Consider the following 40,738-nt stretch of genomic DNA (forward strand, 5'->3'; position numbering starts at 1 on the left):
AAGAAGCTGCTCCCATAATGCAACAAGCCCTTTTTCAGTATCTGTAATTGGCGCTGCATATTCGCTATAGCTACTCATATCAGGATCAGGCAAAGCTTTTCGGTCCAATTTTCCATTTGCTGACAGAGGGAAGCTTTGGAGTTGCATAATGACAGCTGGAACCATGTAATGAGGTAAATGTTGCCGTAAATAATTTTTTAGTTCCGCGATATCTATTACCGCATCAGCTTCTTCATTATTCATAACAAGATATGCGACAAGTTGATAATCGTCCTCATTCAACATCGCTGACACCACAACCGCATCTTTAACCGACTCATGCCGTGTTAGCACAGACTCAATCTCACCTGTTTCAATTCGATAGCCACGAATTTTCACTTGGAAATCTTTACGGCCAAGGTATTCTAAACTTCCGTCAGGTTCTCGCTTTACAAGATCCCCGGTTAGATACATCTTTGAATCTAATGCGTCTTGTGGCCAAGGGTTATCAATAAAAACTTCTTTTGTTTTTTCATCTAACCCAATATAACCTCTACCAACAACTGGCCCAGAAACTGCAAGTTCACCAACTACCCCCACAGGTGCAAGTGATAAGTCAGGGGTTACAACATGTAATCTAGCATTTGCAATAGGCTTACCAATAAATACTCGCTCAACAGGTCCACTAATTGGCTGGAATGCAACATCATCCGAACACTCTGCTGGACCGTAAGCATTCATTAACGGAATTGCTGGGTATTGATTAAACCAATTATTCACTAATTCAAGAGTTAATGCTTCCCCCGTTGGCAGAACCCATTTCAAGCTCGGCAGTTCAACTTGATAAAACAATGCCGCTTTCATCACTGAGGGAACCGGCTCCCAGTGAGTTATTTTGTTCATCCGTAAATGATCCAATAATGCTTGAGGATCCTGCGTGATTTCATTTGGTACAATGCTTAGCTTAGCGCCAACTATAGGTGCTGTTAAAAACTGCCAGACAGAAATGTCGAAACACTGAGAAGCAGTTTGCGCAATTACGCTTGATTCTGTAATAGACAGAGGTGCCACTTTAGAGAGCATATTATTTACCATACCACGATGCTCAATCATTACGCCTTTTGGTGTGCCTGTAGAACCCGAGGTAAATAAAACATATGCTAAATCATGCAAATCAGGGAAGTTTAACGTGATTTCATCTTCATAATGTGGGGTCGTCAGTTGTGAGTATGAATAGACTTGTTCACTACCCCACTCGCCCTTTAACCAACGAGCTTCTGCTTGAAGTGCTTCGCCAACCAGTATTAACTTAGGTTTACTATCACCTAAAATTTGCATCCATCGATTTGACGGTTGCTCAGGATCAAGTGGCAAATAAGCCGCACCCGATTTTAATACTGCTACCATCATCACTAAAAAATCTAGCCCGCGATAATCTAGTATTCCTATAATATCTCCAGAGAGCACTCCATAATGACGCAAGTTTTTCGCAAGAACTTCTGATGCGTTATTAAGCTCAGCAAAGGTTAAAGACTGATCTTTGTACATTGCAACAACAGCATTGGGGGTTTTCTCAACCTGCCTTGCAAATAGTTCCGGCCAGCTTACAGACATAAGCTCTGGACTTGAGGTATTATTCCATTCAACCAATAACTGTGTCATTTCCTGCTCGCCGAGATATTCAGATAAGTTAACTAGGCTTTCTGGAAACTCGACCAAACTAGATACGATATTACCTATATAAGTGTGGATACGACTAGCTGAGTCCTCGTCAAAACAACCACTATCGAGACTAATACACGCCTCAAGATTGTTTGTTAACGGGTCTCTACTATAGTTGACATCAAAGAGATAATTTGTCATTTCGAAGTCATCAACCTTAATAACTTCAATATCACTATCCAATTTTTTATAGACATGAAAATCAATATAGTTGAACAGAGAAGCCGAGAACTCCATACCAACAGAGTCCTGAATTGCTGAAAGTGGATACCTACGGTGTTCCATCAACTCCAATAACTCACTATCTAGTTCACGTATCAAGTCGCACCAGCTCACTTTTACGTTTTTAATACGTAGCGGTAACGAATTTAAAAACAGTCCTAGCGCTCGTTCACTTCCTTCAACTTCAGGACGTCCATTTGTTACCACAGATGTTGTCACATCCGTGTTACCACTAACTAGAGCAAGCAAAGTTATATGAACCGCTAACAAAACACTTTTTTCTTGAACGTTTAACTGCTGTGCTAAAGCTTTAATTTTTTCGTTATGGCTCGTAGAGAAGTTGTACTTCACAAGACGCTGCCCTTCCTGTTCCGCAGTTGCCCACCACGGTAACTGAGCATCTTGAAACTTCTCTTTCCAACGCTGTTCTGGGCTCGCATCTTCTATAGCTTTTTGTTCAGCGGCTACAAAGTGACTATAAGACAAAATAGACTCTTGCTCCGGAAGCGCTCCACCATTTAGCAATGTTGAATAATGGCTAAATAGCATTGTATTAATACTCGCCACACTCCAACCATCCCATAACGAATGATGGCAAATAATTTGGTAGTAGAACTCATCTTCTCTTAAATGATGTAAAGCAATACGCCATAGTGTCGAGTCGAAATCAAATCCTGCAACACTACCCTGCTCGTTCCAAGCTGCTATATCTGCACTTTGTTCTTCCTTATTTAACCCTCGTAAATCCCTGTACTCAAAAGGTATGTCCACATCATTTAATACCAGCAACAAGGGACGTTCTGTTGTATTGCAGAAAATAGTGCGGAAGGATTCGTGTTCAGCAACCATTGCTGCAATGGCTTGCTTGAAATACTCCTGATTCCACCTTACTTTTAATTGCAAACCAAATACATCTCTATACATACCAACTTCTGTACCCAGCAAGTTATGTACTACCATACCTTGTTGTAATTTAGATTGAGGATAAGCATCAATAATTCGGTTTCGTTGAGGATGCGATTCAAGCCAATTTTTCTCTGTATCATTAAGTAACGAGAACGGAGAAATGCTCATGGATTCAACTGCACGAGTCCGATTATCTTCAATAGCATTAGCCAAACTGCGGATATTGGGATGTGCAAATAAATCTCTGATTGAGTAGTTGAGCCCTGCTTTTTTACCTGCAGAAACAATTGATATAGCACGAATTGAATCCCCACCAATATGGAAGAAGTTATCCAATACTCCAATACTCTCAATTTGTAACTCTGACTGCCAAACATTGCATAAAATTTCTTCAATCTCATTTGATGGCGCAGCATAATTCTTATCGTCTTGTTCGATAAGAGATGGCTTCGGCAAGGCTTTCCTATTAACTTTGCCATTCGCCGTAACTGGTAACTTATCAAGCTTAACGAATGAAGTAGGCAGCATGTGCTCTGGTAATTGAGCACTTAATGTCTCACGAACAAACTTGATAGCAGCAGGATCATCGTAAGCAGCCTCCTTAGACATTACGAAATACGCTGCTAAACGCAGAGGTTCATCTCTAGCAATTACAACAGCTTCGGTAACCTCTGGCACGCTAAGTAAACATGATTCAACTTCACCTAGCTCAATTCTGAAGCCCCTTATTTTCACTTGTTGATCACATCGTCCAAGATACTCCAACTCACCATCAGTGCGATATCGCGCAAGGTCTCCCGTACGATATAAACGCTCACTGGCATCAAATGGATTGATAATGAAACGTTCTTTGGTTAACACATCTCGATTCAAATAACCACGTGTAACCCCTTTACCTCCCACATACATTTCACCGGGTACACCGACTGGAGCCAGATCAAGAGAAGGAGTTAATAGATAGATGGATAGATCATTCAAAGGGTTACCAATCAAGCTTGCATTACTACGCAATGCAATATCACTCTGGTAAATACGACGATATGTAACATGGACCGTTGTCTCAGTAATACCATACATATTAACTAACTCAGGTTTTGCATCGCCATGACGCTCAATCCAGGGAGTTAAAGCATTCAAATTGAGTGCTTCACCTCCAAATATTACACAACGTAGTGACAACGCTTTTGACTGCTCTAAATCGACATTAATTAAGTGGCCAAATGCCGTTGGCGTTTGGTTCAGAATAGTCACTTTTTCTGTATGTAATAAGTCGTAAAAATCAGGTGTCGAACGTGCGACCCAATGAGGAACTATCACTAGACGTCCACCGAAAGACAATGCCCCCCAAATTTCCCATACCGAGAAATCGAAAGCATATGAATGGAATAGAGTCCATACATCCGTATGACTAAAACCAAAGTCGACATCGTTCGCATCAAATAGCCGACTCACTTGCTGATGTTCAACCATCACACCTTTAGGCTTGCCTGTCGAGCCAGAGGTGTAGATAACATAAGCTAGACTATTTAACGTGCATCTATTAGTAGGATCTATATCTGGATAAGAAGATACCAGTTGATGATCGTCAATATTTAAAATAAGTTGCTTGTCCAAAGGCAGTTTCGATTCCAGTTGAGACTGGCATAAAACAATGTCAACTCCTGAGTCTTCTAACATGTGGGCCAATCGACTTTCAGGGTAGGCTGGGTCTAACGGTAAATAAGCTCCCCCGGCCTTTAAAATCGCAAGCAAGCCCACCACCATTTCTACTGAACGTTCAACACAAAGCCCAACTAATACATCAGCTTTCACACCTTGAGAGATTAAGTAATGAGCGAGCATGTTTGCCCGAGCATTAAGCTGTTCGTAGCTCACCTCTTCATTTTCAATAGTTAATGCTATTGAGTTAGGCTGCTTTCTTACCTGATTTTCAAAGCGCTGATGTATACAGAGTTCACTGTCAAAACTTTGTACCTCACGGTTAAACTTATCAAGTAACGCTTGACGTTCACTCTCATTAATTAGTGGTATTTCACTTACTTTTATATGTGGATCAGTAATAATGCTTTCTAGCAATCGGTTGAACTGCACCGACATAGCTTCAATACTTCGTCTTTCAAAAAGGTCTGTAGCCCAAGTCCAATTGAACTGTAAGCAATCATCGCTGTGCTGCACCTCAAGGCTCAAATCGAATTGCGAACGGATATTTTCGACCTGAACTTCAACCAAGTTGGCATTAGGTAGACTAATTTCACTTTGCTCATTATTTTGTAATGCTAACATTACCTGAAATAACGGGTTATAGCTCAAACTGCGTTCAGGTTGAATCGCTTCAACAATCGTATCGAAAGGGATCTGAGCATGACTAAATGCATTGAGTGCACACTCTTTAGTACGAGAAAGCAACTCAGCAAAAGAAGGATCTCCAGACAAGTCTGAACGCACGAGTACAGTATTAACAAAGAATCCGACTAATGGAGCGATTTGCGGCTGATCTCGATTGGCGATAGGCGTGCCAACAACGATGTCTTCTTCATGACTATAGCGGCTAAGTAAACTTGTCAATGCCGCGTTTAGTAACATAAATAGCGTAACATTACTGTCTTTTGCAAATTGCTGAACCGAAACGCTTGTCGAGGATGCTAAAGTAGATGACAACATTTCCCCGTTGTGGCTTTGCACCACAGGACGAGGCTTGTCCAAAGGTAATGCATGGACTGGGGGAAGTCCCTGTAGCTCCTGTTTCCAAAACTCAAGTTCTTTCTGTAAGCGCTCGTTTGTCAACCAACCTCGTTGCCAATATGCGTAGTCTGAATATTGAATTTCTAACGGTACAAAAGGGTTGCTTTGCTCTTCGACAAAGGCAGTATATAGCGCAGATAGCTCATCAACTAAAACTTTTTTAGACCACCCATCTGAAGCAATATGATGCACTATAATGATTAGGTAGTAACGTGTATCTGTCAATTTGAGTAACTTGGCACGAAGCATCAAATCACGACTTAAATCGAACGGGCGAAGAATTTGTGCTCTAAGCTGCTCTGCATATTCATTTTCTTGTTCTTCGATATTAAGTTGAGATAAGTCTTGCTGCTCTAATTTAAAGTCAACATGGGATAAAGGTATCTGCTCAACCAAATTGTCATTTTCTTGATACACTGTATGTAATACATGATGACGCATAATTACCTGCTTCAGTGCACTGGACAATGCCCCTGTATCTAATACCCCATCAATATGAAATGCAACAGCCATATTATATTCTGTTGCGCTCTCTTCAACCTGATCAATAAACCATAGCCTTTGCTGAGCAAAAGAAAGCGGCAAACTTACTCCACTCGGCGCTTTTCCAATTGTAGGTAACTCACTTCGGCTCGCTTTTTCGATTGATATTGCGATGTCCTCTAAGGAATACGCCTCAAATACAGTTTTTATAGACAGTTCTACTTGCCAAGTCTCACGAATGGCTGATACCAGCCTCGAAGCTAATAACGAGTGCCCGCCTATTTCAAAAAAGTTAGCATTGATACTAACGCGTTCACGGTTAAGTAACTCTTTCCATATTTGGACTAACTTCTCTTCCGTTTCAGTCTTAGGCTCTACGAAGTCGCCCCCTTCAAATGTCGGTTCGGGTAATGCCGAACGATCAACCTTCCCATTAGCTGTTAAAGGCAGTTGAGGAATAGCAACGATTGTTTGAGGCACCATATAATTTGGCAGTTTGCCTTTTAAAAACTCTCGAATACTTTGCAAATCCAGAGAATCATGAGTAACAACATAGGCGACTAAACATAACTGTCCGACACCATCAGGCTTTGCGTCAACAACAACTTTGTTCACAGCCTCATGATCCAGAAGTACACTTTCAATTTCACCAGGCTCAATACGATAGCCTCTAATTTTTAGCTGGTGATCTTTACGTCCAATATATTCAAGGCTGCCATCAGATAACCGCCTCGCAAGGTCGCCGGTTAGGTATAGTCGAGTGTCTGAGTCATCTAAAGCAAACGGATTGTCTATAAAAGTAGCTCTCGTTTGTTCTGGAAGATTCAAATAACCACGTCCAACGATAGGCCCAGAAACAGCGATCTCACCTATTGCACCAATAGGAAGTAGAGAGAGGTTATCACCTACAATGTGTAACCTAACATTTGCAACAGGCTTACCTATCAATACTCGCTCAACCGGACTGTAAATTGGCTGAAAAGCAACGTCGTCCGCGCATTCCGCAGGACCATAAGCATTCATCAGAGGTATATCATTATAAAGTTGAAACCAGCGTTCCACTAATTGTGAAGTTAGTGCTTCACCTGTCGGTAAGACCCAGCGTAAGGAAGTAAGCGGCAATTTATATGTAAGTGCCGCCTCTATCATTGAAGGAACAGGTTCCCAAACTGTGACTTGATACTTATTTAAGTATTCAAGTAATGCTTTAGGATCACGACAAATGTCATTAGGAACGATATCAACACGCGCCCCCAATAGGAGTGCTGTTAAGTTTTGCCAAATGGATATATCAAAGCATTGTGAGGCGGTCTGTGCAATAACGTCAGTATGGGTCAGGGAAAGCGGCTCAAATTTAGCCCGCATATTGTTAATTAAGCCAGCGTGCTCAATCATCACTCCTTTAGGTTTGCCCGTAGAACCTGAGGTAAAGATCACATATGCTAAATCTTGCATACTAGGGAAAACTTCTATAGGTGAGTCATTTTTACATTCTTTAATTAACTCCGAGAGTGTACTGACTTTTTCCTTATTCCATTTACGTTTCATAACCCTATGCTCAAGCATCATAGAGTCACCAACCAACAGGAGCTCAGGCTCACTTTCATTTAGTACGTCCAACCAACGTTGTGAAGGGTGGTTCGGATCAAAAGGTATCCAGGCAGCTCCTGATTTGATAATACCTATTAGCATAGTTAAGAAATCTGGCCCTCTATGTTCTAACAAGCCAACAAGATTGCCTGATCCTATTTTTTTCATATTTAGGGCATTCGCAACATTATTTGATGCTTTATCAAGCTCTCGATAACTTAAACTACGCCCATCTTGCTGCACAGCAATTGCATCCGGCGTTTTTGCTACTTGTAAAGTAAATAGTTCTTGCCAACTGTGTTCAAGAAGCGCTTCCTTACTCGTGTTATTAAAATCCATAAGTAGCTTACTTCGCTCTTCTTGAGTAATTACTTCAACATCTTGAATTGTTTGAGATTTTTCGAACTTAGCTAATTGCTCCAATACATAAATATATCGCTTTCCTACCTGATAAGCTTCATCTTCACTAAGATATTCATCCCGGCAATACACATCCAGTGTTAATGAAGAATCCGCACCATAATCTGTCAAACGAATATGCAAAGGATCTCGCTCCGCATTCGTTGCCATACTTTCTACATCAACACCTAGTGGAATGTAGTTGTAAACAACCTCGGTTAAAAAATCTCGACCATGTGCGACCAAGTTTAACATCCGTCCTAAATGGTGCATTGGAAATGCTTGGTGTCTCAAATTTTTTCGTTGTTCTTTTTTGATAGCTTGAATAAGTTCTGGGAGTGTATGGGCTGTATTTACCTCATAGCAGCCAGGAAGATCAGTGGTAAACATACCTATCGTATTGCGCTGGGCTCGACTTCTACGACGATGAACAGGTGTTGAAACAACAACATCATTACGCTGTGCTGATTTAGAGAAATAAATGAGCAATGCTGCAAGGCCCAAATGATTAATCTCGCCACCAAGTTCTTTTGCTTTCACACTCAAAGAACTACGAAGAGAATCATCTAGTTCAATGCTTATACGATGGCTCAGAGTTGTTCCTATTCTCTTTTGATTCGAGAAATCAGGTGAGAGCATCGGTTCATGTAACGTCTGAAATTTTTCCTGCCAGTATTCGGCATCTTGATTATATTTCTCAGACTTCAAGTAAGCTTGTTCTTCGATCACTACATCTCGGAATGAACCTATAATATCGAATGACTGGATTTCTTGCCCTAGTGCTAACTTCTTGACATTATCTACCCAAAACCCAATACCAAGTCCATCTGTTAATATATGGTGCATTCTTATACACCATACATGTTGTTCCTCGCTAATTCGATACAGACAAGACTCTATAAGTCGATCTTTCCCCAGCTTAAAAACTCTATCGAATTGTTCTTTTGTACGAGCTTCAACTACCTCTTCCGCATTCTCCATATGGGAACAATCATAAAACTCTAATGGAAAGCTATCATAATAGCCAAATTCTTGTACTAACTCTTTTCCCTGAAAATACAACCGAACACCTAGCATATCGAATTTGCTTAAGAGCTCATTTAGCCCTTGCTGTAGAAACCCAACGTCAGCATTATTTAAGCGGACTACACCACCAATGTTATAACAGGGGCTATCTGGCTTTATTATTTGATCAAAATAAATACTTTCTTGCGCCGTAGAGAGTGAGAAAAAATTATCAATATTCATAACTACATTAATGCCTTTTAATTTAAAATTCTAAGCCTAGAAAAACTAAGATTTCCTTGATAAAAAATAGATAAAACTAAATACCAACTAAACAATACCCTCATTTAAAACTTCTTTTGATTCTTTTTTAACAGAAACCAAATTTGCTTTACCGGATTCAAATTTATATAGTTTATCCGCCGATGAAAAATATCTATCATCATGACTAATTACGATTACAGATTTACCTTTATTTTTTAATTCTGGTAAAAGTTCTTGATAGAAAAATTGTCTGAAATAAGGATCTTGATCAGCTGCCCATTCATCAAATAGACATACAGGTGAGTCTTCTAAATAAGATAAAACTAACGCCAAGCGCTTTTTCTGACCATGAGATAACTCTACAGTCGACAGACAGCCATCTTTAACCGTCACTTTATCCTCTAGGCTAAGACGTTTTAGGTAATGCTGCACCTGTTCGTCACTTGCAAGCTCTCCATCACGGTTTAATGCCTGCTTGAAAACATAAAAGTCTGAAAATATAGTGCTGAAATTCCTACGATAGGATTCCCCAGCATTAATATAATCTACAGCCTCGCCATCAATTAAAATATCGCCACGATCTGGGTTATATAAACCGGTTAGGAGTTTAGCAAAAGTAGATTTACCACTTCCATTTCCACCTGTAATAAAAGTAACTTCGCCCCTTTTAAAACTGACATTTATTGGCCCTACCTCAAATTGAAAACCAGAACTTTCATTTTCTTTGTACTTAAAGTAAACATCTCTAAGAGCCAACTCAGACCAATTATCATTAGTTTCTATTTCATTCCGAGAATCAAATTCAGTTAATTCCTCTGAAAGGTTAAGACTAGCTATTTTTCTGTTTGCAACAATCCCATTACTAATATCTTCAAAACTATCAACCAAAAAACTCAACGGCCCCATCAAGTAAATCATAACAAAAACAAACCTAATCATTACTTCAACTGTAACTTGCGGAAGAAAATATTGACTAGAAAAAACAACAACCCCCATAGAAATAAAAAGCGTCGCATTTGCCCAGTTTGTTATATAAACAAAAAACATTTTCGCTTTAATATCTGAACGCTTTATCTTACCAGTTATAGGAACCAATATATTATTATAGAAAAATCGCTTCCTATTTGAATTTATATTTAGTTCTTTCCCCCCTTCAACTAAAGCTTTGAAATTAGAAAAAAGCTCATCATCGCATTCTCTCAACGCCTCAAAGCTCTTTATTCCTTTATTTAAAATAACTTTTGCAACTAAAACAGCTACAGTGAGCATTGAAAAAACAATAAGAAACAACTCTAATGACGAATACCCCATATAGAGTAGCCCTAAAGCCACAGCGGTGAAGTTATATGCAAACAAAGGAAGTATAGAAAGAGAGTCTGAAATGGTTCGAACATCACCAGTAATCGTCGCATAGACTCTATGACCACCAATTTTCTCTAAGTTAGAGTAGCTTGTAGAAAGTATCCGCTTTGCCATAACATCACGTAACCTTTCAACGATAGAAGCGCCTAATTTAGTTAAAATGAATTGAGAAAAAACACCAAAAATAATTAATGCAATCACACCCAAAACCATCAAAGAAAGGCCTTCTTTAAAACTTTCTCTTGCATTATTTATATCAGAAAGATATTCATTGACATGCGCAATCAATGCAATACCCGCCAATGCACTTAACATACTAAGAAATGAAGAAAAAAGGATCAAAAATTTATTTTCTGAAATAAGTCTAAAAAGCATAAAAACTCACAAAGAAGAGTAAAATCATAAAATAGTAATGAAACATAATAAAAACACCCATATAAAAATAAAGAAACTATGAAGTCTGTAAGATCTCACCATATTGCCCTCCAAAGCAAATTAACTCATGTATAGACTTATATTGCTCATCTTTAATAGGCAAATCACTTATTATAAAACTACTTTCTAAATTTTCTTTCCAAACATAAAAAGGTGACACCCCTTCATTAAACAACAAATCATCAACCCCATTTTCAACTCCATGAATAAATAAAAGACTTACGCTCTTGCATTCATCATACTTTGATATACACTCTGGCTTTAACAAATAGTACTTTTCATCAAATATATAAAAATCATTGATAATATAAGTACTATCGACTTCAACACTCGGATGAAAACGAAGTAGGCCTAGATTATTTATTCTGGAAACTAATGGAGTATATTTCTCTGTTCTCTCAACAATTTTTGTTCCTAAACAGTTAGGGCTCATACTATTTTTAAGCTGAATTTCACAACCCATACCATAAACAGCTTCTAACGTACGTTGATGAAGAACAGAACTACCTGAATGAGCAAGCTGATTTGCTGTTTCCCAGCTAATTACTGGGTGTGGAAAAGCGCTATTAATAACATTTGGATCTGCACTGTAAACCCCAGATACATCGCTCCAAAATACAAGTTTGGAGGCGGATGTAAGGCGAGCGCAAACACTAGCCGAATAATCACTGCCATTTCGCCCTAATGTTGTGGTTCTTCCATTTTCATCAGCAGCAATATAGCCAGTAACAACCTTAATCATGTCATTTCTCAGTTCAAGACTGCGTAATTTACTAACACTCAATTCAAAATCGACTTCATTATTAGCTACACTAAGAAAGTCTCTAGCATCTACAAATAGAGCAGGTATTTCGAAATCACTCAAAACCGCTGCCAATAGTCGAGCAGACCAAACCTCGCCAAAACATACCCAATAAGCTAATTCAAACTGGCTACTAGAGCTCATCTCAATCATATTTTTGAGATTATTTACATCTTTATATAGAGATGTTTTTAGCTCTTCTTGTAGTGTTATATTCTTTACTGCATCTATTAATTTATTTTGATAGCTAAATAACTCTTCTAAGATCGTATTAGCTACTAAAGGTTCAGACTTGGACTTGTTGGCGATTTCAATTAGGTGATTTGTACTCTTTCCAGCTGCTGAAACAACGACAAAGCTACCTTTATAACCTTTTGTATTTTCAATTAATATATTAGCAACACGAATAAATGAACTAGCTTCTTTTAAACTAGAACCACCAAATTTATGAACACAGGTTTCCACCCCAGAAAGGCGAGATAATTCCATCATATTTCCTTACAAATGAATTAAAAGGTAAGCTCCTTCACTAAAAAGCAAAGAAGCTCAGAGCTCATGATATATAGTTTAGGTAAGACTTATACTTGTTAAACAACACGTCATTATTAGGTTTAAAAAGCAAAGCCTTTAAAGACTGATAGTTATAGTAGTGATTTTCCTTTGGCATTCCTTTAAAAGCCGAGAAAAATGATTTCAAAACACTATCAAAGGTATGAAAATCAACATTAAAAGATATGCTATCCTCTAGGCTTCGAACATGGTGAATTGTTCCCGGAGGCATATAAAATATATCTCCACTATTAACTTCAACTTTATCTACTTTTACATTTTTGAAGTTAGGATATTTATCATAATCAGGGTTTTCTGGGTCAACAGAAAACCACCTCCACTTTTTCCTATAGCATAAATGCTCATGCTCAGGCCGAATAATCGTAAATATCTTTTTACCTTTTATTTGAAAAAATAAATTATGAGTTAACAAAGTATCAAAATGCAAAGGCGTTACACTATTTTTCGCAGAAACAAAAAATTGGGCAAAACGCGACCAGTCTTGAGCATACCAGTCAGGCATAACATCTTTAGGGAAGTCACCAATATCTTCTAGCAGCTCTTTCGCTAGTAGAAATATAGGTACATCATGACAGTATGGAGCAACTTTATCTGTGTCATTTCCTTCCTTTCTTTTAAATTCCTTAATTATTTTAACATACTCCCCCATCGACATATTTTTCACATCGATTTTTGAATCACTAAAAACCTTAGTTACTACAGGAATGTTAGGGCAAGTTTTTTCAAAATAGTTTAGGTCCCATTTTTCAATAGCAGGCCAATTCTTTGCACCATTTTCAAACAGCGCGGTATTAGAACTCAGACACTGCTCTTTAAAATCATTAGAATTAAAACCGGAAAACCTCAGAATAGACATATAATATTCCTTATACTTCAGCCTAATTATTATTCAAATTCCAGCTCTATTTGGCTAAAATACTTATTATATTTTTTTATAATTTCTGATGCATCTTGAAATACATCACCACCTTTCATATAAAAGTATTTAAGAACCTGAAACTCACTATCATTTCTAGGGTCATCCATTAGATAATCAATGTATTCAAGCGCACCTTTTTCGTGAATGAAATTCCATGTAATTGACACTGAATCTTCGACTACAATAACGTCATGGAGCCATCCGTGTGGAACATAAAGCAGTTCACCTGGACCGAGCACCCCATGAAAATCCGGTTCATGGCTCAACTCCTCAAGGTTGTCTCCACGTACATCAACGTATCCCCCGAACGAATTATCCGCTTTATTAACAATACTTAATTCTTGAGCCCGGCTAGGGTGATACATTGCAACTTCTTTCACACCGTAAAATTGGTTCACAACAGCGTCGCTGCAAAAAGGATCTGTGTGTAGACGTGTTCTGGCACCACGGGCTGCGACTAGAATTCCTCTATATGGAAACTGATCAATAGTCGGATCAGGGAATTCATCGCCTTTCGTAGCAGGTATTAGTAGGTTTTTACCACTTAAAAAGTTCGGTTTTGTCCAAAATGGACTAACTCTAGAAAAAGCCTCATCCCCCCATGCATAATCAACATCTTTTAGTTGGTTATACCAGCGGACATATGGAACATCTGCTTCATAATGCCCCTTCTTACCAAAATATTTATCTATATAGTCATTAAGCGTTGATAGATTTTGTAAATCAAACAGTGAATCATATTCTTGAGTAGGTAAATCACCAATTAACTCTCTAAGGAAGGAAGGCGTCCACTTACTAGCGTCAAAGTCAATATTTTTTATGACCGCAGGGCGATTTTTCTTAATATACTGAGAAACGAATTCTTCTTCGCTAATTCCATCAAGTACATCAATTTCCATTTTACGCTCCTTCCGAGATCATGCTGTTTTCTATTGCACAAGACCTAAAATCCTCGCAGACAGATACAATAATATTACAAATTCTTTCCATTGAATCTCTTAATAGCTCAGAAGGTATATTTAGTGCGGGCATAAATTTAAGAACTTGATCTCGTTCTCCACATGTTTCGATTATTATTTTATTTTCAAAACACTGCTGTGTAACAGCTACGGCAATGGTTTCATCGTAAAACTCTAGCCCCTGAAAAAAACCACGGCCTCTAGACTCTTTAATATACTCACCGCAGCTAATCACAACTTTATCTAGTGCATTGCAGATTATTGCTTCTTTATCATGTAACTCCTGCTCAAATGTTTTATCCTGCCAAAAAAGCTCAAGCATTTTTGTTGAAGCGACAAAAGCAAGGTTGTTACCACGGAAAGTACCGTTATCTTCACCCGGTGCCCAAATATCCATATCTGGTTTTATCAACAGTAAGGCCATCGGGAAGCCTATTCCTCCTATTGATTTAGACAAACAGACCAGATCAGGCTCTATATTTGCATGCTCAAAGCTAAAGAACTTTCCAGTTCTTCCAACTCCAGCTTGGATATCATCGATAATCAGCTTAATACCAAAATCATCTGCAAGACGTCTAATACCTTGTAGCCACTCAACGCTCGCAACATTTACACCACCTTCCCCTTGAATGGTTTCAAGGATAATAGCAGCAGGTAAATCGACACCAGAGCTACTATCTGTAAATAACTTCCGATAAAATGCTATTGAATCATAGTCTTGCCCTAAGTACCCATGATAAGGGAGCCTTGTTACACCGCCCTGAGAAACGGCTTGGCGCTTACTTCTATTACCAGTGAGGCTTAAAGAAGTCCCAGACATGCCATGAAAGCCATTTGTAAAACAAATAACATTGTTTCTTCCCGTCACTTTTCTGGCTAGCTTAACCGCTGATTCAACAACGCTTGTACCAGTCGGGCTAGTAAACTGAAGCTTGTAAGTTAAATTTCTCGGTTCTAATATGTGTTTGCGAAATGAAGCTATGAAATGTTTTTTTGCTTCAGTGTGCAAATCAAGGCTCATTAGAACACCATTTTTTTGCATGTACTCGATAACTGTATTTTTAATTTCGGCTTGGTTGTGTCCATAGTTTAAAGCCCCAGCCCCACTTAACATATCCAAATACTCAACACCATCTGAATCATAGAGATAACACCCTTGAGCCACATCAAAAGTAGCTGGGAAGCTTCTGCAATATGTTCTTGCTTGTGACTCATATAATTCAAATACATCTTCATTTATCATCATTTAATAATCCTTATTTAGTATTAACAAATAGTCTTAAAGCACATGCAGCCAACCTGTAAAAAACCAACAAAAGCAAACAAAAAGCAACATGAACTTACAAAGCCCATAAAAGGTACATAATCAAGACACAACTGTAAACAAAAAAACAACAAAAACAACAAAAACAACAAAAAAAAAGCAGCGGTAACAAGTTATCAAGACGTGCTCAAAAAGCAACATGACAAAGGTCATGGAATCCACAGGAGAGACAAAATAGTACATAAGATTTATGTAAGTAATGTTAAGGCAAGTAGCAAATTGTTTTATTAATATAAGTTAAGAGGTCAGGTAAAGTGAGTTGAAAGCTAGATGACAGTCTGCTTAGACTTTCACCTAGACAATATGAAGTAAGCAAAACAAAAACATTTTGCAACATAAAGCCAAAAAAGTAAATTAACATCAACTAACATTTATTAACAATAACAACTAGAGGTTGAGCAAGTTTACATATCGACCAGTTGCAATATTCAATCAGAGCTTCTCTTCAGCAAAACTTGCCAAGCGGCTTCGTACTACACCGTTTAAGTTAATGGTAGCGCTACCTTCAAAGTCTTTAAAACGCTCGACAATATAGGTTAACCCTGATGTCACAGGGGTGAGATAATTACTATCAATCTGGGCGAGGTTTCCCGTACAAATTAATTTGGTTCCCTCACCGCAGCGAGTGATGATGGTTTTTAACTGTGATGCCGTTAAGTTTTGGCTCTCATCCAAAATCACGACCGCATTTTGAATACTGCGGCCACGCATAAAGTTCACCGATTTAAACTGAATATTTGCCTTTTCCATAATGTAATTACGGCTAGTCACTGGGCTTTCATCGTGTTTGTGAAGCACTTCTAAGGTATCTGTGATTGCCGCAAGCCAAGGGGCCATTTTCTCTTCTTCCGTGCCGGGTAAAAAGCCAATGCTTTCAGCTATTTCAGGCGTATTTCGCGTCACAATTACCTTATCGTAAATCCCTTTTTCGATGATCATTTCAAGTGCACAGGCAAGCGCCAATAAGGTTTTTCCGCACCCTGCTGGCCCGGTTAATATCACCAGCTCAATGTCAGTATCAAGTAAGGCATCCAGCGCCATACCTTGGTTGATATTTTTTGGTTTCACTCCCCATGCTTGACGGTGCATCAAACGTTCAACGCCTAAGTCTTTTAATCGAATGTGCTCAGAGTCGTAACCCACAACCCGAGCTGCAAAGTGATTAGTATCGTCTATCAGATATTCATTACAGAACACATCTGGTACGAGTGATTTTGGCACATCATGAACCGTATATCGCCCTTCCTGCTGCGTTTGACACTCACCAACATTTTGCCAAAAATCACCTTCAACCTTTTTAAAACCACTGGTTAAAAGCGCAATGTCGTCAATCAGCTGGTCGGTACGATAATCTTCAACATACTTGAGTCCAGCACCCTTCGCTTTCAGTCGCATGTTGATATCTTTGGTAACCAGCACCACTTTTTTGTCGCTGTACTGAGTTTGCAAATGTACCGCACAATTAATAATTCGGTGATCATTTTCATTGCCGGGTAACCCGGAGATGGAATCAGGAAACAGGTGATCGTTTACAATAATCAATTTACCTGAACTGGGCGTTCGGTGACTTTCAATCCTCAATGTTGGTAGCGCTACCCCCTCTAGCATTTGCTCTGGTGTTGCATCGCGAAGCACATCATCTAACCCACGAATGGCAACTCTAGCGTCTCGGCTCACATCACTCTTTCGATCTTTAATGTGATCAAGTTCTTCAAGAACGGTCATGGGAATAACAACATCGTGTTCTTGGAAGGAAAGGTAAGCGAGTGGTTCATGGAGAAGTACGTTGGTGTCGAGCACGTACACTTTATGGTCTTTGTCTTGTTTTACCATAGCGCATTCCTGTTGTTTACAGATTATTATGCTATACCCAATACACAACACTGCGGTTAATTATGTTTTGGGTATAGTTCAAGTTTAGTCTATTTGTCACAAAAGTCGCTTTTATGACAGTAGAAAATCCAACTTGCATATTGATAAAAAACAACTAGTTGGCGATTGCCATGCCAACTAAATAGAAAAAGCGCCAGCGCTTGATAAATAAAGGCTTGAGTCGCTGTTGTGTATTGAACAAACCGACATGAATAGGTAACATAGCCGCCTTTTTTCTGCATAGACGAGATAACCATGAATTTTTCCTTAGGTCAGCGCTGGATCAGTGATACGGAATCAGATTTGGGATTGGGTACAATAGTGGCACTTGAGGGGCGTCAAGTGACTATTTTATTTCCCGCTAGCGGAGAAAACCGTGTTTACTCAGTACAGGAAGCACCTGTAACTCGAGTTGTATTCAACCCAGGCGATGTGATCCGCCATGTTGAAGAGTGGGAACTACGTGTTGACAGCGTGGAAGAGCAAAATGGACTATTTTGCTATCATGGTACTCGAGTTGATAATGAAGAAGAGACTTCATTCAAAGAGACCTTTCTTGATCACTTCCTCAAGTTCAATAAACCTCAAGATCGTCTATTTGCAGGCCAAATCGACCGTTTTGATCGCTACACACTGCGCTATCAAACTTGGCAACACCAGTTTGATAAAGAACAATCTCACCTTAAAGGGTTGATAGGTCAGCGCGCTAGCCTTATTCCGCACCAGCTTTATATTGCCGATGAAGTTGGTAAGCGCTTTGCACCTCGCGTACTTCTGTCTGATGAAGTTGGCCTAGGTAAAACCATTGAAGCGGGCATGATTTTACACCAACAAATTCTCTCTGGCCGTGCCAATCGTGTGTTAATTGTAGTTCCAGAGAACTTACAACACCAATGGTTAGTAGAGATGCTACGCCGCTTTAACCTACACTTTTCGATTTTTGACGAAGAGCGTTGTAGCGAAGCTTATGCAGATGCACCGAATGTATTCGAAACAGAACAACTGGTACTGGTTAGCCTAGAGTTTATTACCAAAAAGCGCCGCTGGTTTGAACAAGCCACACTCGCTGATTGGGATCTACTGATTGTCGATGAAGCACACCACCTGACGGTCACAAAGGAAAAGCCAAGCACTGAATATCAACGTATTGCTGAGCTTTCTCAAGATATTCCTGGACTTATCTTGTTGACTGCAACACCAGACCAACTGGGTCACCGCAGTCACTTTGCGCGTTTACAGCTACTCGATCCAGATCGCTTCTACGACTACGACGTGTTCGTTGAAGAAGAAAGTCATTATAAAGAAGTCGCAGAAGCCGCGAACAACCTACTGCAAGACAAAACGTTAGACGCAAAAGAAGAGCAAACACTTTGTACACTGCTAAAAGAAACCGATATTTCTGAGTTACTTGCAAAGGCACAAAGTGGCGATAGTGACGCCAAAGCTGAAATTTTGTCTATGTTACTAGACCGTCATGGTACTGGCCGTATTCTATTTAGAAATAGCCGCAGTGGCATCGACGGCTACCCAAGCCGTTTGTTACATCAATACCCAGTACCTTTACCGAAGCAATACAAAACAGCAATGTCGGTAATGGGTAACATTGGTGGTATTCAAAGTCCGGAATTTAACGCGATGCGTGCTTTGTTCCCAGAAAAAATCTTTCAAGAGTTTGAAGGTGAAGGTAGCAGCTGGGCGCAGTTTGACCCGCGCGTTGAGTGGTTAATTGCTAAATTAAAAGAGTTAAAACACGAAAAAGTACTGCTTATTTGTGCCAAAGCGGAAACTGCAATTAGCCTTGAACAAGTGTTACGTGAGCGCGAAGCGATTAAAGCGGCGGTGTTCCACGAAGGCATGTCTATCATTGAGCGCGACCGCGCGGCAGCATTTTTTGCTGATGAATATGATAGCGCACAAGTATTACTCTGCTCCGAAATTGGCTCTGAAGGTCGTAACTTCCAGTTCTCGCATCACTTGGTGCTATTTGACTTACCGCTTAACCCGGACTTGCTTGAGCAACGTATTGGTCGTCTTGACCGCATTGGTCAAAAGCACGACATCAATATTCACGTGCCTTACTTTGAAAGTACCGCACAAGAAGTATTACTACGTTGGTATCACGAGGGCTTAGATGCATTCGAAACCACCAGCACCACGGGGCAAATGCTGTATAAGTCTTTTTCTGATGATTTATTAGCGCTGATCGCTGAACACAACTGTGACGAAGACGAATTAGATCCCCTATTAGAGCAAGCCGCAAAAGAAAATGCTCAGCTGCGCACAAAGATGGAGCAAGGTCGAGACCGCTTACTTGAGCTTCACTCAAGTGGTCAAGGTAAAACAGATAATATCGTTGCTGAACTTGAAGCACTGGATAACGACGTAATTTTGCCTGCGTTTATGATTAATGTGTTTGATACTTTTGGTGTTAACCAAGAAGACAAAGGCGAGAATACGATTATTCTCAAACCTACCGAGCACATGCTTAACCCGTCTTTCCCTTGTTTGAAAGATGATGGCATCACAGTGACTTTTGACCGTAACACCTCACTGTCACAAGAAGACGCGCATTTCATCAGCTGGGATCACCCCATGGTCAGCGGCGTAATGGATATGATCTGTAACGATGACTTTGGTTGTGCGTCGGTGGCACTGCTTAAAAACAACAAGTTACCTGTCGGTACTTTCTTTGTTGAAATGATCTTCGTTGCAGAAGCTTCTGCGCCTAAGTCTCTTCAAGTAGGTCGCTTTTTACCGCCAACACCAATTCGTGTTCTAATGGATAAAGGTGGCAATGACTTAGCCCAAAACGTGGCGTTTGATGCATTCAATCAACAGCTTTCCGCCGTTGGCAGACAAACCGGCAGTAAGCTAGTTAATGCGCTACAAAGTGCTATTCACCCGCTTATTACTCAAGCTGGCGATATTGCACAAGCTCAACTTGAAAGCATTCAAGCCAACGCGATGGATAAAATGCAAAAGCAATTAGGTGATGAGCAAGGTCGTTTGCAAGCACTTAAAGCTATCAATCCGAACATCCGTGACGAAGAAGTTCAAGTGTTTGATAAACAAAGAGCTGAGTTGAGCACACACATTGAAAAAGCACAGCTTAAGTTGGATGCGATTCGTTTAATTGTGGTTGCAAACCAGTAAACCTCCCACACTGAAAGAGAGCCTTGGCTCTCTTTCTCGCTACCGCTCACTTAGCAACTCATATATAATACGCGGCTTCGTTCTGTTCATGCTGAGGCAGCTGGTGTTACTAAATTACGCTCCCCCCCTTTCTCCCTATCTTGATATTTTGTACCAAGATGAAGATATGCTGGTGATCAACAAACCAAGCGGGTTACTCACCGTACCAGGTAAAGATCCAAAGCATTGGGACAGCGCTATCGCCAGAGTGAATTTTGTCTACCCTACGGCAAGAATTGTGCACCGCCTTGATATGGCAACATCCGGCGTGTTGTGCCTTGCGATGAATAAAGCAGCGCATCGCCATCTGAGTATTCAATTTCAAGACCGTTTGACCCACAAGCACTACATCGCCCGAGTTCATGGCAAATTACAACAGCAAACGGGTTCTGTTGATTTACCGCTGGTGTGTGATTGGCCTAATCGCCCTAAGCAAATGGTTTGTCATGAGACCGGAAAGCCTTCATTAACGCATTTTGAAGTCATGGAATATGAAGCACAGGCAACCCGCGTTAAACTAACCCCCATCACTGGACGCTCTCATCAACTCAGAGTACATATGCTTTCGCTTGGGCATGTAATTCTTGGCGATCGACTATATGCCAAAGGCGAGGCGTTAGCGGTTGCTTCACGTCTACAATTACATGCTGAGATATTGCAAATTTCACATCCAACAACCACAGAGATGATGACCTTTACCGCACCGGTTCCTTTCTAAGTAACCTGTTTACTCTGTTAGTTTGAAACGGTTTCGAAACTGTGGCCTTCGAAAAGTAAGCGAATTTAGCGTTGCCAGCTAACGCTCAGATTAACGTTTGCTTAGTGACTAAACAAAGCGGGTAAAAAGCACGCGGTTAACACATAAATTGCATTACTATGGTTTCGTGATCAGCAGATGTTTTATATACTGTAATTGTTCCCTAGCTCGTAGGACAGCTGATTAAGTCCCTGAGCCGATAAATTTCTTTCAGGATAGCAGTTTGTTTACTATTGAGCATGCTCGGCATGTACCGAGAAGCCTACGGTAGGCTGTTGCTCTCCGCCTTGAACCTCAGGGTTCAAGGGCTGACATCGGCATCCGCGAAGCCGGGGAACAACCTTTTCCACTCTACACTTATCATTGCCTCAGAGCTAACTCACTTTTACATATACTCAATAAGCCACATGTTCAACTTCATACTAAAAACAACTACACGGTTAACGTCGTAAAGCAAAAGAAATTGCGAGATAAACTCTAGAAAAGAGTCGCGGGATAAACTCTAGAAAAGAGTCGCGAGATAACGCTAGAAAAGAGTCGCGAGATAAACTCGCTGCTACGAAAGATTATTGTAAGCTAAGTGCATATCTCAGTGTTTTTAATTACTACGAGTTAGTACTAACTCACCACAAGGCATCTGGATATGAAAAGATAAATTATCAAAAACTTTCATTTTTATTGATAACCTTTTGTTCTATTCCATAGTCAAAGAATATTTTAGCCCACTCAACAAAACCTCTATAGTAGCGCGTTATTTTCATATATTTCGAAAGGTATTCTGATGTCTTTTGCTGTTATCGCCGCGTTGGCGGTTTTTATTGCCATACTTTTCGGTCTTTATCGCTTTCAACAGCGCTCCGAAACCCTGTCACGAACGGTATTATTAGGCTTAGTTGCGGGCAGCCTATTTGGACTCGCGCTGCAATTTGTTTTCTCAGGTGACTTAACCACCAAACAGACTGTACTAGATTGGGTTGCCATTGTTGGTAGCGGCTATGTCAATCTTCTAAAAATGGTGATTATGCCATTGGTCTTAGTGTCTATGATTGCCGCGGTCGTAAAATTAGATAATCAAGGCTCTCTTGGAAAGATTTCGTTTGTCACCCTCACAATTTTAGTTTTTACCACGGCCATTGCGGCACTCATTGGTATTTTTATCACTCAAGCATTTGGTTTAAGCGCACAAGGCTTAGTTGAAGGTGCACGCGAAACTGCCAGAATAGCGGTACTTGAAGAACGCGCAACAACCGTTGCCGATTTAACCATTCCACAAATGCTGCTTAGCTTTGTACCAACCAATCCATTTGCTGACTTAACTGGCGAGCGCTCGACCTCGATTATCGCTGTGGTGATTTTTGGTGTATTAACTGGTATTGCTGCTCGTAGAGCTATCATGGAAGAGTCAGATTTAAGTAGCCCAATAAAAAATGCAGTTGAAGGCGCACAGGCCGTTGTGTTGAGGTTAGTACGTATGATCATCGCCCTCACACCTTATGGTGTAGCTGGTTTGATGGCCAAAGTGATCGCCACTTCAAGCATGGCTGACATTATTAGCTTACTCGGTTTTATTATTGCCTCTTACGTTGCCATTTTGCTGATGTTTTTGGTGCATGGTTTGTTAGTTACTTTGGTTGGTGAAAACCCAAAGCATTTCTTCCAAAAAATTTGGCCTGTTTTAACTTTTGCTTTCACCTCAAGAAGCTCCGCGGCAACCATCCCATTGAATGTTGAAGCGCAGATCCACAAGCTTAATGTTCCCCCTGCGATTGCAAACCTTTCTGCATCGTTTGGTGCGACAATCGGACAAAATGGCTGCGCTGGCATTTATCCTGCCATGCTTGCTGTAATGGTTGCGCCAACGGTAGGAATTGACCCATTCGCACTCGACTTTATTGTCTCTTTAGTGGCTATGGTTGCAATTAGCTCATTTGGTATTGCAGGTGTTGGAGGTGGCGCAACTTTCGCAGCATTGGTAGTGTTACCTGCGATGGGACTACCAGTGACAATTGCAGCGCTACTAATTTCTATTGAGCCATTAATTGATATGGCAAGAACGGCACTCAATGTATCGGGTTCAATGACCGCAGGTACCGTAACAAGTCGCTTGTTAAAGCAAAAGCATACTAACGAAGCAATTTAGTGCGACGATAGCTTAAGAGGGCCAGTTAGTTATTCTGGCCCTTCACTTTTAATCAATCATGAGCTTTGCAGTACCAGGCCAAAAAGACAGTAAGGACTTCATTGAATCCACCAGCTCGTGATATTGGTACGGTTTGGTTATATAAGAATTTCCCCCAAGCAAATGATACTCTCAATATCCGCTTTTGCGGGAGTTTGCCCATAGCACTAATCGCTTTCAACACGCCACGCGACAGTAGCTTCCATCATCTCTTATAAAGCCCCAGATTCTTACCACAGGCCATCAACAAAAAAGATTTCTTTTGCCATGCGCTCAGTGACGGAAGAGCTTAAGATCAGTAGATTGGCGAAACACTACGTAAAATACAGGCGCTTAAATCTATCACCCTGTCTTACGGATAAAGCGGTGAATTTTCGCTATCAACATCGGCAAGCGGATCTGATTTCTTAGATAAAGTGCCCTTGCTGGCTTTGGAATGTCAGGCTCAGGAAAATCTTGGTTAAAAAAGAATTAATATCCCTAGCTAGTATGCAAGCTGTTCAAAGTCGATACGCACTCGGTTCACAAAGCAATTAAATGCGATTAGACTTATACAATTAGGAAGTAAAAAGTAAGTGTATAATGACAACCACAGTAAAGTGTCCAACCTGCCAACAGGCTGTTGAATGGTCTGATAAAAGTCCATTTCGCCCGTTTTGCTCAAAACGCTGTCAATTAATTGATTTAGGTGATTGGTCTGACGAATCAAATACAATTTCCACACCGATGAAAAGCGGTGAGCTCACGCCTCAAGATGCGGAAAGTTTGATTGAAGATATAGAAGCAATGCTGGCAAAAAACGACGACAGCTTTTTCAAAGAATAAATCTATGGGCCGATTCCCTCGGCCTTTATTCGCTGAGAATAGCTTGTTTGGAAAAGAAAAAACCAAGCTCAGCAAAATCACTAATCACCTTTTTCTGTTTGCCCATCTTCCGCCTTTCGCTCTGTGTTTCTCCCCTCATTTTGATAGGTTTTAGCTATATGCCCCGCCCCTTCCAAAATATCACTTAATTGGATCCGGCAAATTTCCGACAATTTAATTAAGGTACCTAAGCGAAATGAGCTTGTTCCATTAAGATAATCGTCTAGTGTGGTGAGACCTATTCCGAGCTTTTGGCTAATGGTTTTTTTAGTATAACCCTTACGCTTTTTGAGTTCTTTTAACAGTTCTCGGATCCTAAGTGTCACCTCGTATTCTTCAGGTGTCTGCATGTCTCCCTCAGTGATACCTAGCAACAAACAGCCAACAACAAAGAATACCCTTAGTTACTCTGAAGAAAACAAAAGTTATTGGAAAGTTTGCGCGCGTAAATTAAGAATTTTTCAATTCAACACTATTTCAAAGAGTTGTCCGCAGACTTGCTAGATGTACTCTTAATCGAAAAATATCACAACACAAACATGTTATCAACATGTAACTTAAACCGATGTAAACGGTCGCATTGTTCTATACATTGATTGTAAAGGGTCAGTGCTTTACATCAAACTGGAGTACAAGCTCTCATTTTATAAGAAGGTGATTGATAAAGCCCTTACCGGGAAGGTCAGGGCTAAGTTGGAGAGAAACCTTGAGATTTAATCTGCCTTTTTATTACCTTTGTGGCTACGGCGTGATTTAAGAGCCTGGAGCTTATCGCGCTGTTCTTCATTCAATACATGGAACACTTTGTGACGAGTTTCCATCGAAAGTAGCGCCCACGCTTGCTTTTTATCTTGGCCTTTTTCCAGTAGAAGTTGCGCTTGAACCTTATCAAAGGCAGGGGCCGCCATAAGTGCTTTCATTTCTTCACGATAAGCTGAATGTGCTGCTTTTCTGTTTTCTTTTAACGCTTTTTTTGCAGTTTTGTAATCCGCATAAATTGTCTTTAGTTGGTCTTGCTGCGCTTCTGTTAACTCTAATAACTTCTGGCCTTTATCAGATAGTAGCAACCTTGCTGAGTGCTCAAGCTGCCCGCCCATAGGTCCCGCGTTTGCAATGAAGCTGAAGGTCGATACGCCAAGTGCTGTAACTAATGCTAAAGTAGATAGTAATTTCATGGTATTGGCTCCTTGTTCGCCATTGTTTTGTCACTTCCAAATTTAGCAAGCACAAAGAAAAGGAACGTCAGACAGAGGTAAAGTTTTGTCAGTACTTTGCAAAAAAAAGCAAAGGCAATTTACATAAGGCGTTGAAGTAAGGTGTAATATGCTAGAGCCGAACTATTCAGGCCAACGCCAATCAACAATGCTGGACTAAGTATGACAATGAAACATTCCATTTTACTTATTGATGACGACCAAGAACTTTGCAGCCTGTTAAAAGAATACTTTACTGCAGAAGGCTTTGAAGTGGCGATGGCCCACACAGGAACTGAGGGTCTACAGCTGGCATTAAAACAAAATTTCGATCTGATATTATTAGACGTAATGCTTCCCGAAATGGATGGCTTTGAAGTACTAAAAGCGTTACGTGTCCAGAAGATGACGCCCGTTATTATGTTAACGGCAAAAGGCGATGACTTTGACCGCATCTTTGGTTTGGAGCTAGGTGCTGACGATTATATTCCAAAACCGTTTAACCACCGCGAACTACTAGCGCGCGTTAAAGCCATTACCCGTCGCGTCGATCATTATAAGCAACACAGCCCAGATGATACCTTTACTATCCATCAGCTGTGTTTAGATGTAGCTTCGCGAAGCGCTACTGTTAATGGTGAAGTGCTGTCGCTGACGGGCACCGAATACGAGGTGCTGCTCTTGCTGGTCAGAACCGCAGGAGAAGTGGTCGACAAGCAGACTATTTCACGACAAGTATTAGGCCGACCTCTTGTGCCTTATGATCGCTCTATCGATATGCATGTCTCTAACGTTCGCAAGAAAATTGCCGCATTAAGTGAGCACACTTATATCAAAACGATCCGCGGCGCTGGCTATATTTTTCTAAAGGCGTAATGAATGAAGCGGTACTTACTTGTTAAGGTTTTTACCTGGTTTTGGCTCACTATCATTGCCACTATGTTGTTGTTGCTTGGGATCAGCATGCTACAACCTGATGTTGTAGAAACTCACCGCATCTCAAAACCCATGCTGCAAAACCTAAAACAATTAGAACAAGCGTTAATACGCGCGAGCGAGCGTCCTAATTTTGAGTTAAATGAGATCACCAAACTACGTAAAAGAAAGGCGCGAAATATCTATTTAAGCCACCGCGATGCCGAAAAAAGCGTTGCCGCCGATCCCAATATAAAAACGCTAAATTTAGATTTACTCAGTTTTACCGAAGATGCTAAACCAGCCGCTATTTTTACCCCGGAGTACAAGGCTTTTGGCCCCCTAGAGCTCACACTTCAAGGTGAAAGTTATCGTCTTTATTTAATTTTTGAAAACCATACCCCAACTGCACTCGTCAAATTAAGAGCCCTACCGCTTTGGGTAAAAATCGCGGTCGTGCTTGGCGCAAGCTTATTACTGTGTTTTTGGTTTACTCGAGATCTATTGTCGCCAATTAAAGAACTACAAAAAGCTGCTGCAAAACTTTCTCGTGGAGAATTGTCGAGCAGAGCCGATATAAACACTAAGCGCCAAGACGAACTCGGCCAACTGGGTCATGATTTTAACTTGATGGCTGATAAATTAGAGTCTCTGGTTAACAATCAAAAGCGCTTGCTTGCTGATATATCCCATGAACTACGCTCACCGCTCACCCGCTTACAAATGGCCACAGGCCTCGCTGCAGGCCATGCCACTGCGCAAAGCCAAAGTTATATCGAGCGCATTGAACGTGAAGCTCAGTTAGTTGAAAATATGCTCAGCGATATATTGCATTTATCTAAGCTCGAAGCGGATCAAGTACCAATCGATAAGCAGATAATTAAGCTCAATGAACTGCTCGACCCGATATTGGAAGATGCACTGTTTGAGGCACAACAATTAGGGAAGGACCTTGTCGTCACAGCACTACCCGAGGCAACACTTTATGGCGACCCAATGCTACTTAACCGCGCATTCGAAAACATTATTCGTAACGCGATTAAGTATGCGACTAGCCGAATTAGTGTCAATATTGAGAGTGATGGTAAACTGTTGCTATGCACTATCAGTGATGATGGTAAAGGCGTAAGTGAAGATATGCTCGACAAGCTTTGTATCCCATTTTTCAGAGTGTCGAGTGCACGCACACCGACCAAAAATCAAATGGGCGGCTTTGGATTGGGTCTTGCCATTGCGCAGCACGCGTTAAAAGTACATGACGCCCATATCGAATTTAGTAATAATATTGGCTTGCAAGTCAGCATTCGAATTCCATTACACAGGTAGCCATGTTTTATAGCCAAAGTCAGCAACTTGAATCACACCTTCCGGAAATTGATAAGCACTGGCAAGGCTGCCAAAAAGGCTTTTTTGATACCCCTCATGGTAGGCTATTTTATGCCTACCACATTCCAGAAAAGGCAACGTTCAGCCTGGTATTAGTTAATGGTCGTATTGAATCGGCGCATAAATACAGAGAGCTGCTGTGGGAGTTGGCGCAAAACAACATAGCGGTATTTACCTATGACCATCCAGGACAAGGCTACTCGCCGCGATTACTGAAAGACAAGCAAGTCGGCTATGTTAGACGCTTTGAAGATTATGCCGCAACACTGCACTGCTTTATGGATCAAATCGTTGCCAAGCAAAATACCTTGCCACTTTTTATATTGGCGCATTCAATGGGTGGCGCCATTACCTGCGATTATTTAACATTATTTGCGCCTCATAACATAGAGGGAGTCTATTTATCAGCCCCGATGCTTGGGATCAATACGACTCCCTACCCGGCTTGGTTTGCCGAGGGACTGGCAGGCGCAGCTTGTTTATTTGGACTAGGTAAGCATTATGCGTTGGGACAGGTGCACTACCACAACAAGCCTTTTCAAGATAATGACCTTACTGATTGCCCAATCAGATATGCGCTATTTAGAGGTTTGTACGATCAATTTCCCGAGCTACAACTCGGTGGTGTCAGCTTTGCTTGGTTATACACGGCACTACATAAATGCCGCTCGCTTCAAGATATTAAACTAGAATTGCCAATCCGTATCGCGACAGCCAGTGAAGACAGCATTGTTGATAATCAGGCACAAGTACACTTTGCCGCACACAGAGACAATGTGACAGTTACAGAGTTTACCGGGAAACATGAACTACTTTGCGAGCAAGATAATACCCGCAAAGCCGTGTTAGATGATTTTTATGCGTTTACAGACGAGCTACTTAGCGCTAAAGAAACAGGGTCTTGATGGATAAGTACGTCCATCTCACAATCAAACTCTTCTTTAATGCAAGCAACCACCTCATCCGCAACTTGATGCGCTCGCATCAGCGGCATATCGTCATCAAGCTCTAGATGCAGTTGAATAAATTTGATTTTGCCACCTTGCCTGGTACGCAAATCATGTACTCCATAAACGTCCTCATGACTCGACGCAATAAGTATGATCTGTGCTTTTTCTTCATCTGGCAGCTCTTTATCCATTAAGTGTGCAGCACTTTCCTTGGCAATATCCCAACTGTTATAAAGTAAATACACCGCCACCAAAATACCAAAAATCGGATCGGCGTAACCTACGCCGTAAAAGTTAAGCAATACAGCTAGTAGCACCGCAAGGTTTAATAAAATATCGCCCTTATAATGCAACGAGTCGGCCTTAATGGCGATGGACTGCGTGCGTTTAACGACTTGATACTGCACCACAACCACCAACAAAGTACACACTATCGCAAATAAACTCACCCATACGCCAAACAATGAATGTGGAATTTGGGTTGGATTGATAATGCGTTCCACACCATGAAAAGCCAATAAACTTGCAGAGCCCGCGATAAAGGCCGCTTGCCCAAGCCCTGCTAATGCTTCTGCTTTTCCATGACCAAATCGATGATCATCATCCGCAGGACGCAGTGCGTAGCTAAGTACAAAGAAATTCATTAAAGAGGCGCTAATATCAAGCAGTGAATCAGTTAAAGAGCCGAGCATAGCGGCACTACCTGAAGACAGCCAAGCCCAACACTTAGCTGCGATCATCAATCCCACCATTATGATGGTAAAGACACTCGAAAACCTAACCCAAAATTCATAGCTGCGATCCACTGGCACCTCATTTTTTCATATTATTTAATCTGACGTTTGGCTAACTGAAATGATTAGTCGTCAAACCACTCGCAAAATGCCACGGCATCGCGATGCTACTATATTACAGGGTAATGCTTTGAAATGAAAAACAGATTACGGTTGTATAGTTTTTCACAACAGTCGTACTTTAAAAACTGGGTAATACCTTTCACTCTATCAAGCGCAGCACATATAAATGTCGACAAGTATCAGCTATACTGCCGGGCAAAATTTAATTGAGGTCTATCATGTTAGATATCGTTTTATACCAACCCGAGATCCCGCCTAATACAGGCAATATTATTCGTTTGTGTGCCAATACAGGGTATTCATTACACCTGATAGAGCCGCTAGGATTTGAATGGGATGATAAACGGGTAAGACGTGCTGGCCTTGATTATCATGAATTTAGCGAAGTAGAGCGCCACCCAAACTTTGAAGCATACTTAACAAAACGAAACCCAAAGCGAGTATTTGCTTGCACGACAAAAGGTACCAAGTACCATCATGAAGTTGCCTATGAAGCTGGTGACTGTCTATTGTTTGGTCCTGAAACTCGTGGTTTGCCAGAAGACATTATTTTTTCACTGCCTGAGCCTCAGCGAGTCCGTATTCCAATGCGCCCCGATAGCCGCAGTATGAACCTATCTAATGCTGTTTCCGTTTTTGTCTATGAGTCTTGGCGACAACTTGGGTTTGCTGGCGCAAAGTAAAAATAGCTCCTAGCCTCTGCTGCATAGGAGCGAACTTAAGGCACAAAAAAGGCGCCTTACGACGCCTTGCTAGCTTTAATTTACATTAACTATAGGGATTCTTTTAAATTTCTGCGTGGTGCAATATCGTACCAACAATATCACTGAATTTATTTGCTGGTTTCATTGAATTTACTGCACGTCCACAGGCTTTCATCATATCGATTAGGTCAAAATAACCGACTGGATGCTGAGTCACTTCATCAATAACAAGTAAAAACTCGAAGCCACCTTCTTCCATTGTTTTTAGCACATTGCCAACCACAGTTTGGCTAGTTTGTTTTAAGGTGATTTGACGAAGATCGGATAGTGGGATCATGACATCATTGACGTTTAAATCACGTCTCGTACAACCACGTCTTTCTGCAATACTCAACACGTAGCGACTACCAATTCTTGCATTAGAGATCATACCAACAAGCTTTTCTTTGCTATCAACGACAAAGCTTGCTCTGCGGTGCGTTTTATCTAGCACTAACGTAGCTTCATCTATGCTACTGTTTTCATCAATATGCTGCATAGGTGCCAAATGTAGATTGTGCATTAGGCAATGTGCTGGCGCTTGCTCTAGGTTGTCAGTGTTACAAGCTGGGAAGTTATTTTCAGCAAGTTCATAATTTGCAACAGGTTGAGTTTTCAATACTGTGTAAGTGTTCATAGATCACCTCTATCTTTAAAATTAATTAAGCACGGAAAAGGACTAAATTAATCTGCGACAGGTGGTGCTCTAATAGACTCGCATACTGAGTTTGAATAAGAATAGGTGGGTTGCGATTGCACTATGATAAAGCTACTAGCAACCACGAAACGATGGGTTGTTGATACAACACAATCATCTAAGTCAGGGCTGAAATTCGAATTGTCTAGGTCGACAACGATAGGCGCGATTGAAAGCGTGGTATCACATTTAGCAGCATCGGCCGTTGACACTGTCAACAGACTCAACATACAAAATGTAATCATCCAACGAATTAACCGCATAGTATTCTCACTTCTACTGCCTTACTTTGAGTGTATGGGCAGTTTCTTGCGTTTACAAGTATTATTTCTAATCTATTTACTAAGCTTCTAAATATACTAAGGTTAATTTTTATACGCACACTCAAGCACTGTGTGAGCTGAGATGAATTGTTACTAATCTCCTGTTTGTAGCGCGCCGTTTAGCGTTATACTAACGCTGATATTTTTGGTATGTACCTTAAATCAAAAGAATTAAATCATACCAATTTGCTTAATTAAGCGGTCTATTTTGAGGCGAGAAAATTTTGTCGATAACAAAGCAAAAATTTTGCTATTCAGTTGTTCTAAATGAGAAATTTTTAACGCAGTTAGCGTCCGATTTGCTCCTTCAAATTGAGCAGGTATTAAGACTAATTGGTATTACAACACGAGGTGTACAGTGCAACTATCACGCGGTATCGAGTACTTTATTGCCGGCTTTTCTTTGATCACCCAAAAAGGATTAAAACGTTTTGTATTTATTCCTCTAACAATCAATGTACTGCTATTTGGTGCATCACTCTTTTTTCTTTATGACTGGCTGACTCAAGGATTTACTTATCTCAACGGATTATTACCAGATTGGCTCAGTTGGCTGGAATGGCTAATGTGGCCCATTGCTATCTTAGTGATACTTTTCAGTTATAGTATGATTTTCACGGTGATAACCAACTTTATTGCTGCACCTTTCAATGGCTTACTTTCCGAAAAAGTAGAGCTTTACCTGACCAACCAACACATCAATGATGATAAGCTAATTGATACCATAAAAGATGTGCCGCGAATGTTGGCTCGAGAATGGACCAAACTCTGCTACTACCTTCCACGCGCACTCGGCTTTTTCATCTTACTTTGGATGCTGCCGATTGTTGGGCAAATTTTATGGATTATGTTTACATGTTGGATGTACAGCGTGCAATACAATGATTACCCGTTTGATAACCATAAAATTCATTTCAAGCAAATGAAAGATGATTTGAAGAGTAAACAAGGGTTGTCTTATGGCTTTGGCTTTGCGGTATTTGTATTGACCTCAATTCCATTTGTAAACCTCATTGTGATGCCAGTTGCAGTGTGTGGAGCCACTAAATTGTGGGTAGAGAACTATCGTCAGCAGTATCGTTAAATAAATTGAGGCATGACATCGGACTGTAAAAATTCCATGATTTACTTACGCCTTTTACGCTTTGTTAGAATGAGACAGGTATGCGCCAAATAATATGGATGACGTGGTTGGTAGTAATGCTAACGGGGTGCCAGGCAACAAAACAGTTTGATGTCGGTACACGGCCTCAATTTTTGATCTCTCAACTTCCAGATGGTGAGCTGAAAGAAAAGCTTACAAGCTGTTTAGATAAACCAATCAAGCGCACACGTTTTTCCATAGGACATCGCGGTGCGCCACTTTTCTACCCTGAACACACCAAAGAATCATACATTGCCGCCGCAAAAATGGGAGCTGGCACGCTCGAATGCGATGTAACCTTCACCAAAGACAAGGCTCTTGTTTGCCGCCATGCACAATGCGACCTCCATGCAACAACCGATATCTTGTTACAACCTAAGCTTGCTAGCAAGTGTAGACAACCCTTCACACCAGCCAATCCAGACTCCGGTAAACTTGCGTCTGTTCAATGCTGTACTTCAGATATTACCTTAGCAGAATTCAAGCAACTAAAAGGAAAAATGGATGGTGTGAATACTCAAGCAACCACAGTAGCAGGGTTTGTCAAAGGTACGCCCAATTGGCGTACAGATCTTTATGCCAGTTCAGGGACATTAATGACCCACAGCGAAAGCATTGTTTTATTTAAGCAACTTGGTGTAAATATGACTCCTGAGTTAAAAGCACCAGAAGTGCCAATGCCCTTTAATGGGTTAAGCCAAAGCCAGCTCGCACAAAAAATGCTGGATGAATATACTGAGCACGATGTCTCCCCATCTCAAGTTTTTCCACAATCCTTTTCTTACCAAGATATTCAGTACTGGATAAAGTATGCACCAGAGTTTGCAAACCATGCCGTATTTCTTGATGCTAGAGAAGCTGGCGAACATTTTGATAGTAACAAACCAAGTACTTGGCAACCGTCAATAGAAGACTTAGTCAAAAATAAGGTAAAAATTATCGCCCCACCAATTTGGATGTTAATTAGCGAAGATAAAAACGGCGATATCATTCCATCGCAGTACGCCCTCGCCGCTAAACGTGCAGGATTAAAAATAGTTGCTTGGTCTTTAGAGCGCTCAGGCCCTTTAGCGAACGGCGGCAGTTGGTATTATCAATCTGTAAAAAACGCAGTTAAGCATGATGGCGATATACTTAGGGTGTTGGACATATTGGCAAAACAAATTGGCGTAGTTGCTGTTTTTAGTGACTGGCCTGCCACCACCAGCTTTTACGCCAGCTGCATGGGAATTGAGTAAATCCGTTGTATTAGACTAAGGCTCATTAGAAAGTCATTAGCACCTATTTAAAAAACTGAAAAATTTAGGTTTGTAAGTCCACAACAAAACCACCAAAATTGATGTGAGTGTTGCTGTGGCGAACCAATAAACTAGCCCTAAAGAGACACCCCACATCGCTGTAGCAAAAGCCACCGTAATGAATAAAAGTAAGTATCCGAGTATCCTAAATCGTCCTTGTTGACCCACATCGAATGATCCGGCTCTATTAGAGAGCTTCACCCTATGTCGTGACAAGGATAAATTCAACAACGCAAAGGCTAAGAAAAGTAACACAAACAATACAACAATTAACTTCATTGGGCCGCCTTAACACTGATGTCTTCTTGTCGGCAACGTACAACCCAAAAAGCTGCTACAAAGCAAATAGAGATAAATAACACCGTTAAATCAAATCCAGCCATCAACCAATCATTATTTATCCAACTAAGCCATATATTATGCTCCGTTGTTAGTGCGTTAAGTATAGGTAGTAACCCATATACCAAAGCAGCACAGCATAACATTCGCTGCCAAAGCCATTTTTTTGAGGCGAACCCACAATAGAGTATGCAGAGGCCTAACGTTATAAAAAGTATATGCATTTCCCAAGCTGATCGGCTTGGAAAGTCTATTGGCAATAACCGATTACCGACAAAGTAAGACGCTATCGCTATAGGGACCCCAAGGATCATCGCAATATTTATGCGTTCTATAATACTCGTTAGAGTCTTATTAGTGCTACTCACTGCCTTACGCTTTTTCAGCCATATCATAAGGCCAGTAGCAACCATAGCTGCGCCAAACAAACCTGATAAAAAGTAAATCCACCTTAGGTAAATATCAGCAAATAACCCCTCATGTAAATGCTCCAAGAAATCATAAACACTTGCAGCTCCCCCAGCTTTTCCGAGTGAGGTTTCGAGTATAACTTTATCTTCAATAGCACGATACTCAAGCAACGAGGCGAATTCGACACCACTTTTCGATTCAAACCAGATCTCAATGTGTTCTTTTTCTGTATTTCTCTCAATGACTCCAACATAACTAACTTTATGTGATTTGAAGCGACGTTTGGCATCAGCCAAAGCAGATTGAACGCTTAACTCTGTGGGGAGCATCTCGATTATTTGCTGTGACTTTTGCTCTATTTGTGATTGCGCATAAAATTGGCGATGGTTTTGCTGACCTTCTCCATAGCGCAGGTCAATAACTGGAGACATAGTGATCCCCATCAGCAGCAATAACCCGCTATAGGTGATCATCAAGTGGAACGGTAGTGGTAGCACACTAAAAACATTGTGAATATCTAACCAAGAACGCAACCCTTTTTGGGCCCGGAACGTAAAGAACTCAACAAAAATTTTCTTGTGAATAATTAAACCAGTAACTAACCCTATAAGCATTAGCATTGCGGTAATGCTGGTCAATATATAGCCTACAAGTTGTGGTACATAATGTAGATTGTAATGCAAACGGTAGAGCGCCTCACCTCCGCTAGTTTGTCTATTACGGATAAGCGCTCCCGTCACTGGGTCGAGGCTGCTTTCGTGCCATTGTTTCGCTGTTTTTCTTTCGGCATTCTCAGGCTCTAACCAAGAGATTTCAATAAATGGATCTCTTGATGTGGGAAAGCTTATGTACCACTGAGATGCATTATCACCATGTACTCTGAGTTGTCTGGTCGCGATATTCGTTATTGCGCTATCCTCAAGCCCTTTCGAAACGATGATTTCAGGTTTCATCCAACGATCAATTTCGTTTTCAAAATATCCGACACTGCCAGTCACAAAAATGAAGTACAACATCCACGCAAAAACAACGCCGGTCCACGTATGTAGCCAACTCATAGACTGTCGAAATCTCGCTTTCATTCTCAAATAGCCTTTTCTAGATACATGACTAAAACGCTTAGCAAAACAACTAAAAGCGCAATAAAAAATATTGCTCTAGTAGTGCTTTTAACAGCAAACACAACGATCACAATCAAAGTGTAAATAATAAAACTGGACATCATTCCCGCGACAATACCATCGACTTTATTGTCTGATGGTAAGTACGAAATAAGCATGGCACTCAAGTTAGCGATAACATAACCACCAATCACGCTAAGTAAAACTCGGCAAGTAACATGCGCAGCTGGCGTTGGCTTAAATAAAGGTTTCATTAGCATAATAACCAAATGAAAAGAGCTAACCCTTTAAGTTAGCTCTTTTGACAATAACACTAGAATTGATAGGCAACTGTCAGCCTAATATCGCGACCTGCTTCTTTGATCCCGACAACACCCTCATAACCAGGAATATGACCGTAATCGGCGACACTACCATGGCTGCGGTAAGACTCATCTAATAGATTTTGTATTGAAAGGTCGACTCTCAAAGAGTCGAATGGCTCGTAGCTAACATAAGCATCGACTAACTGGTAGCTTGGTTTGCCAATTGTCTCAAGCTTTTCAACCCAGCCTAACTCAATTGAACGATGAAATACTTCAATATCATTTAAGCTCGCCACATACTTGTAATTCCAGCCAAGTTTAATCTGATCGTTTAAATGATAGTTAAAGTTTACGTTCAATGAGTCTCCAACCGCATTACCTAGACCACCGTATTCGTAGGCAGCCAAGTCAATGTTGTCAACTTCTATGCGGTTTGTGGATGTCGCGTCTGTAGGATCTGGCCAATTAAATATCACATTATCCAATTCAACGTCGTTATGGTTAAAGCTGACAATTACATCAAAATTGTCCGTTTGATAACCACCAACTAGCTCAAAGCCTTCACTACCTAAGTCACCGATATTTTCGTAGAAAACCCCTTCACGCCCTTTAAACTTGTCGAAGACAACACCATTAATTGTGCTAGAGTATACAGATGCTTCAAACATCCAAGCGCCATCATTATATTGAATACCGAGTTCAACATTTTCTACTTCTTCAGGAACCAAGTTTGCATTCGGCGTTAGCTCACCGACTGTGAATGCATCTGCGATTTGTCTGCCTCGCAGCGCTTCCGCATAGCCAAGTGACAACGTCAAGTTATCAGCAAGGTTGTATAGCAATCCAACATTTTTACTAAAACCATCCTGCTTTTTGGCTGAGAACTCACTGGTTGATGTAACTGGTGCACCAGCTGCATCAGTCTCAACAACCCAAACACCATCAACCTTTACCCAGTTTGCTTCTATACCTTGATGATCCAACTCATAGGAGTCAAAACGTAGACCGAAACTTAAACGCAGATCAGGAAAAACTTGCCAATGATCTTGGACATAAGCTCCTAACACAGTACCATCTTCGTCAAAAATCCCACCAAAGTCTTCATAGGACTGCGAATGTACCTTATCGTTTTTGTGCTCAATTCCATAAGTAATAGAGTGAGTACCGATATCACTGGTATTGCGAATATCAAAACCTATCGTTTCAATTGAGGCATCCCAGGTATATAGCTCACGCTTGAATGATGATTTTGTTTGATACACTGTTGTCTCTAAATTCACCAGAGAATTTAAAAACCAGTTGTGGTTAAGCACTAAAGTCTCGCGCTCACCCCAAGATGCAAACAGTGGGTCGCTTTCTAGTGGTGCCCAGTTTGTTTGCTTGCCAAACTCACCGTCCTCTTTTCTTTGCTCGTAGCTAACTGTGATATCTTGAGATTCCGTCAGCTTGGCATTCAGCTTAATAAACCCTAATGTTTGATCTGCTGCGGTTCCCGGAAGCGCTTTACCGTCACCATCTTCCATATTTTTGCGGCTAACTGTTACATACGAAGCTAAAATACCGATTGAATCCGTTGCCTTACCATATAAAGATAGGCTCTCTTTATGTCCGTCATTGGTAAAATAACTTACTTTGGCAGTTCCACCGAACCTGTCATTTTCATCCAATAGATCCGTCGCACTTTTCGTTTTAAAACGTATTGCGCCACCAACTGCACCGCTTCCAGCTGTTGCTTCACCAGCACCTGCTTGTACCTCTACACTTTTCAATAACTCAGGCTCAATGGCAACACGACCTATGTGATGAAATAGTGTACTTGTTTGTGGAGCACCATCTACAGTGACATTCACCATTGAGTCTTCCACTCCACGAACAAAGATTTTTTGTGCAATCCCCAGCGATCCACCAACAGTAACTGAGGGGGTATGGCGGAAAATATCTTCTAGGTCATTTGCTTGGTAGTTAGCTAATACTGCAGGTGTAATTTCGGAGTTTGTTGTTGCCCCGACAACGGTAATTCTTTCGACTTTTTTTAGTTCATTTTCTGTATCGGATTGCTCTGCGAGTACGCCAAAGCTAAGGCTAAAGCAAGCAAGAGAAACGGCTGACGCTATGGTAGTTTTTTTAAAGAAGTGACTTTTTTGGGATAAAAATGGCATGATTCATGTCTCAAACAACAGTTAAAAGGCTGAATCAGAATTATTACCATTTAGCTTTCTCAAGCAATCACTTTTACAATTGTTACATTTTACGAAACCGGAATTATTACTTGTACAACCAACCCTCCACTGGCTAAATTACGTGCTGACACGCACGCTCTAACACTCCTCAAGTGTCGCTTAGCAAGTGCTAAACCAAGACCAAAACTATCACTTTGTGCGAGGCGAGCATTGTCCACACGGAAAAATGGCTCAAATACTTTCTCAATAAACTCTTCAGGGATCCCGGGCCCCTGGTCTAGCACTTCAACTAAATAATCGTTGCTTATTCGCTGTAGTTTTATCTCGACTTTTTTACCTTCAGGCGTAAAGCGTAAGGCATTACGAATGATATTCTCGATTGCTGGACACAGTGCTCTATGGCAACTATTTACAACAACGGCACTTTTTGGCGATTCAAATAACAGCGTTCGATCTGGAAACTCAAACTTGGCGTCATCGATCAACACATCCAGCAGGTCTACTAAATCTACGCTTTCCTTCTGTAACATTGGATTTTCATTATCTAGCCAAGCCAAAGTGAGTGAATCTTCGACCAACTTTCTAATCTGTTGAGATTCACGAGCAATACGCTCTAAGTGTCGTTGGCTATCATTCTCTTCAAAGTTACTAACCGCAATATCTAGTCGAGTTAGCGGAGTTCTAAGTTCATGTGACAGATCAGCGATTAGCTGACGTTGACTTGCAATTAGCTCCCCGATCCTTGATGCCATCTGATCGAACGTAGAGGCTAAATGTGAAAACTCGTCATTGCGTTTGCCAAGATACTTTCCAAGTCTTACTTTAAAATTGCCTTTACTAAAAGCACTTGTTGCACTATCCAGCTGTCGCAATGGAATAATGATATGTCGATAAAGAAAGATGGATAATACGGCCAACACTGCCATAGGAATGAGTACCTGAAGCATAAATTTAGTCGTATTCCAGTAGATCCCAGGCCGCATTCGCTCTGGCAACTTTATGAGTAAGCTTGCATTAGAAGACTCGAATGGCAGTTCCATTATTGGATTTGATTCAAAATATAAATGTATTTTCCATTCAATGCTCCGACCAAAGTGATAGCTTCCAACGATATTCTGATCTATTGGCTCTCCAGCTAAATGAATAGCGTCAAAACTCGCGATTGATACCCATGTAGATTCTTCTTTCATTAGGTTTTTTATCCAAGCTTCTAGCGCTTCTTGGTTGTTAGCCAAGTAGAGTCGTTCAGCTTCAGACTTCCAATTCTTCATCTGGATTCTATCGCTTACAGCTATCATACTCATACTTTCTTCTGTTTTAAGTGTTAAGGCATGCAGTAAATAGAAAAAAGCGACCAAACCAGCAGCTAAGATTAAGCTCAGTTTCCACAAAATATTTCGTTTCATTTAAAACAATAACCTTTTCCATGCACAGTTTGTAAACGCTCACCATGCCAGTTTGCTTCATTAAGCTTTCTGCGTACTCGACTTAAGTGCATATCTAAACTCCTATCATATGCTCCTAATTTTTTATTAAGCACAGACAGATATAAGTCAGGTTTGGTTATGATTGTATGTGGCCGTGAAGCAAGCTCCCAAAGCAACTTGAACTGAATTGGTGTGAACTCTAATATTTCGCCATGGACATAAACCGATTGAGTCTGCGAGTTTAGTGTTAGGCCATCAATGGAAATCTCTGACGGTATAGAGAGTTGAATTATATTTTGGCTTCGCCTAAGAATACTTTCCATTCTCAAGAGCAACTCAGTGGAGTTAAAAGGTTTAGCAATATAGTCATCAGCCCCATGCGCCAAACCTATAATGCGCTCCTCCTCGGCCCCCTTTGCAGACACCATTACAACAGGGATCTGACTCGTAGCTCGCAGCTTTTTTAACAAAGAAACACCATCTAATTTTGGCAACATATTATCCAAAAGGATCAAATCATGCTGCTGCAACTGAGCGACTTGTAGTCCCGACTCACCATCAAAGCACTGCTCAACTTGATATCCTGACTTTTGCAACAAATCTACTAAGTAGGTACCTAAAGTACAGTCGTCTTCAATTAGCAAGACCTTGATCTCTCTCACGTCACACCTTTTAAAATGCAAATGATAACTAGTTTTATTTTTGCATATTAAGCACTGTATTTTGAAAAGTAAATCTCAGTTGTAACCAGATGAATCTATTTTTTGCAAAGATAAGAAATATAAAGTATCAGAAAGCAAAAAACCTCGCGATTGCGAGGTTTTTTAAAGGATGGTGCCCAGAGGCGGAATCGAACCACCGACACGAGGATTTTCAATCCTCTGCTCTACCGACTGAGCTAT

The 40,738-nt window shown here is 40.7% G+C and carries 29 protein-coding genes, 1 tRNA gene and 1 other RNA gene (1 of these 31 running past the window's edge); 11 read left to right on the top strand and 20 right to left on the bottom strand.

Going from position 1 to position 40,738, the window contains the following annotated elements:
- The 8 genes from CKO50_RS21845 to CKO50_RS21880 form a co-directional block, all read right to left on the bottom strand.
- A protein-coding gene (locus CKO50_RS21845; protein ID WP_095729887.1) for a non-ribosomal peptide synthetase crosses the window boundary here: on the bottom strand, positions 1-9,291 show its 5' portion. 276 nt of this gene lie to the left of the window's left edge; 9,291 of the gene's 9,567 nt are visible here — the first part of the coding sequence; it begins with the start codon at positions 9,289-9,291; its stop codon lies beyond the left edge, outside the window.
- A gap of 87 nt (positions 9,292-9,378) precedes the next feature.
- A complete protein-coding gene (locus tag CKO50_RS21850; protein WP_095729888.1) occupies positions 9,379-11,049 on the bottom strand; it encodes a cyclic peptide export ABC transporter in 1,671 nt (556 codons plus the stop codon).
- Between the two features lie 76 nt (positions 11,050-11,125).
- Entirely contained in the window at positions 11,126-12,400 is a 1,275-nt protein-coding gene (locus tag CKO50_RS21855; protein WP_176474729.1) for a hypothetical protein, read from the bottom strand.
- A 64-nt stretch (positions 12,401-12,464) separates the two neighbouring features.
- Positions 12,465-13,337 carry a cupin-like domain-containing protein gene (locus CKO50_RS21860; protein WP_095729890.1) on the bottom strand — a complete coding sequence of 291 codons (873 nt, stop codon included), beginning with the start codon at positions 13,335-13,337 and terminating at the stop codon, positions 12,465-12,467.
- A 29-nt stretch (positions 13,338-13,366) separates the two neighbouring features.
- The gene (locus tag CKO50_RS21865; RefSeq protein WP_095729891.1) at positions 13,367-14,299 is read right to left on the bottom strand and encodes a cupin-like domain-containing protein; all 933 of its coding nucleotides are present in this window, start codon (positions 14,297-14,299) and stop codon (positions 13,367-13,369) included.
- 1 nt (position 14,300) lies between these two features.
- A complete protein-coding gene (ectB, locus tag CKO50_RS21870; RefSeq protein ID WP_095729892.1) occupies positions 14,301-15,605 on the bottom strand; it encodes a diaminobutyrate--2-oxoglutarate transaminase in 1,305 nt (434 codons plus the stop codon).
- Positions 15,606-16,115: 510 nt separating this feature from the next.
- A complete protein-coding gene (locus CKO50_RS21875; RefSeq protein WP_095729893.1) occupies positions 16,116-17,516 on the bottom strand; it encodes a PhoH family protein in 1,401 nt (466 codons plus the stop codon).
- 89 nt (positions 17,517-17,605) lie between these two features.
- A complete protein-coding gene (locus CKO50_RS21880) occupies positions 17,606-17,812 on the bottom strand; it encodes a hypothetical protein (protein WP_045963340.1) in 207 nt (68 codons plus the stop codon).
- Between CKO50_RS21880 and rapA the strand changes: the two genes are divergently transcribed.
- From rapA to yacG, 5 genes are all read left to right on the top strand, one after another.
- Entirely contained in the window at positions 17,811-20,708 is a 2,898-nt protein-coding gene (gene rapA, locus CKO50_RS21885; protein ID WP_095729894.1) for an RNA polymerase-associated protein RapA, read from the top strand. The two genes, CKO50_RS21880 and rapA, sit on opposite strands and share 2 nt — an antisense overlap.
- A gap of 103 nt (positions 20,709-20,811) precedes the next feature.
- Positions 20,812-21,465 (top strand): bifunctional tRNA pseudouridine(32) synthase/23S rRNA pseudouridine(746) synthase RluA, encoded by a 654-nt coding sequence (rluA, locus tag CKO50_RS21890; RefSeq protein WP_176474730.1) that lies wholly within the window; start codon positions 20,812-20,814, stop codon positions 21,463-21,465.
- A gap of 196 nt (positions 21,466-21,661) precedes the next feature.
- Positions 21,662-21,844: non-coding RNA, 6S RNA (gene ssrS / locus CKO50_RS21895), on the top strand.
- A 441-nt stretch (positions 21,845-22,285) separates the two neighbouring features.
- Positions 22,286-23,644, top strand: coding sequence for an L-cystine transporter (locus CKO50_RS21900; protein ID WP_095729896.1), 1,359 nt, complete (start codon positions 22,286-22,288; stop codon positions 23,642-23,644).
- A gap of 621 nt (positions 23,645-24,265) precedes the next feature.
- A complete protein-coding gene (gene yacG, locus CKO50_RS21915) occupies positions 24,266-24,508 on the top strand; it encodes a DNA gyrase inhibitor YacG (RefSeq protein WP_026000869.1) in 243 nt (80 codons plus the stop codon).
- Positions 24,509-24,588: 80 nt separating this feature from the next.
- Here the strand turns inward: yacG and CKO50_RS21920 are convergent, their stop codons facing one another.
- Together CKO50_RS21920 and CKO50_RS21925 are read right to left on the bottom strand one after the other, a co-directional pair.
- Entirely contained in the window at positions 24,589-24,897 is a 309-nt protein-coding gene (locus tag CKO50_RS21920) for a helix-turn-helix transcriptional regulator (RefSeq protein WP_095729897.1), read from the bottom strand.
- A 363-nt stretch (positions 24,898-25,260) separates the two neighbouring features.
- A complete protein-coding gene (locus CKO50_RS21925; protein WP_095729898.1) occupies positions 25,261-25,722 on the bottom strand; it encodes a Spy/CpxP family protein refolding chaperone in 462 nt (153 codons plus the stop codon).
- Between the two features lie 207 nt (positions 25,723-25,929).
- On the opposite strand from CKO50_RS21925, the gene CKO50_RS21930 reads away from it, so the two are divergent.
- Genes CKO50_RS21930 through CKO50_RS21940 form a run of 3 tightly spaced genes read left to right on the top strand, consistent with a single transcriptional unit; the run spans position 25,930 to position 28,946 of the window.
- Positions 25,930-26,616: a response regulator gene (locus CKO50_RS21930; RefSeq protein ID WP_095729899.1), complete on the top strand. Its 687-nt coding sequence runs from the start codon at positions 25,930-25,932 to the stop codon at positions 26,614-26,616.
- A 3-nt stretch (positions 26,617-26,619) separates the two neighbouring features.
- Positions 26,620-27,981, top strand: a complete 1,362-nt coding sequence (locus CKO50_RS21935) for an ATP-binding protein (protein ID WP_095729900.1) — start codon at positions 26,620-26,622, stop codon at positions 27,979-27,981.
- Positions 27,982-27,983: 2 nt separating this feature from the next.
- Positions 27,984-28,946 (top strand): alpha/beta fold hydrolase, encoded by a 963-nt coding sequence (locus CKO50_RS21940; RefSeq protein WP_095729901.1) that lies wholly within the window; start codon positions 27,984-27,986, stop codon positions 28,944-28,946.
- Here CKO50_RS21940 and CKO50_RS21945 read toward each other — a convergent pair.
- Positions 28,898-29,743, bottom strand: a complete 846-nt coding sequence (locus CKO50_RS21945) for a cation diffusion facilitator family transporter (RefSeq protein ID WP_095729902.1) — start codon at positions 29,741-29,743, stop codon at positions 28,898-28,900. The genes CKO50_RS21940 and CKO50_RS21945 overlap by 49 nt on opposite strands.
- A gap of 323 nt (positions 29,744-30,066) precedes the next feature.
- On the opposite strand from CKO50_RS21945, the gene trmL reads away from it, so the two are divergent.
- The gene (gene trmL / locus CKO50_RS21950; RefSeq protein ID WP_095729903.1) at positions 30,067-30,531 is read left to right on the top strand and encodes a tRNA (uridine(34)/cytosine(34)/5-carboxymethylaminomethyluridine(34)-2'-O)-methyltransferase TrmL; all 465 of its coding nucleotides are present in this window, start codon (positions 30,067-30,069) and stop codon (positions 30,529-30,531) included.
- A 103-nt stretch (positions 30,532-30,634) separates the two neighbouring features.
- Here trmL and CKO50_RS21955 read toward each other — a convergent pair whose 3' ends face one another.
- On the bottom strand, positions 30,635-31,228 hold the full coding sequence (locus CKO50_RS21955) for a CBS domain-containing protein (protein ID WP_010606047.1): 594 nt from the start codon (positions 31,226-31,228) through the stop codon (positions 30,635-30,637).
- A 47-nt stretch (positions 31,229-31,275) separates the two neighbouring features.
- Positions 31,276-31,551 carry a hypothetical protein gene (locus CKO50_RS21960; RefSeq protein ID WP_095729904.1) on the bottom strand — a complete coding sequence of 92 codons (276 nt, stop codon included), beginning with the start codon at positions 31,549-31,551 and terminating at the stop codon, positions 31,276-31,278.
- Positions 31,552-31,969: 418 nt separating this feature from the next.
- Here CKO50_RS21960 and cysZ point away from each other — a divergent pair, with 418 nt between their 5' ends.
- Complete coding sequence (gene cysZ / locus CKO50_RS21970) at positions 31,970-32,695, top strand: sulfate transporter CysZ (RefSeq protein WP_095729906.1); 726 nt, start codon at positions 31,970-31,972, stop codon at positions 32,693-32,695.
- Positions 32,696-32,793: 98 nt separating this feature from the next.
- On the top strand, positions 32,794-33,993 hold the full coding sequence (locus tag CKO50_RS21975; RefSeq protein WP_255231110.1) for a glycerophosphodiester phosphodiesterase family protein: 1,200 nt from the start codon (positions 32,794-32,796) through the stop codon (positions 33,991-33,993).
- Between the two features lie 36 nt (positions 33,994-34,029).
- Here CKO50_RS21975 and CKO50_RS25175 read toward each other — a convergent pair whose 3' ends face one another.
- The 7 genes from CKO50_RS25175 to CKO50_RS22010 form a co-directional block, all read right to left on the bottom strand.
- The gene (locus CKO50_RS25175; RefSeq protein ID WP_095729908.1) at positions 34,030-34,332 is read right to left on the bottom strand and encodes a DUF3325 domain-containing protein; all 303 of its coding nucleotides are present in this window, start codon (positions 34,330-34,332) and stop codon (positions 34,030-34,032) included.
- A complete protein-coding gene (locus tag CKO50_RS21985; protein ID WP_255231102.1) occupies positions 34,329-35,885 on the bottom strand; it encodes a PepSY domain-containing protein in 1,557 nt (518 codons plus the stop codon). The genes CKO50_RS25175 and CKO50_RS21985 overlap by 4 nt, the downstream gene beginning before the upstream one ends.
- Positions 35,886-35,887: 2 nt before the next feature.
- A complete protein-coding gene (locus tag CKO50_RS21990) occupies positions 35,888-36,178 on the bottom strand; it encodes a hypothetical protein (RefSeq protein ID WP_095729909.1) in 291 nt (96 codons plus the stop codon).
- Positions 36,179-36,237: 59 nt separating this feature from the next.
- Complete coding sequence (locus CKO50_RS21995) at positions 36,238-38,388, bottom strand: TonB-dependent receptor (RefSeq protein WP_095729910.1); 2,151 nt, start codon at positions 38,386-38,388, stop codon at positions 36,238-36,240.
- An 89-nt stretch (positions 38,389-38,477) separates the two neighbouring features.
- Positions 38,478-39,815: a histidine kinase sensor domain-containing protein gene (locus CKO50_RS22000; RefSeq protein ID WP_095729911.1), complete on the bottom strand. Its 1,338-nt coding sequence runs from the start codon at positions 39,813-39,815 to the stop codon at positions 38,478-38,480.
- The gene (locus CKO50_RS22005) at positions 39,812-40,498 is read right to left on the bottom strand and encodes a response regulator transcription factor (RefSeq protein WP_095729912.1); all 687 of its coding nucleotides are present in this window, start codon (positions 40,496-40,498) and stop codon (positions 39,812-39,814) included. The genes CKO50_RS22000 and CKO50_RS22005 overlap by 4 nt, the downstream gene beginning before the upstream one ends.
- Before the next feature lie 170 nt (positions 40,499-40,668).
- A tRNA-Phe gene (locus CKO50_RS22010) sits at positions 40,669-40,738 on the bottom strand.

This window comes from Pseudoalteromonas sp. HM-SA03, assembly GCF_002289345.1.
Classification (GTDB): Bacteria; Pseudomonadota; Gammaproteobacteria; order Enterobacterales; family Alteromonadaceae; genus Pseudoalteromonas.

Coding starts and splice junctions, on each gene's coding strand:
- CKO50_RS21925 (WP_095729898.1), bottom strand. CDS start 25,722: ATGAAATTACTATCTACTTTAGCATTAGTTACAGCACTTGGCGTATCG.
- CKO50_RS21955 (WP_010606047.1), bottom strand. CDS start 31,228: ATGAACACTTACACAGTATTGAAAACTCAACCTGTTGCAAATTATGAA.
- yacG (WP_026000869.1), top strand. CDS start 24,266: ATGACAACCACAGTAAAGTGTCCAACCTGCCAACAGGCTGTTGAATGG.
- CKO50_RS25175 (WP_095729908.1), bottom strand. CDS start 34,332: ATGAAGTTAATTGTTGTATTGTTTGTGTTACTTTTCTTAGCCTTTGCG.
- CKO50_RS21935 (WP_095729900.1), top strand. CDS start 26,620: ATGAAGCGGTACTTACTTGTTAAGGTTTTTACCTGGTTTTGGCTCACT.
- CKO50_RS21865 (WP_095729891.1), bottom strand. CDS start 14,299: ATGGAAATTGATGTACTTGATGGAATTAGCGAAGAAGAATTCGTTTCT.
- CKO50_RS21990 (WP_095729909.1), bottom strand. CDS start 36,178: ATGAAACCTTTATTTAAGCCAACGCCAGCTGCGCATGTTACTTGCCGA.
- CKO50_RS21960 (WP_095729904.1), bottom strand. CDS start 31,551: ATGCGGTTAATTCGTTGGATGATTACATTTTGTATGTTGAGTCTGTTG.
- CKO50_RS21945 (WP_095729902.1), bottom strand. CDS start 29,743: ATGGTGGGATTGATGATCGCAGCTAAGTGTTGGGCTTGGCTGTCTTCA.
- CKO50_RS21940 (WP_095729901.1), top strand. CDS start 27,984: ATGTTTTATAGCCAAAGTCAGCAACTTGAATCACACCTTCCGGAAATT.
- ectB (WP_095729892.1), bottom strand. CDS start 15,605: ATGATGATAAATGAAGATGTATTTGAATTATATGAGTCACAAGCAAGA.
- CKO50_RS21900 (WP_095729896.1), top strand. CDS start 22,286: ATGTCTTTTGCTGTTATCGCCGCGTTGGCGGTTTTTATTGCCATACTT.
- rapA (WP_095729894.1), top strand. CDS start 17,811: ATGAATTTTTCCTTAGGTCAGCGCTGGATCAGTGATACGGAATCAGAT.
- CKO50_RS21985 (WP_255231102.1), bottom strand. CDS start 35,885: ATGAAAGCGAGATTTCGACAGTCTATGAGTTGGCTACATACGTGGACC.
- CKO50_RS21850 (WP_095729888.1), bottom strand. CDS start 11,049: ATGCTTTTTAGACTTATTTCAGAAAATAAATTTTTGATCCTTTTTTCT.
- CKO50_RS22000 (WP_095729911.1), bottom strand. CDS start 39,815: ATGAAACGAAATATTTTGTGGAAACTGAGCTTAATCTTAGCTGCTGGT.
- CKO50_RS21995 (WP_095729910.1), bottom strand. CDS start 38,388: ATGCCATTTTTATCCCAAAAAAGTCACTTCTTTAAAAAAACTACCATA.
- CKO50_RS21975 (WP_255231110.1), top strand. CDS start 32,794: ATGACGTGGTTGGTAGTAATGCTAACGGGGTGCCAGGCAACAAAACAG.
- trmL (WP_095729903.1), top strand. CDS start 30,067: ATGTTAGATATCGTTTTATACCAACCCGAGATCCCGCCTAATACAGGC.
- CKO50_RS21930 (WP_095729899.1), top strand. CDS start 25,930: ATGAAACATTCCATTTTACTTATTGATGACGACCAAGAACTTTGCAGC.
- CKO50_RS21880 (WP_045963340.1), bottom strand. CDS start 17,812: ATGGTTATCTCGTCTATGCAGAAAAAAGGCGGCTATGTTACCTATTCA.
- CKO50_RS21855 (WP_176474729.1), bottom strand. CDS start 12,400: ATGGAATTATCTCGCCTTTCTGGGGTGGAAACCTGTGTTCATAAATTT.
- CKO50_RS21875 (WP_095729893.1), bottom strand. CDS start 17,516: ATGGTAAAACAAGACAAAGACCATAAAGTGTACGTGCTCGACACCAAC.
- CKO50_RS21920 (WP_095729897.1), bottom strand. CDS start 24,897: ATGCAGACACCTGAAGAATACGAGGTGACACTTAGGATCCGAGAACTG.
- CKO50_RS21860 (WP_095729890.1), bottom strand. CDS start 13,337: ATGTCTATTCTGAGGTTTTCCGGTTTTAATTCTAATGATTTTAAAGAG.